The 41,328-nt window shown below is 68.1% G+C and carries 38 protein-coding genes; 25 read left to right on the forward strand and 13 right to left on the reverse strand.

Features of this window, described 5'->3' with window-relative positions:
• Positions 1-34 precede the first annotated feature (34 nt).
• Entirely contained in the window at positions 35-502 is a 468-nt protein-coding gene (locus H0488_RS06230) for a thioredoxin family protein (RefSeq protein WP_183098423.1), read from the forward strand.
• The gene (locus tag H0488_RS06235; RefSeq protein WP_183098424.1) at positions 499-933 is read left to right on the forward strand and encodes a DUF4395 domain-containing protein; all 435 of its coding nucleotides are present in this window, start codon (positions 499-501) and stop codon (positions 931-933) included. The genes H0488_RS06230 and H0488_RS06235 overlap by 4 nt, the downstream gene beginning before the upstream one ends.
• On the opposite strand, the gene dtd is transcribed toward H0488_RS06235, so the two are convergent.
• Complete coding sequence (gene dtd, locus H0488_RS06240; protein ID WP_183098425.1) at positions 908-1,336, reverse strand: D-aminoacyl-tRNA deacylase; 429 nt, start codon at positions 1,334-1,336, stop codon at positions 908-910. The two genes, H0488_RS06235 and dtd, sit on opposite strands and share 26 nt — an antisense overlap.
• A 77-nt stretch (positions 1,337-1,413) precedes the next feature.
• Between dtd and H0488_RS06245 the strand changes: the two genes are divergently transcribed.
• Positions 1,414-2,274 (forward strand): beta-keto acid cleavage family enzyme, encoded by an 861-nt coding sequence (locus tag H0488_RS06245; protein WP_183098426.1) that lies wholly within the window; start codon positions 1,414-1,416, stop codon positions 2,272-2,274.
• Positions 2,275-2,347: 73 nt separating this feature from the next.
• Complete coding sequence (locus H0488_RS06250) at positions 2,348-3,532, forward strand: glycosyltransferase family 4 protein (protein WP_183098427.1); 1,185 nt, start codon at positions 2,348-2,350, stop codon at positions 3,530-3,532.
• Positions 3,533-3,546: 14 nt separating this feature from the next.
• Here the strand turns inward: H0488_RS06250 and H0488_RS06255 are convergent, their stop codons facing one another.
• Both H0488_RS06255 and H0488_RS06260 read right to left on the reverse strand, forming a co-directional pair.
• A complete protein-coding gene (locus H0488_RS06255) occupies positions 3,547-4,443 on the reverse strand; it encodes an SGNH/GDSL hydrolase family protein (RefSeq protein WP_183098428.1) in 897 nt (298 codons plus the stop codon).
• Entirely contained in the window at positions 4,443-4,805 is a 363-nt protein-coding gene (locus tag H0488_RS06260) for a DsrE family protein (protein ID WP_183098429.1), read from the reverse strand. Before H0488_RS06260 ends, H0488_RS06255 begins: the two co-directional genes overlap by 1 nt.
• A gap of 55 nt (positions 4,806-4,860) precedes the next feature.
• Between H0488_RS06260 and H0488_RS06265 the strand changes: the two genes are divergently transcribed.
• The 3 genes from H0488_RS06265 to ygfZ are packed head-to-tail and all read left to right on the forward strand — an operon-like array spanning position 4,861 to position 6,690.
• Positions 4,861-5,355 carry a heme-binding beta-barrel domain-containing protein gene (locus H0488_RS06265; protein WP_183098430.1) on the forward strand — a complete coding sequence of 165 codons (495 nt, stop codon included), beginning with the start codon at positions 4,861-4,863 and terminating at the stop codon, positions 5,353-5,355.
• Positions 5,348-5,770, forward strand: coding sequence for a Fur family transcriptional regulator (locus tag H0488_RS06270; RefSeq protein ID WP_183098431.1), 423 nt, complete (start codon positions 5,348-5,350; stop codon positions 5,768-5,770). Before H0488_RS06265 ends, H0488_RS06270 begins: the two co-directional genes overlap by 8 nt.
• Complete coding sequence (ygfZ, locus tag H0488_RS06275; RefSeq protein WP_183098432.1) at positions 5,767-6,690, forward strand: CAF17-like 4Fe-4S cluster assembly/insertion protein YgfZ; 924 nt, start codon at positions 5,767-5,769, stop codon at positions 6,688-6,690. The genes H0488_RS06270 and ygfZ overlap by 4 nt, the downstream gene beginning before the upstream one ends.
• A 558-nt stretch (positions 6,691-7,248) precedes the next feature.
• Here the strand turns inward: ygfZ and H0488_RS06280 are convergent.
• Positions 7,249-7,593: a GIY-YIG nuclease family protein gene (locus tag H0488_RS06280; RefSeq protein ID WP_183098433.1), complete on the reverse strand. Its 345-nt coding sequence runs from the start codon at positions 7,591-7,593 to the stop codon at positions 7,249-7,251.
• 377 nt (positions 7,594-7,970) lie between these two features.
• The gene (locus H0488_RS06285; RefSeq protein WP_183098434.1) at positions 7,971-9,023 is read right to left on the reverse strand and encodes an LCP family protein; all 1,053 of its coding nucleotides are present in this window, start codon (positions 9,021-9,023) and stop codon (positions 7,971-7,973) included.
• A gap of 110 nt (positions 9,024-9,133) precedes the next feature.
• Between H0488_RS06285 and H0488_RS06290 the strand changes: the two genes are divergently transcribed.
• The 3 genes from H0488_RS06290 to H0488_RS06300 are packed head-to-tail and all read left to right on the forward strand — an operon-like array spanning position 9,134 to position 14,279.
• The gene (locus tag H0488_RS06290; RefSeq protein ID WP_183098435.1) at positions 9,134-12,271 is read left to right on the forward strand and encodes a glycosyltransferase family 4 protein; all 3,138 of its coding nucleotides are present in this window, start codon (positions 9,134-9,136) and stop codon (positions 12,269-12,271) included.
• Positions 12,268-13,623 (forward strand): methyltransferase, encoded by a 1,356-nt coding sequence (locus tag H0488_RS06295; RefSeq protein WP_183098436.1) that lies wholly within the window; start codon positions 12,268-12,270, stop codon positions 13,621-13,623. The genes H0488_RS06290 and H0488_RS06295 overlap by 4 nt, the downstream gene beginning before the upstream one ends.
• The gene (locus tag H0488_RS06300; RefSeq protein WP_183098437.1) at positions 13,620-14,279 is read left to right on the forward strand and encodes a hypothetical protein; all 660 of its coding nucleotides are present in this window, start codon (positions 13,620-13,622) and stop codon (positions 14,277-14,279) included. The genes H0488_RS06295 and H0488_RS06300 overlap by 4 nt, the downstream gene beginning before the upstream one ends.
• Before the next feature lie 141 nt (positions 14,280-14,420).
• On the opposite strand, the gene H0488_RS06305 is transcribed toward H0488_RS06300, so the two are convergent.
• A complete protein-coding gene (locus tag H0488_RS06305; protein ID WP_246371524.1) occupies positions 14,421-14,999 on the reverse strand; it encodes an elongation factor 1-alpha C-terminal domain-related protein in 579 nt (192 codons plus the stop codon).
• 286 nt (positions 15,000-15,285) lie between these two features.
• Between H0488_RS06305 and rfbB the strand changes: the two genes are divergently transcribed.
• From rfbB to H0488_RS06335, 6 genes are all read left to right on the forward strand, one after another.
• Positions 15,286-16,329 carry a dTDP-glucose 4,6-dehydratase gene (rfbB, locus tag H0488_RS06310; protein ID WP_183098438.1) on the forward strand — a complete coding sequence of 348 codons (1,044 nt, stop codon included), beginning with the start codon at positions 15,286-15,288 and terminating at the stop codon, positions 16,327-16,329.
• Positions 16,272-17,657, forward strand: a complete 1,386-nt coding sequence (locus H0488_RS06315) for a sugar nucleotide-binding protein (RefSeq protein ID WP_246371525.1) — start codon at positions 16,272-16,274, stop codon at positions 17,655-17,657. The genes rfbB and H0488_RS06315 overlap by 58 nt, the downstream gene beginning before the upstream one ends.
• Positions 17,658-17,710: 53 nt before the next feature.
• Positions 17,711-18,538 carry a hypothetical protein gene (locus H0488_RS06320; RefSeq protein WP_183098439.1) on the forward strand — a complete coding sequence of 276 codons (828 nt, stop codon included), beginning with the start codon at positions 17,711-17,713 and terminating at the stop codon, positions 18,536-18,538.
• Complete coding sequence (locus H0488_RS06325; RefSeq protein WP_183098440.1) at positions 18,531-19,658, forward strand: class I SAM-dependent methyltransferase; 1,128 nt, start codon at positions 18,531-18,533, stop codon at positions 19,656-19,658. Before H0488_RS06320 ends, H0488_RS06325 begins: the two co-directional genes overlap by 8 nt.
• 347 nt (positions 19,659-20,005) lie before the next feature.
• Positions 20,006-21,034, forward strand: a complete 1,029-nt coding sequence (locus tag H0488_RS06330; protein WP_183098441.1) for a TRAP transporter substrate-binding protein — start codon at positions 20,006-20,008, stop codon at positions 21,032-21,034.
• Positions 21,031-22,707, forward strand: a complete 1,677-nt coding sequence (locus H0488_RS06335; protein WP_281369529.1) for a class I SAM-dependent methyltransferase — start codon at positions 21,031-21,033, stop codon at positions 22,705-22,707. The genes H0488_RS06330 and H0488_RS06335 overlap by 4 nt, the downstream gene beginning before the upstream one ends.
• A gap of 68 nt (positions 22,708-22,775) precedes the next feature.
• On the opposite strand, the gene H0488_RS06340 is transcribed toward H0488_RS06335, so the two are convergent.
• Complete coding sequence (locus H0488_RS06340) at positions 22,776-23,660, reverse strand: WcbI family polysaccharide biosynthesis putative acetyltransferase (protein WP_183098443.1); 885 nt, start codon at positions 23,658-23,660, stop codon at positions 22,776-22,778.
• A 300-nt stretch (positions 23,661-23,960) separates the two neighbouring features.
• On the opposite strand from H0488_RS06340, the gene H0488_RS06345 reads away from it, so the two are divergent.
• From H0488_RS06345 to H0488_RS06375, 7 genes are all read left to right on the forward strand, one after another.
• The gene (locus tag H0488_RS06345) at positions 23,961-24,779 is read left to right on the forward strand and encodes a class I SAM-dependent methyltransferase (RefSeq protein WP_183098444.1); all 819 of its coding nucleotides are present in this window, start codon (positions 23,961-23,963) and stop codon (positions 24,777-24,779) included.
• A 156-nt stretch (positions 24,780-24,935) separates the two neighbouring features.
• Entirely contained in the window at positions 24,936-25,763 is an 828-nt protein-coding gene (locus H0488_RS06350) for a sulfotransferase family 2 domain-containing protein (RefSeq protein ID WP_183098445.1), read from the forward strand.
• A 236-nt stretch (positions 25,764-25,999) separates the two neighbouring features.
• Complete coding sequence (locus H0488_RS24950) at positions 26,000-29,299, forward strand: glycosyltransferase (protein ID WP_183098446.1); 3,300 nt, start codon at positions 26,000-26,002, stop codon at positions 29,297-29,299.
• 58 nt (positions 29,300-29,357) lie between these two features.
• The gene (locus H0488_RS06360) at positions 29,358-29,702 is read left to right on the forward strand and encodes a hypothetical protein (protein WP_183098447.1); all 345 of its coding nucleotides are present in this window, start codon (positions 29,358-29,360) and stop codon (positions 29,700-29,702) included.
• Between the two features lie 129 nt (positions 29,703-29,831).
• A complete protein-coding gene (locus tag H0488_RS06365; protein ID WP_220794258.1) occupies positions 29,832-31,103 on the forward strand; it encodes a methyltransferase domain-containing protein in 1,272 nt (423 codons plus the stop codon).
• Entirely contained in the window at positions 31,100-31,981 is an 882-nt protein-coding gene (locus H0488_RS06370) for a glycosyltransferase family 2 protein (RefSeq protein ID WP_183098449.1), read from the forward strand. Before H0488_RS06365 ends, H0488_RS06370 begins: the two co-directional genes overlap by 4 nt.
• Entirely contained in the window at positions 31,978-32,655 is a 678-nt protein-coding gene (locus H0488_RS06375) for a CmcI family methyltransferase (protein WP_220794259.1), read from the forward strand. Before H0488_RS06370 ends, H0488_RS06375 begins: the two co-directional genes overlap by 4 nt.
• 44 nt (positions 32,656-32,699) lie before the next feature.
• Here the strand turns inward: H0488_RS06375 and rfbA are convergent, their stop codons facing one another.
• The 3 genes from rfbA to cysD all read right to left on the reverse strand — a co-directional run bounded on the left by rfbA (position 32,700) and on the right by cysD (position 35,889).
• On the reverse strand, positions 32,700-33,590 hold the full coding sequence (gene rfbA / locus H0488_RS06380; protein ID WP_183098450.1) for a glucose-1-phosphate thymidylyltransferase RfbA: 891 nt from the start codon (positions 33,588-33,590) through the stop codon (positions 32,700-32,702).
• A 125-nt stretch (positions 33,591-33,715) separates the two neighbouring features.
• A complete protein-coding gene (locus H0488_RS06385) occupies positions 33,716-34,975 on the reverse strand; it encodes a sulfate adenylyltransferase subunit 1 (RefSeq protein ID WP_220794260.1) in 1,260 nt (419 codons plus the stop codon).
• Positions 34,975-35,889, reverse strand: a complete 915-nt coding sequence (gene cysD, locus H0488_RS06390; protein WP_183098451.1) for a sulfate adenylyltransferase subunit CysD — start codon at positions 35,887-35,889, stop codon at positions 34,975-34,977. Before cysD ends, H0488_RS06385 begins: the two co-directional genes overlap by 1 nt.
• Positions 35,890-35,988: 99 nt before the next feature.
• Between cysD and H0488_RS06395 the strand changes: the two genes are divergently transcribed.
• Positions 35,989-36,822, forward strand: a complete 834-nt coding sequence (locus tag H0488_RS06395; protein WP_183098452.1) for a DUF4143 domain-containing protein — start codon at positions 35,989-35,991, stop codon at positions 36,820-36,822.
• On the opposite strand, the gene H0488_RS06400 is transcribed toward H0488_RS06395, so the two are convergent.
• Positions 36,806-38,518, reverse strand: a complete 1,713-nt coding sequence (locus tag H0488_RS06400) for an RCC1 domain-containing protein (protein ID WP_183098453.1) — start codon at positions 38,516-38,518, stop codon at positions 36,806-36,808. The genes H0488_RS06395 and H0488_RS06400 overlap by 17 nt on opposite strands.
• A 169-nt stretch (positions 38,519-38,687) precedes the next feature.
• Here H0488_RS06400 and H0488_RS06405 point away from each other — a divergent pair, with 169 nt between their 5' ends.
• Entirely contained in the window at positions 38,688-39,872 is a 1,185-nt protein-coding gene (locus H0488_RS06405) for a nucleotide sugar dehydrogenase (protein WP_183098454.1), read from the forward strand.
• A gap of 34 nt (positions 39,873-39,906) precedes the next feature.
• Here the strand turns inward: H0488_RS06405 and H0488_RS06410 are convergent, their stop codons facing one another.
• Positions 39,907-40,938 carry a sulfite exporter TauE/SafE family protein gene (locus tag H0488_RS06410; RefSeq protein ID WP_183098455.1) on the reverse strand — a complete coding sequence of 344 codons (1,032 nt, stop codon included), beginning with the start codon at positions 40,936-40,938 and terminating at the stop codon, positions 39,907-39,909.
• Positions 40,935-41,328 (reverse strand): low molecular weight phosphatase family protein (locus tag H0488_RS06415; RefSeq protein ID WP_512698536.1); only part of this gene is annotated, 394 nt, incomplete at its 5' end. The genes H0488_RS06415 and H0488_RS06410, both read right to left, overlap by 4 nt.

Raw genomic sequence — 41,328 nt, forward strand, 5'->3', positions numbered from 1 at the left:
CCCCCCGCCCCCCCCCCCGCCGTTAGGAACTGATGTGACCGGACTCCTGATCCTCGCCCTGGCTGCGCTCGCCGCGGTCGGGTTCGGCCTCCACCGACGCCGGGTCGACGGCCGCTTCGTCGCGCACCGCGACGCCAGCCCCAGCACGTGGGACCACGTCGCCGCGGCCGCGCCGTCCGCCCTGCCGGGGGAGCGAGCCACGCTCGTGCAGTTCTCCTCGGCGTTCTGCGCGCCGTGCCGCACCGCCCGTGTCGTGCTGTCCGACGTCGCCACCCAGGAGGACGGCGTCCGCCACGTGGAGATCGACGCCGAGCAGCACCTCGACCTCGTGCGGGCGCTCGACGTACGACGCACGCCGACCACCCTGATCCTCGACGCGGGCGGGCACGAGCTGCTCCGCGCCGCGGGGGCGCCGCAGAAGCAGCAGGTCCTCGCGGCCCTGCGCGCACCGCAGGTCGAGGAGGTCGCGCAGCGACCGTCACGAGACCGGAGGTCCGCGTGACCGGCCTCGACCCCCGCGGGCCGCGCTTCACCGCGTCGGTGACCGCAGTGCTCCTCGCGGTCGCGCTGGTCGTCCCCGAGTCGCTCGCCACCGTGCTCATCGCGGTGCAGGCGGCGCTCTTCGCGATCGGCGTCGGCCTCGGCGTGCAGCGCACTCCCACCGGGATCATCTTCCGGCAGCTGGTCCGGCCCCGGTTGACGCCGCCGACCGAGCTAGAGGAACCGGGTCCGCCGCGGTTCGCCCAGGGCGTCGGCCTCGGCTTCGCGGTCGTCGCGCTGGTCGGCTACCTCACCGGCGCGCTGCTGGTCGCCCAGGTCGCGGTCGGGTTCGCGCTCGTCGCGGCCCTGCTCAACGCGGTCTTCGGGTTCTGCCTCGGCTGCGAGATGTACCTGCTGGGCGCCCGGTTCAGGACCGCTCGAGCAACACCGTGAACGGACCGTCGTTGACCGACGTCACCTGCATCATCGCGCCGAACACCCCGCGTTCGACGTGCGTGCCCAGCCGCTCGAGCTCGGCGCAGACCAGGTCGTAGATCGGCTCGCTCACCGGGCCCGGCGCGGCTGCCGTCCAGGTCGGCCGGCGACCCTTGCGCGCGTCGCCGTACAGCGTGAACTGGCTGACGACCAGCACCGGCGCACCGACGTCGGAGGCCGACTGCTCCTCACGGAGGATCCGCAGGTCGCGGATCTTGCGCGCCATCCACGCCGCGTCGTCGGCGCCGTCGTCGTGGGTGACGCCCAGGTAGACCAGGAGCCCGGGGCCGCCGGTCGAGCCCACGACCTCGCCGTCGATGGTGACCGAAGCCGATAGGACCCGCTGGACGACCGCTCGCATGGGGCCCATTGTCGCGGTCGTGTTGTCGCGGTCGTGCCGGAGCGCCGGATCGCCGAGGCATCTGCGACGATGTCCCGATGGAACAGAGGTCAGGAGTCGTCGACCCGCAGGCACTGCTGATCACGGTCGCGCCGACCGGCGCGGAGACCTCCAAGGCCGACTTTCCGCAGCTCCCGACCACGCTGGAGGAGCTGGTGCGGACCGCGCAGGAGTGCGAGGCCGCGGGCGCCGCCATGATCCACGTCCACATCCGCGACGACGAGCACCTCCCCACCCTCGATCTCGCCCGGCTCACCGACACCGTCCAGGCGTTGCGCGAGGCCACCGACCTGGTCGTCCAGCTCTCGACCGGCGGGTCGGTCCACGACCCCCTCGAGACGCGGCTCAAGGTGCTCGACGCCGAGCCCGACTCCTGCAGCCTGACCATGGGTACGACGAACTTCGGCGACGACGTCTTCAGCAACCCATGGCCGTTCGTGTGCGAGCTCTACCAGCTCAGTCAGGAGCGCCGGGTGGTGCCGGAGTTCGAGCTGTTCGACCTCGGGCAGGTCGCCGCGCTGCACCGACTGCTCGACCGCTACGGCCTGCCGTACGGCGGCCGCGTCCACTGTGACTTGGTCATGGGTGTGCCCGGCGGCATGCCCGGCACGGCGGACGCCCTGGTTGCCGCGGTCGCAGCGCTGCCGCCCCAGGTCACCAGCTGGTCGGCCACCGGGATCGGTCGGAGCACCTTGCCGGTGGCGCTCGCCTCCCTGAGCAAGGGCGGCCACCTGCGCGTCGGCATGGAGGACGTCCTCACCATCCGCAGGGGCGAGCCGGTGGAGAGCAACCGGCAGCTCGTCGAACGCGCGGTGGCGCTCGGCGAACTGGCCCAGCGACGCCCCATGACGACCACCGAGGCGAAGGAGCTCCTCGGCCTGAGGCTCGCAACGGTGTGACATTCCGCCAGATTCGTCGTTGGATGGAGCGGGGGAAGGTCATTTGTCCTACTTGACGGAGGGATCAGGTCCCGTGCGGGTCCTCGTGCACGACTACAGCGGTCACCCGTTCCAGGTCGAGTTGAGCGCAGAGCTGGCGCGGCGCGGCCACGACGTGACGCACTCGTGGTGCGAGGCTCACGTCTCCGGCAAGGGCAACCTCGGCGGCCACGACGAGGTCCGGTTCGAGTCGATCGGTCAGGGCGAGGTCGTCGAGAAGCTCAGCTTCGTGCGCCGCCTCGGGCAGGAGCTCCGCTACGGCGTGCAGCTCTCCCGCCAGATCCGCCGGCTCCGGCCCGACGTCGTGATGTTCGGCAACGTGCCGGTCCCGATGATGGCCGTCGTCACCTTCTTCCTCCTCGTCACCCGTCAACCCTGGGTGTCGTGGCAGCAGGACGTGCAGGGCGTCGCGATGCGCTCCTTCGCCGGCACCAAGCTGAGCCGCGGCTTCCTGGTCTTCGCCCACGTCGCCGGCTGGGTCGAGAAGTGGTGCAACCGCAGGGCCGACGCGATCGTCGTGATCTCGGATGCGTTCCTCGATGTCCACCGCGCCTGGGGTACGGCGGACAAGACGACCGTGATCCCGAACTGGGCGCCGCTCGGCGAGCTGGTGCCGACCCCGCGGGACAACGCGTGGGCACGGGAGCACGACCTCGTCGACACCCCCAACCTGGTCTACTCCGGCACGCTCGGCCTCAAGCACAACCCGCGGCTGCTGGTGCAGCTCGCGAAGGCGGTCCGCGACCGCGGCACCCCCACCCACCTCACGGTGATCACCGAGGGCACCGCCGTCGACGAGCTCGCCGACGAGGCCAGCAAGCTCGACGTACCGATCACGCTGCTGCCGTTCCAGCCCTACGAGCGCCTGTCCGAGGTGCTGGGCTCCGGTGACGTCCTGCTCGTCGTGCTCGACAAGTCGGCCGGCGCCTTCTCGGTGCCCTCCAAGACGCTGTCCTACCTCTGCGCCGCGCGTCCGATCCTCGGCCTGATGCCGTCGGAGAACCTCGCCGCGCACCTCATCGACGCCTCGGGTGGCCGCGTCCTGGAGCCGAACCTCGGCTCGATCCCCGAGGCTGCCGACTGGGTGGCCGAGGTGCTCGGCGACGAGGAGAAGCGGGAGAAGCTCGGCCGCCGTGCCCGCGAGCTCGCGGAGCGCGAGTTCGAGCTCACCCTGTGTGCGACCAGGTTCGAGGAGATCCTTCTCGACGTCGCTCGCTGAGTCGGCCTGGCCGGCTACTCGAGCTGGTCGAGGATCTCCTCGGCCACCGCCTGTGACTCCTCGGGGTAGGGGTGCCACGGCGTCGCGGAGTCCTTGAGGAGCTCGGCGCCGGCGATCCAGGGTTCGTCGGCACAGATGTCGTGGCCCTCGGTCGCGTCGAAGATGTCGACGAACTCCACGCCGACGTGATCGGCCGCGGCCGCGAGCGCGGCGTTGAACCCCTCGGCGATCCGCCGGGCGTACTCGTAGTCGCCCTCCGGCAGCGGCAGCAGCTCGCAGGTCGTGCCGGTCGGGATGATGTGGGGGTAGCCGATCACCAGCACCCGGGCGTTCGGCGCCCGCTCCTGGATCACGCGGAGCCCGCTGATCACGTCCTGCTCGATGTCCTCGAGCCGTGCGTCGACCCCGGTCGGCCCCGAGGCCGCGTCGATGTCGGTGCACGGCGCGCCCTTGGCTGCCGAGCCGAAGAACCTCGCACACCGCAGGATCCGACCGAACATGCTGTAGTTGTTGGCGCCGAGGCGGATCGTGACCAGGTCGGTTCGTTCGTCCAGTCCCTCGGCCTGCGGCGGGTGGTCGCCGACGAGAGTGGGCTGCGGTCGCGTGATCGAGTTCGTGTTCGCGCCGCTGCAGCTGTTGTCGACGAGCACCATCCCGGTCGCCTCGGCCACCCGGTGGGGATAGTTGTTCTGCGTGCGCTGGCAGCCGTCGCGACCGTCGCGCGGTCCGGTGCGCGGTGCCGCGGTGTACGAGTCGCCCAGCGCGACGTACTGGTCGCCCTTGCCGAACGCGTACTTCTCGTCCTGCTGCGGCTCCTCGTCGGACGTGCACGCGGCCAGGGCGGCGAGCAGCAGGCCGGCGGCGACGACGTACGAGAACCTCACGCCCAGGCCCTGAGGCGTGGGCATCATCAGTAGATGAGCGCCTGCGCGCCGTCGCGCAAGGCCTCCTCGACGAACACCGGCGCCCCCGCGATCCGGACGCCCGGCAGCACGTCGGCCTCGGTGATCTCGCGTCGCGCCGCGCACTGCCCGCACACGGTCACGGTTCCGAGCTCGAGGACGGTCGCGATCAGGTCGACCACCGGGGTGGCGAGGGGGAGGGCCAGCTCGGCGGCACGTCCGGGAACCGCCAGCCACGCGCCCTCGCCCGTGAGCCAGAGCGACACAGGTACGCCGGACGCCGCCGCGGTGGCCGCCACCGTGACTCCCTGGTTCGCCCGTTCCGGCGCATCGACGCCGCACGTCACCTTGATCACCAGCTCGCGTGCCATGCCCGCCACCCTAGAGGCAGGCCCGTAGCCGTCCTGCCTCCTAAGATGGTCGACCGTGGCCTTCGAGATTCCCGAGAACCTGCACCCCGACTGCGGACCCATCGCCTGGATGCTCGGCACCTGGCGCGGCAACGGCCACGGTGACTACCCGACGATCGAGCGGTTCCAGTTCGGCCAGGAGCTGATCTTCCAGCAGGACGGGCGCCCGTTCTTCCACTACATGGCGCGCGCCTGGATCATCGACGACGAGGGCAACAAGGTGCGCGACGCCGCCCAGGAGACCGGGTTCATCCGGGCTCGACCCGAGGGCAAGGTCGAGGTGCTCCTCGCGCACATGACCGGCTTCGTGGAGATCTGGCACGGCGAGGCCGCGGCCGGCAAGCTCGAGATCGTCACCGACGCGGTCGCGCGCACCGACTCGGCGAAGGAGTACACCGGCGGCAAGCGCCTCTACGGCAACGTCGAGGGCGACCTCCTCTACGCCTACGACATGGCCGCGGTGGGCCAGCCCCTGCAGCCCCACCTGTGGGCGAGACTGCAACGTGCCTGAAGCGGACTGGCGCCAAGCGCTGCGGGAGAAGGGCTACCGGCTCACTCCCCAGCGCGAGCTGATCCTGGCCGCGGTCGACGAGCTCGGCCACGCCACCCCGGACGAGGTGCTCGCCCAGGTGCAGCAGCACGCGTCGACGGTCAACGCCTCCACCGTCTACCGCACGTTGGAGGTGCTGGAGGAGCTCGGACTCGTCCGCCATGCCCACCTGAGCGACCGCGCGCCGACGTACCACTCGACCCGCGGGCACGAGCACTTCCACCTCGTCTGCCGCAATTGCCACAAGGTCGTCTCGGTGGACGCCGAAGACGCCGCGCCGTTCGTGGAATCACTGGCCACCCGCCATGCGTTCTCCCCAGACCTGGGGCACCTGACCGTGTTCGGTCGGTGCCATGACTGTGAAGGAACCCCATGAGCCCCCTGCTCGACCTGCCCGGCGCCGTCGCCGGTGACGGCATCGACGCGCCGGTCGCCGCTCACTACGGCTCGCTGTACGGCGAGCAGCGCGCCCTCGCCGCGGGGGAGGGGTTCGTCGACCTCTCCCACCGGGACGTGGTGCGCATCAGCGGCCCGGACCGGCTGACCTGGCTCCACTCGCTCACGACCCAGTTCTTCGAGGGGCTCGAGCCCGGCGTCTGGACCCAGGCGCTCGTGCTCAGCCCGCAGGGCCACGTCGAGCACGCCTTCGCCGGCGTCGACGACGGCGAGTCCTTCACCGCGCACACCGAGCCCGGCACGGCTGCCGCTCTGGTCACCTTCCTCGACCGGATGCGGTTCCTGATGCAGGTCGAGGTCGCCGACGTCACCGCCGACATCGCGGTGGCCTGGCGACCGTCCGGCAAGTACGACCTGGTGCCGCGCGACCAGCTGCGCGCGTACGCCGAGGCCGCCGGCCCGGCTGCGGGGCTCTGGGCCTTCGAGGCACTCCGGATCGAACGCGGGGAGCCGCGCTTCGGTATCGACACCGACCACCGCACGATCCCCAACGAGGTCGGCTGGATCGGTCCGGCCGTCCACCTCGACAAGGGGTGCTACCGCGGCCAGGAGACGGTCGCCCGGGTCCACAACCTCGGCCGCCCCCCGCGCCGCCTCACCCTCCTCCACCTCGACGGCTCGGAGAACCGCCTCCCGGCGGGCGGCGCCGATGTCACCGACGCCGGCGGCAAGGTCGTCGGCCGGGTCGGCTCGTCGGCCCGCCACCACGGGCTCGGCCCGATCGCGCTCGCCCTGCTCAAGCGCAACCTCGCGACCGACACACCCCTCCTCGCCGACGGCCTCTCCTCGGCCCAGGAGATCCTCGTCGACCCCGAGGTCGGCCTCCACTTCCGCCGCTGACCCCGGCACCCCGGTGGTCGAGGAGGTCGCGAAGCGACCGTCACGAGACCCCGCCACCCCGCTGGTCGAGGAGGTCGCGCAGCGACCGTCACGAGACCCCGCCACCCCGGTGGTCGAGGAGGTCGCGCAGCGACCGTCACGAGACCCCGCCACCCCGCTGGTCGAGGAGGTCGCGCAGCGCCCGCCACGAGACCCCGCCACCCCGCTGGTCGAGGAGGTCGCGCAGCCCCCGGTGGTCGAGGAGGTCGCGCAGCGACCGTCACGAGACCCAAGGTGGTCGAGGAGGTCGCGCAGCGACCGTCACGAGACCTCCGACCCCGGTGGTCGAGGAGGTCGCGCAGCGACCGTCACGAGACCCCGCCACCCCGGTGGTCGAGGAGGTCGCGCAGCGACCGTCAAGAGACCCCGCCACCCCGGTGGTCGAGGAGGTCGCGCAGCCCCCGGTGGTCGAGGAGGTCGCGCAGCGACCGTCACGAGACCCAAGGTGGTCGAGGAGGTCGCGCAGCGACCGTCACGAGACCCCCGACCCCGGTGGTCGAGGAGGTCGCGCAGCGACCGTCACGAGACCTCCGTTGGTTCGGCGCCCGGCTCGCCAGGCTTGAGGGCGCCGCGGTCCCTGCGTGCGCTCCAACTGCGGCTGGCAAGGTCGGACAGGTCCTCGAACCTGCCCTCGATCAACGCGATCCGTTTGGCGCGGCTCCAGCCCTGCACGCGCTTCTCGAACAGGAAGGCGTCGAGCACCCGCTGGAACTCAGCGGCCCAGACCAGGCGGACCGGCCGTCGGCGTCGGGTGTAGGCGGCCCCGAGGCCCTCGTTGTGCTCGGCGACTCTTCGCGCGAGATCGATGGTGCTCCCGACGTAGAAGGAGCCGTCCGCGCATTCGACGATGTAGGTCCATGGCATTGAGCGAGGATGCGGTGCCGCTCCGACGGAGCGGGTCGGCGCCGACGTTGCCGATGTGAGGCGTTCCGCGTCAGCGGGGGTTGTGGACGGTTAGTGGTCTCGTGACGGTCGCTGCGCGACCTCCTCGACCAACGGGGGTTGGCGCGACTTCGTCGGCGTCTGGGGGTGGCGGGGTCTCGTGACGGTCGCTGCGCGACCTCCTCGACCAACGAGGTTGGGGCGACTTCCTCGACCAACGGGGTGCCAACTGACGGGGGTCTCGTGACGGTCGCTGCGCGACCTCCTCGACCTTCGGGGGTTGGCGCGACCTCCTCGACCAACGGGGTTGGCGCGAGCCTCGACCGCCGGGGATGGCCGGGGGCCGTTCGACCGAAGGGTCAGGGGACGTCTTCCGGCTTGGGGAGCCGGTCGATCTTGTTGTCCTTGAGGTAGTCCTTGAACTCGTCCTGCGAGATCGCGGCCATCAGCTCGCGGGACTTCTCGATGTTGAGCAGGACGATGCTCTGGCCGTCGGCGGAGGTGCCGGTGCCGTCGGTGTAGGCGGTCATCCACTCGACCTCGCCGGCGCCGCGGCGGATCACGTCGAACCCGAGGTCGCGGATCTCGTCGTTGGTGAAGTCGTCGTCGAGGACCAGCAGCTTGCCGAGGTCGCCGATCAGGTTGGTGACGGTGAGCGGGTTGATGCGGGTGCCGGTGCGGGTGACCTCGAAGAGCACGGTGCGCAGGAAGTTCTGCTGCCGGTCGATCCGGTCGAAGTCGCCACCGGGGAGCGTCTTGCGCTCGCGGACGTACTCGAGCGCCTCCTCGCCGTTGAAGTGCTGGGTGCCGCCGTCGGCCGTCTCGAGGTCGACGCCGCCGATGGTGTCGGTGATGTCCTTGAAGCCCTCGAAGTCGACCACGGCGACGTGGTCGATGTAGATGTCGAGGGTGTTCTCGAGGGTCTCGACGAGGAGCTCGGGCCCGCCCCAGGAGAACGCCGCGTTGAGCTTGGCCTCGCCGTGACCGGGGACGTCGACCCAGGAGTCGCGGGGGAAGGAGACGACCTGGCTGTTCTGGTGGTCCTCGTCGAGGTGCCAGATCATCATCGTGTCGCTGAGCAGGCCGGTGTCGCCCTCCTGGAGCCGCTCCCGGACGTCCGTGCCGCGTCCGTCGACCCCGACGAGCAGCACGTTGAGCGCTTCCTTCGGCTGGGTGCGGTCGGGGCGGTCGTCGCGCTCGAAGTCGGCGTCGAACCGTGGGATGTCGTCGATCTTGCTGTTGAGCGACCACACCCAGGCGCCGATGCCGACCGTCAGGACGAGGGCCAGGGCGACGAGGATCGTCAGCGCCTTGTGGCGCCGGATGAAGCCGGGTGCCGCGGCTCGATGGCTGGTCGACGCGGTCGGCTCCGACGTGGGGTCTTCGGTCGGAGCGTCTTCGCGCGGATCCACGTGGCGTTCTCCCGGTCTGATATCGATGGATGCGTCAGGCCGCCGGCCCTCCCACCTATAGTGTCATGGCGGCGAAAGGCGCCAAGAGGCCACCGGTTCCGGGGAGATGCATGCAACGCGATGACTTCGAGGTAAGGCGCTTTCCCGGGATCGAGTCCGTCGGACTGAGCGAGTCGAGCACCCGGCTTCGGGTCGCGATCGTCACCGAGGAGATCATCGGGCCGGTGCGCAACGGCGGCATCGCGTCGACGTACTACCACCTGGCCAAGGGCCTCGCCGCGCAGGGCCACGAGGTCCACGTCCTCTTCCTCAAGGGCCCGGTCGTCCAGGACGAGACCCCGGAGCACTGGGTCGAGCGGTACGCCGAGTTCGGCGTGACCCTCCACTACCTCCAGGTCTCGGAGATGGGGCTGTGGTGCGCGTCCCCGAACTGGCAGCGCCGCTACGCCAGTGCCTACGAGTGGCTGCGCGACCAGGACCCGTTCGACGTCGTCCACACCTCCGAGTGGCGCGGCGGCCTCGTCTACGCCCTGATGGCCAAGCGCCTCGGACTCGCGTTCCGCGAGACCCTCTTCCTGGTCAAGACGTCGTCGCCGCACATCTGGAACCGGCACTACCAGATGCTGCCGATCACCGACACCAACCTGGTCGCGGCCTCCTACGCCGAGCAGAAGTGCGTCGAGCTCGCCGATGCGGTGATCGGGGGCTCCGCCCACCTGCTGTCCTTCATGGACTGGATCGGCTACCGGCTGCCGGAGACCAACGTCTTCGTCCAGCCCAACATCGTCGACTTCTCCAACGTGCCGGTGACCGATCGGCGGACCGGACCGCCCCGTCAGCACGGTGACGTGATCAAGAGCCGCGACCTGGTCTTCTTCGGCCGGCTCGAGGCACGCAAGGGCATCGAGATCTTCTGCAACGCGATCGACCTGCTCCACGAGCGGGGCGAGATCCCCAGCTCGGTGACGTTCCTCGGCAAGTGGGGCGGCAAGCTGCCGGCGCAGGGCGGCATGACGCCCGAGGACTACCTCGCCGAGAAGGCGGAGAGCTGGGAGTGCCCGGTGACCACGGTCACCGACCGGAACCAGCCCGAGGCGCTGACGCTGCTGACCGAGCGCGACCTGATCGCGGTCATGCCCTCGCTGATCGAGAACTCCACCATGGCGGTCTACGAGACCCTGGAGCAGCGGGTGGCGTTCATCGCCACGTCGGTCGGCGGCACCCCTGAGCTGATCGCCGAGGAGGACCACGCCACCTGCCTGGTCGAGCCCACGGCGCAGGCCCTCGCCGACCGGCTCGAGATCGCGCTCCGTGACGGCCAGGTCATCGCGCGCCCGCAATTCTCCAACAGCGCCAACCTCGACATCTGGTACGGCTTCCACTCCTACCTCGGCGAGCTGATCGCCGAGCACGGCAGCATCGACGCGGTCGCGCGGGTGATCGAGGGCGTCGACCGGCCGGGGGCCCCGGTGGAGTCGATCAGCTACGTCGCACTGGCGCGCCGCGGCGACTCGCTCGAGAAGCTGATCAAGGCCTGCCACGCGGAGGCGCCCGACGAGCTGGTGCTGGGCTACACCGACGTGAGTGTCCGAACGGCGATCGAGCAGGCCCAGGGTCTGCTCGAGGACGCATGCCCGAGCGTCCGGGTCGTCAACTGCCTCGGCCAGACCGCGGGCACCGCCCTCAACACGTTGGTGGCGAGCCAGACCTCCGACGCGATGCTGGTGGCGGTGGGCCTCGGCGCGCTACCGGAGTCCGGCTTCTTCGCCGCCGCCAAGCAGGCGCTCAGCCATCGCCCGGACTCGCTGTTCACGACGTTCTTCTCCACCGACGACACCCTGGTCGGCATGCCGCTGGGCGGCGACGTCGCCTCGCAGGTCCTCACCTCGCAGGCGTACGGCGCCGAGGTGGTCGCGCTGCGCAAGGAGACCTTCGACGCGGTCGGCGAGTTCGAGCCGTACGACGCCCGCCACGGCATCGTGCACGAGTTCGTCACCCGCGCGGCCGAGTCCGGTCACGACCTCCTGGTCCTGCCGGAGCAGCTGCTGATGTGGCCGGGGGCCGAGGTCACCGGCCGGGCGTTCAAGACCGATCAGCTCTACGCCTACCTCAACGCCAAGCCGCTCATCGACGCCTCGCCGCTGTCGCAGCGCAAGGTCCTGCTCGCGGCACTCCACGGAGCTTCCACCCGCGGGCCCGGTGCGGTCGACGAGCGACTGCTGCGGGGCGAAGGCGCCGAGGAGGTCGACAGCCACTGGCTGATGCCGGCCACCTGGGACACCGAGAACGTCGTCGGAGCCCGGCAGCGACGGGTGATCATCGGCCTGAACGCCCAGCAGAACGAGATCTGGTTCTACGCCCGCGGTCCGGGTGAGCGCCGCCTGCTGGTGAGGGGCGAGGTCGAAGCCGTCCAGCTGGTCACGAGCTACGGCCAGGAGGGCACGGAGGACCACGTGACCCTGTCGGTTCTCAAGCTGCCGGAGACCTGGAAGGACGGGACGTCGTATCCGCTCGTGTGGGGGACCTTTGAGGACGACGAGAAGCTGCGCACCGTGTTGGCGCGCATCAACAAGATCGGCGCGCGGACCTTCGCCATGTCCGGCCGCACTCCGGTGCTGTCGGCGCGGGTGATCACCGAGCTGATGGACCGGCACCTCGCCCGACTCGGCCAGCCGGCCGAGGCTGCCGAGCCCGAGTCCGAGACCGACGTCCTGGTCAAGGAGGCCCTCGCGGCCGCGATGGAGTTGGCTGAGGACCGTCTCGACCCCGAGCGCATCCTCGAGCACAGCCGGATGCTCCTCGAGAGCCCGCCGCCAGGGCCGCCGCCGATCACGGCCCGGTCGGGCCTGAAGCCGCCGGAGCGCCGCGAGGCGTGGGCCGAGGGTGACTGGCTGACGGGCTGGGCCTGGGACCGCGAGGACCAGAGCCGGATCCTCCATGTGGCCGTCATGCGCGGCAAGCAGCCGCTGCTGGTGGTGCCGGCCGACCTGACGGACCGGTCGCTCGAGGACGTGCCGGGCCGCGGCAAGCACGCGTTCCGGATCCCGGTGCGGCCGGAGTTCTTCGACGGCGAGGAGATCCACCTCCAGGTGTGGGAGGCCGGGACGCCCGTCTACCGCGGCCGGCTCTACGTCGAGCACGATGACGAGCCGCTGCTCCGCCGCGTGCGTTCCGCGCAGGACTGGTCGGCACCCCCGCAGAAGGTGGAGACGGCGGCGACGCGGAAGCGCTGGTGGGCCCGGCGATGACGGCGACCGCCGATCCGCTCGAGGCCGCCAGGTCGGCCATCGCGGCGAAGGACTGGGAGGGTGCCCGCACGCTGTTGGCCCCGCTCGCTGCGGAGTCGCCCTTCGGGCTTCAACTCTTCCTCCTCGCGCGGGCCGAGCTCGAGCTGGGCCGACCCGACGTCGCCGTCCAGCTGGTCAGGGTGTTCCGCCGGGAGCGGCCCAAGCACGTCGGCGCTTGCGTGCTTGCGGCGAAGGCGCACCTTGCGAACCGTCAGCTGGACGAGGCGGACGAGGCCGTGCGCGCCGGCCTGGCGCTCGAGCCGGACCACAACGGCCTCCGGGAGCTGACCGAGCGCGTCGCCGCCGCGCGGAGCGCCGAGGAGGCGGCTGGGTCCATCGCGGTCGTCGACAGCGCCTATCTCGCCGCGCGAGAGACCGGTCCGAGCGACGAACTGATCGCCGCCGCGCAGGTGCTGCACGAGCTCGCCCCGGGTTCCGACTGGATGCAGGACCTCGCCCAGGCCAAGATCGCCTACTTCCGCAACGCCACCGACCTCCGCGAGGCGCTCCGCAACTACGACCCGCACCTGATCGACATCTCGACGCGCTTCGACTACGTCGCGTGGCCGAAGCGGATCCAGGAGTACGTGCGGGGCAGGTCGGTGCTCGACGTCGGCTGCGGGTTCGGCGGGTTCGGCATGGGCTTCCTGATCGCCGGCGCCACGTCGTACGCCGGCCTCGACCCTGCCATGCCGCTCGACAGCACCCGCGCGAAGAACAAGAGGGTCCGTCAGTGGGACGACATGGGCATCACGCCGAGGGAGATCGCCGAGCAGCTGCCTGCCATCCGGCTGTTCCAGAGCACCTCGGAGGACCTGTCCTTCGACGAGACCTTCGACACGATCGCGCTGCACAACGTCACCGAGCACCTGATGCAGCTCGACGAGGTCTTCCGCGGCCTGGTGCGGCTCTGCAAGCCCGACACCAACCTCGTCTTCCACCACCACAACTACTACTGCTGGAACGGCCACCACCTGGCGCCCAACCAGCCGGCGCAGCTCAAGGTGGACGACCCCAAGCAGCAGCTGGTCTACGACTGGCGCCACATCAACGCCGTCCCCGACCTGCCGGAGAACCACTACATCCTCAACAACCTCAACCGGGTCCGCCTCGACGAGCTGCGCGAGCTCACTGAGAGGTACTTCGAGATCGACCGGTGGGACGAGATCCCCTCGTCGATGGCGACGCTCGACCGGCTCACCCCGGAGATCGTCGACCGGGTCCGGGAGGCTGTCCCCGACATCCAGGAGCGCGAGCTCACCGTCAACGCCGTACTGGCCGTGGCGCGCCCGAAGGCTCAGGAGAACAGATGATCGCTCACCCCGCGTGGAGACGCGGCCTGGCGGTGATGGCAGCGACGCTGCTCATCGGCGGCCTCGCGGCGTGTGCGGAGTCCAGCGACGGATCCGACGAGTCCGACGAACCGTCCTTCGCCGACGACACGTCGAGCGAGACCCCGGCCGGCGAGTCGTTCGACCCTTCCCCTCCGTCGTCGACCAAGGACCCGACCGAGAACGGCGGATTCAAGGCGCTGCCCGACTGCGACGACCTGGCGCGGTCGATCGTCGACGGCGTCGACGTCGTCGACACCGAGGAGGTCGAGGGCCGGTCGTGCCGCTTCACCATCGGCGAGGATCCGCTGCTGGGACGACAGACGGTCTGGATCACCGGCGGTGGTGGCGACTGGCCGACCGAGTTCAAGGCCGACGCGCTCAACGACATGCTGGCCGAAGCCTTCGACACCGGCGACGAGAGCTACACCTCGTCGGTGACGAAGGTCCGCGCTCCGGGGTGGTCCTACGGCGTCGAGTTCGCCGAGCGGCTCAGCGAGGGCAGGCGTACGTCGTACCGGTTGTTCTCGTTCTCCGAGAACGGCGACCTGCTCACCTGCCACACCAGCGTCACCGACGCCGGCCTCGGCGCCTTCGTCGAGTGGTGCGACGACGCGCTGGCTGCCGTGCAGCCCTGACCCCTAGGTTTCGAGGCTCGCTGCGCTCGCACCTCAACCAGCGGGGGCCGCTGGTTGAGGTGCGACGAGCGCAGCGGGAGCCGCTGGTTGAGGTGCGACGAGCGCAGCGAGGAGCCTCGAAACCAAGGCTCGTGGCGGAGATCAGCCGAGGATCATGCCGGCGCCGACGGTCACGCCGGTCGCCTCGTCGATCAGGATGAACGAGCCGGTGGCGCGGTTCTTGGCGTACGGGTCGCTCAGCAGCGGCACCGTGGTGCGCAGCTGGACCCGGCCGATCTCGTTGACGCCGAGCTCCTTGGTCTCCTGGTCGCGGTGCCGGGTGTTGACGTCCAGGCGGTACTGGATGTCCTTCACCAGGGCGCGGCCGGTGCGGGTGGTGTGCTTGATGGCGAGCTTTTGCCGCGGCTTGAGCGGCGTCGTCGTCATCCAGCAGACCATCGCGTCGATGTCCTGACGCGGCTCGGGCGCGTTCTTGACCCGGGCGATCATGTCGCCCCGCGACACGTCGACGTCGTCCTCGAGGTGGACGGTCACCGACATCGGCGGGAACGCCTCGGTGATCTCCTTGTCGAACAGGTCGATCTTGGAGATCCGCGACGTCATGCCGGACGGCAGCACCACGACCTCGTCACCGGGCTTCAGCACGCCGCCCGCGACCTGGCCCGCGTAACCGCGGTAGTCGTGGAACTCGTCGGACTTGGGCCGGACGACGTACTGCACCGGGAACCGGGCGGACGCCCACCCGCAAGTTCATCATCGCCGACACCCCGCAGCAGCAGCCGGATCAGGGTGGACTTGCCGTCTTCGACGGAGCCCGCGGTGGCGAAGCGCAGCAGATCCATGCTCGTCAGAAATAGCCCTCTCCTTCTTGCGGTCCTCCATAGCGGCCCCGGAGACCGGTCGTCACCGCGGGTCGTGCCACGCTCGGTGACCCGGCGACGGCGACCTCCTCGAGCGTGCCGATCTGGCACCGGTAGCGGCTGGTCTTGCCGTTGTCGACACTGGCATGTCGTTCGGGTCATCGATCGTCGGCGCGGCCGACTATGCTTTCCGAGTGCGGTCAGTGGTGGTCACGGGCGGGGCCGGGTTCATTGGGTCAAACCTGGTGCGCAAGGTGGTGACCGATACGGACTGGTCGGTGACCGTCCTGGACGCGTTCACCTATGCCAGCAACATGCGCTCCCTCGCCGACCTGCCGCAGTCGCGGGTGCGGATCGTGCGGGGCGACGTAGCCGATGTTGAAGTGGTCGACGATCTGGTGGCGTCGCACGACGCCGTAATCCACCTTGCTGCGGAGTCCCACAACGACAACTCTCTGCGTGACCCTCAGCCCTTCCTCAACGCGAATCTGGTCGGCACCTATGTCCTCATCGAGGCAGTCCGCCGGCACGGCAAGCGCTACCACCATGTGTCAACCGACGAGGTGTACGGCGACCTCGAGCTGGACGACCCGCAGCGGTTCACCGAGTCCACCCCGTACAACCCGTCGAGCCCGTACTCGGCGACCAAGGCCGGCTCCGACCTGCTTGTGCGGGCCTGGGTACGTTCCTTCGGCCTGCAGGCGACGATCAGCAACTGCTCGAACAACTTCGGCCCGCGCCAGCACGTCGAGAAGTTCATCCCGCGTCAGATCACCAACCTCATCGACGGCGTCCGCCCCCGTATCTACGGTCAAGGGCTCAACGTTCGCGACTGGATCCACGTCGATGATCACAACGACGCCGTCCTGGCCATCCTGGACCGTGGTCGGTTGGGCGAGACGTATCTCATCGGCGCCGATGGCGAGAAGACCAACACGGAAGTCGTGGAGCTGATCCTCGAGCTCATGGGCAGCGAGGTGGGCTACGAGCTCGTCGCCGACCGCGCCGGGCATGACCTCCGCTACGCGATCGACGCGACCAAGCTCCGGACCGAGCTCGGCTGGACCCCGCTGTTCTCCGACTTCAGGTCCGCCCTCGCCTCCACGATCGACTGGTACCGGGCCAACGAGGCATGGTGGCGGCCGCCGAAGGCCGCTGTCGAGGCCGCCTACGCCACAGTGGGGCAGTGACGATGAGCGGCCCGACTATAGTCGAAACACCGATCGCTGGGCTGTTGATGGTCAGTCTGCCGGTGCCGGCGGATGCGCGAGGCTGGTTCAAGGAGAACTGGCAGCGCGAGAAGATGGTCGCTGCCGGGTTGCCGGATTTCGGGCCGGTACAGCAGAACGTCGCCTTCAACCCTGCCGCGGGCACGACCCGGGGCATCCATGCCGAGCCGTGGGACAAGCTCGTGTCGGTCGCCACCGGGCGGGTCTTCGGGGCGTGGGTCGACCTGCGGGCCGGCGACGGCTTCGGCACGGTGTTCACCATGGAGCTGGGGCCTGAGTCGGCGGTGTTCGTGCCCCGCGGAGTCGGCAACGCCTATCAGACGCTCGAAGATGCCACGTCCTACATCTACCTGGTCAACGACCACTGGAGCCCCGGCGCCGCCTATGTCGGCCTGAGCCCAGCCGACCCGGCGCTGGCGGTCGAATGGCCGATCCCACTGGATCGGGCGGTGCTCAGCGCCAAGGACCTGAAGAGCCCACCGTTGAGCCAGGTTCGTCCAGTCGCACCCCGGCGGACGCTCATCGTCGGGGCGAACGGCCAGGTCGGCCGGGCGCTGCGGGCCGTCTTGCCCGCCGCCGTGGCGTGGGGGAGGGACGAGTTCGACGTCACCGACCCCGCGGCGTACGACGACGTCGACTGGCGCCAGTACGACGCCGTCATCAACGCTGCTGCCTATACCGCGGTCGACGAGGCCGAGACCGACCAAGGGCGTCGCGATGCGTGGCGGGTCAACGTGCACGCCACCGTGAACCTCGCGCGGGCGGCATTGACCCACAACCTGAGGCTGGTCCACGTGTCCAGCGATTACGTCTTCGACGGATCACGTGAGGAGCACCAGGTCGATGAGCCGTTCAGCCCGCTCGGTGTGTACGGGCAGACGAAGGCGGCAGCCGACGCAGTGGTCATGGTGGTCCCGCGACACTACATCGTGCGGACGAGCTGGGTGATCGGCGACGGCCACAACTTCATCGCGACGATGCAGCGGCTGGCGCGCGAGGGAGTCAATCCCAGCGTGGTCGACGACCAGGTTGGACGACTCAGCCACACCGAAGACATCGCGACCCGGATCGTCGAGCTCCTCGACTCCGGTGCGCCGTACGGCACCTACAACGTCACCAGCGGCGGCGCGCCGAAGTCCTGGTACGAGATCGCCCGGGACGTCTTCGCTGCGGAGGGCCACGATCCCGACCGCGTCACACCGGTCTCGACCGCCGCGTACTCGGCGGGGAAGTCGCTGGCGCCGCGACCGCGTTTCAGCACGCTGGCCGAGTCAGGTTCGGCTAGGTAGTGCGACCGCTCGTGTGGGTGTATCGGAGCACCCTGCAGAAGTCTGGTCTGTTCATGAGGGGTTACCAGCTCTCGGAGATGGCCCGCCGACACATAGGCGGCCAAGTCGAGATCGCGTACGTCGACGAGACGGGCGCCGCAACCGTGAGGGACTCGGTGATCTATGCGACCCGCAGCTTCCTCGCCGATGCGACAATCGAGGAGCTCCAGTCGCTGCGCGACGCTGGCAACGTGATCTGTGCGGATTACCTTGACCACCCCATCAGACAGCATCTGAACGTAGTGATCGATGCATATATCGCGTCCTCCATCAACCAGGCGCAGTGGTACAAAACGCAACTTCCGCACAAGGCGGTTCATTACATTCCTCACCACGCCGACCGAGATATCGGAAACGCGCCCGCGTCGCTCCCCGAATGCCGGATCGCGTACTTCGGGGAACTCGAGAATGCGTTGCACCGCGAACTCCTGGTCAAGGATGTTGTTTTCGTGCGGACCCGATTGGTCGACCGCTCGTGGCTGGCCGACCTGCAGTTCTACAACGTCCACTACAGCGTTCGCGACTGGCGTTACCCCTCACCTGTTCGAGAGGCGAGCGCCTTCAAGCCGTTCACCAAGGGCTTCACCGCCGCAGCGTGCAATGCGAACATCATCGTCCCCGCCGACGAGTCGGACGCGTCCTACATCCTTGGCCTCGACTATCCCTATCTCCTCCCCGACACCTCCATCGAAACCGTGCGCCGAATGATTGACTACGTCAAGGAGTCGTTCGGCGGGCCGGACTGGCGGCGGGGCCTGGACATCATGGCCGAGGCGCGACACGTATCCTCGCCTGAGTTCATCACGTCCAAGCTTCTTGAGATGGTGAATGCTTATGCCTGACCTGAGGGCAGCGACCGGAAGTGACGGCTTGTCCTACGCCGGTGACCTCAGCGACCGCACGTTCGAACCCCTCGACGGTCCGACTGCCGAAGTGATCGATCTTGGCCGCATCTCCGACGCGCTTCATGCGGTGACCTGGGAGATCGAGCATGCACCGACGTACTCGGCCTGCGGCGTTCACATCCCGTTCCTCTTCGGACTGGTCACGCTGATCGAGCCCAGAGTCTTCGTCGAACTTGGAGTGCAGGCGGGAGCTAGCTTCTTCGGTGCGTGCCAGGCGGTGCAACGGCAGGGCTATGGCACGCGCTGTGTGGCGGTCGATGAGTGGCCCGATGATGCTTCTCCTGCCGGCAAGCTTGCCTGCGGTGAGTTCGACGATGTTCGACGAATCATCACGGACAACTATGCGGGCATCGCCGGCTACCTCCGGCGAGACTTCGCGAAGGCACGGGCGCACTTTGCGCCCGGCTCGATCGATCTCCTACATATTGCTGGATCCCATACCGATGCCGCAGCGCGCAATGACTTCACGACCTGGCTCGACAGGATGAGCGACCGCGGTGTGGTGATCGTGCACGACATCAACGAGTTCAAACAGGACTTCGGGGTGTGGCGCTTTTGGCGCGAGGTCTGCCAGCAGTACCCGTCGATGGAGCTCGGCCACGGCCACGGTCTCGGCGTATTGGTGGTTGGCGAAAACTCGCCTCTGCGGTTGCCGGTTGAAGGGACCGACATCGTCCCGATGTCACCCGTGGTGAACAGTCAGTTGCAGGTGTTCTTCGGCGGGCTCGGTCACTTGTCCTGGAGCCAGGCCATCGGGTCCGCTGCGCGGCGGGAGCGCGAGCAGATCCTGGCCGAGGAGATGAGGGCACTTCAAGCCCTTCAGCGGGAGCACCGCGTCGCGAGGGAGGCCTCCGACCGTCTCCGGGTGGAGCTGGCCGGCCAGGAGGCCCGGATCGTCCAGCTTCGCGAGCAGCGCGACAGGCTTCGGCTGAAGGTTGGTCGGATGTCGGAGGAGCTCGACGCAGCACAGGCGCGCGTCATTGACCTGGAGTCATCAACCTCGTGGCGGATCACGAAGCCCTTGCGCGCCATCCGGCGGCCGGGACGCCGCGGGTAGGGCTGACTCTTTGAGGCTCATCCTCCCGCAGGTGACGCCGCGTGCGGGACTTCCGCGGTCAGCAGGCAGCTCGATCTCGCCAGAGTCGATCTTGGCGAACAGTCTGCCCAGGGGGCCCTCGCGCCTAATCGTCCGCGACGTCAGCCCGAGGCGCGGCGACGTCCTCGCTGTAGTTCTTCCCAACAGTCCCATTTGGTCACGGCGGTCATCCTGGTCCTTCGATACGATCGACCCCTGCACAGACCATTTGGTCCCGCTCCTAGGCTCCAGTTCCAGCCAATGCCGCCAGGTCGCCCGGGAACGCGTGCCCCAGGGACCAGTAGACGATCGCCCCGGAGGTACCACCGATGCCGCACCGCGTCCGTCTGATCTCCCTCGCCATCGCTTCGATCCTGCCGCTCGCCGCGTGCTCGAACGACCAGGGCGATCCGGCCCAGGAGCCGACGTCTGAGCCCGACGCCGCGACCACCATCTCCCTCGCACACCCATTCCCGGCCGATTCCATCCCCGGCCGAGCGGCCGAGACCTTCGCCGATCTCGTCGAGGAGTCGGGCGGGGAGCTCGCGGTCGAGGTGAGCGCCGAGGCGGAGGCCTGGGTCGGCGACGAGCTCACCTCCCAGCTGGCAGACGGCGACGTTGACGCAATCCTCGTGACCACCGCGGGCACGGGGCTCGATCCCAGGCTGCAGCTGCAATCGCTCCCCTTCCTGGCGACCTCCCCGCAGGAAGCCCACGAGTTGTTCTACGGCACGGGGCTGGTGGCGGCCTACGAGGCGGATGTCTTCCATGAGCACGGAGTTCAACCCGTCTACCAGTTCGAGGCGGGCTTCCGGGGCCTGAGCGCGAGCGGCAAGGCGGTGCGCTTGCCGGAAGACCTGGACGGCTTGAGCGTCCGGGTCTTTCCTGCGCCCTGGATGATCGAGGCGTTCGAGAGCTGGGGCGCCACTCCTGAGGACGTGCCTGCTGACAAGCTCAAGAAGGCGCTGGAGAAGGGGGACGTCGACGCCCAGGAGTCCGGGGTCCGCTCTTTCATCAGCAGCGGGCTGGCTGAGGTCCAGGACACGTTCACCGACCTTCGGCACAGCTACGCCACGTACACGCTCGTGATGGGCGACGCCGCGTGGAAGCAGCTCAGCGGCGAGGAGCGGGAGATCTTGGAGCAGGCCGCCCGCGAGGCCAGCGAGGCGAGCCAGGAGGAGGTCCAGGCCGCTGACGACCAGGCTCACGAATCGCTGGGCGACGAGGTGGAGCTGGTCGTGCCGACCAAGGAGGAGTACGCCGCTTGGCGAGCCAGCGTCCGCGACATCTACGTGCGGTACCAGCGGGCGTTCGGTAAGAAGATCATCAGGTCCCTGTCGAAGCGCCCTGGCTCTTGAGCTCGCCAGTCGGAAGGATCGCCCCCGGAGCCAGCGGACGAGAAGCAGGCGAGGGTCGGCTGTTCTTCGTCACCGGGATGCATCGAAGCGGCACATCTGCGCTGGCTCGCACTCTCAATCTCCTCGGCGTCTCGCTCGGCCCCGAAGACGGGCTGATGACTCCGCAGCCAGACAATCCGACCGGCTTCTGGGAATCGCGTGCGGTGGCCCGGTTCAACGAACGGCTGCTCGAGGCGGTCGGCGGCTCGTGGGACCGGCCTCCGACGACCTCGCCGGACTGGGCAGCATCGCCGGACCTCGACGAGCGGCGGCGAGAGCTGGTCGCGCTCCTGGCCTCGGTGCGGAGCGACGCCGCCGGTTGCCATGCCGTCAAGGATCCTCGGCTGGCGATCACCCTGCCGCTGTGGCGACAAGTGGCCCCGCCCGAGATGGTGATCGTCGCGATCCGGGAGCCACTCGCGGTCTGTCAGTCCCTCCACCGTCGCAACGGGATCCCGTTCGAGCGCGGAGCCGAACTGTGGCTGCGCTACGTGCGAGGGGCCATCGACGATCATGAGCTCCCGACCGTCATCGTCGACTACGCCGATCTGATGAGCCGCCCTCGCGATGTGGTTCGTGACCTGGCTTCCGTCTTGGCTCTCCGCCAGCCCGACCGCGCGGTCTACTCGACTATCGGAGAATTCCTCGACCCCAGTCTGAATCACGCCGATCCGGACGGCGGTGTCGGCAGCCCCATGCTCGACCGTGCCCGCGCATGCTTCGCCGCGCTGAGGATGATGCCGGTCAGCACGGACGGACCGGCCGGGGTGCGCATGGTGAGCCGAGATGCTGGCGGTCACGAGGTCGCACCCTCAGCGGAGTCCGACACCGACTCTTCGCGCAAGGAGGACGAGATGTCCGTGACCCCGACCCACCCGCTCGAGGCGGTGCAGGAGTACCTGCAAGGTGGTTTCGCACAGGTGGACGGATGGTGCGTTCCCCAGCTGTGGCAATCGATCCAGCCGATCGACGAGGTCCAGCGCCGCAACGGGATCGGCGGACCGATCGCCGAGATCGGTGTCTACCATGGGAAGTTCTTCATCGGCTTGCTCAAGACCAAGCAGCAGGTGGACAACTACGCCATCGACGTGTTCTCGATGCAGCGGTTCAACCTCGATGGGGCCGGCGCCGGCAACCAGGAGACGCTCAAGGCCAACATTGCCCTCTCCGACATCAGCGTCGGGGACGTCCACTTCCTCGAGGCCGACTCGATGGCCCTGACCAGCTCGGATCTCCAGGAGATCAGGGCGACATCGGGTGGGTTCTCCATGTTCAGCGTCGACGGTTGTCACACGGTCGAGCACACCATCAACGACGTCCGGATCGCGATGGACCTGACCCGGCCCGGCGGTGTGATCTTCGTCGACGACTACTACAACGCCAGCTGGCCAGGCGTGCAGGAGGGCATCTGCAAGCTGTACCTCACTGACAGCCCACGATTCGTGCCCCTGATCGCTACCTGCAACAAGTTGATCCTGTGCCACCTCTCCTATCACGCGGAGTTCTTGTCGCACGTCAAGAACTTCTTCAAGTCGAACTTCGACGACACGCGAGTGAAGCCCGTCAGGCGGTTCGGATACGACACGCTGACGATCGTGCCCAATCTGCAGACCGGCGCTTTTCTCGCGCTTTGAATTCTTTTAGATGGTGAGCGGTGCGCTGACGATCAGGACGCAGCCCTCGTCGCAGAACCGGCCGAGACCTAGGACCCGAAGTGCGCGTCGTAGACCCGGTAGGAGGTCTCGACGAAGCTGGAGAGGGGGAGATGGGCAACGGCCTTCTCGGCCTGCGGGACACCGTCGATGAACGCGACTTCGTTGCCCTGGAACGTCGGTACGGACTCCAGGCCCGTGGCCAAGTCATGATGGATCCAGGGGTTCAGGGGCAGCCGATACCTTCCGAGAGGCTCCGGGGGACCCGAAACTGAGACTTCGTGGGTCAGGCCATCGTGCAACAGACCAGACGAATCGATGACCCGACGAACCAGTTCGGCCAAGGCGGCTCTCGTCGGGTGGTTGAAGGTGAAGAAGATCTGTCGATCCCAGCGGTGCTCCGCCACCCAGTCCGATATGACAACGTCACAATCGGCTTCGCGTTCTCTGAGTTCCTTCAGGCTCTCATCCGGAACTCTGGCATACCGCTCGCGGTTGAAATCGATCGAACTATGGCGCTCGGCTGCCTCGGTAGCCGGTACGCCCTCGACCCAGGCATCGTGAACCGTGCGCGAGTGGAAGTTGCCCAACGGGCTCGGAAGCGGCCCGCCGGTGACGGCATCCTTCACGTAGACCAGCTCTGGGTTGTAGCCACGGTAGTAGAGGTTGGGCCAGACGATGACCTTGCTTCCGAATGCGCCCTTGAGTTCGTTGTTGCGAACGAACGTGCAGGGATAGTTGTCGGCGACTCGTTGAGCAAGGATCAGGTCGCAGTCGCGAAACGTCTCGTGGGCCTCCGCTCGATCCTCGTCCTTGGCCAAGTGGACGGTCACGACTCGCTCGACGACCACATCAGGCAGCGTCGCCTGCAATATCTGGCTCAGCGGCCCCGCTTGGCAGTTTCCTAGCATGCCGATTCTCACTTTGTGGGCCACGATGGCGTCCTTTCCCTCGCACTCTTCAGGACGGCAGCCTAGTATCCGTCGACGGCGGCCGAAGACCGCTCAGGCGTCGTCGACAGTATCGGAAGCCATGCTCAGAACGTGGGTTTCGAGGCTCGACGAGCGGACCCCTCCACGTATTCTCCTTGAGTTCGTTCCGATGCCCGGGTACTCAAGATCAGTGAAGCCTCCCGGTCTGATCGACGTCAGCGTAGATGGCCGATCTGCCGATACTCTGACAGCCAGCCGGGCCCCCGAGCGGGGACAACGATGACGTTTCAAGGAGTACTACCGATGGCTCTCGACCTCGTCAGAACCCGTGCACGCGCTCTCTCCCGGGAGGCTTGGGCGGACAGACTCGTCGAGACAGCCGAGGCGCCGGCTGACGATACACCTGCGATGCCGCCTGTGGAGGTGCAGAAGTTGACCAACCTCCAATCGGGGCGTCAGACGATGGGCGGGGCAGCGGACTGGTACCGCGCCTTCTCAGCCCTTCTCGAGGCGAACGGGATCGCGATCGATGAGGATCGTCGGTTGCTGGACATCGGTGTCGGCTGGGGGCGCATGTTGCGCTTTCTCCTGCACGATCTCCCGATCGAGAACATGGCCGGAGTCGAAGTCAACCCGGCGCTCGTCGCGGCATGCCAGGAGACTCTTCCTGGCGGCGAGTTCGTCCTGATCGAGCCGAAGGACCCCTTGCCGTTCGAGGATGATTCGTTCGACTTCGTCATCAACAACTCCCTATTCAGCCACCTCTCCCCTGAACAACATATGCACACGCTGGATCAGATCACTCGGGTGACGCGGCCAGGCGGGTATGTCATCTCAACGGTTCTGAGTCGACGTCATGTGATCAAGAGCCTCGTGGAGAACCCGACGCCCGGGCCACCGTGGTCTCAGGTGGAGGACCCGGCGGCTCTTCTTGCTTCTTTCGACGCCGGCGAGTTCGTCTTCATGCAGACGCGCCAGGGCCGCATGGCGGACTACGGTATGGCTGTCGTTCCGGATGCCTGGATCCTGAACAATTGGGCATCGCGGCTCGAGGTCCTCGACTTCGACCACGAGGCGCCGGGTCAGTCGCTCGTGCTCGCTCGCAAGCCCTTGATCGCCTGACCTGCCATCCGCCGAGGTCAGTCGCACCTCGGCGGAGCAACGCGTGACTCCGTCGCATTCAATGACGCGCCTGCCTCCGCGGCAGCGCCCACCCAGCCACGTGGAAGACTGGTCACCGCGCCCGGGCATCTTGCGGTCCAGCGCACAAGGATCTTGATGTTGATCGACCAGAGGAGCATTGTGTCCGCTGACCATGCGGGGTCGGCTGTTGCCGCCGCCGAGCCGAGCGAACGCGCGGTCATCTTCCATTACCACCTGTTCAAGAATGCGGGCACCTCCTTGGACGCCTTGTTCCAGGAGCAGTTCGCCGGGCGTTGGGTGACCCGCGAGTTCCCTCCCCAACCGGGGGAGAACCGACGTGCTGTCAGGGACTGGATTGGCGAGACACCGGACGCCGTGTGCTTCTCCTCGCACACCGCACTCCTCCCGCCTCCAGTCGTGCCGCGCACCCGGGTGCTCCCGGTCATCTTCGTCCGCCATCCCCTCGACCGGATCGCGTCCGCCTACTCCTTCGAACGCAAACAGGGTGACCTCGGATTCGGTTCGACTCTCGCCAGGCACACGAGCCTCGCCGGATACGTTGAGACGCGGCTCTCACTTCCCCGAGACCGCCAATGCCGGAACTTTCACACCGCCCGCTTCGCCGACATGACGCCCGCCAAGCCCGACGACGAGCTGCCCCGTGCCCTGCGGGCTCTTGAGGAACTGCCGTTCGTCGGCCTCGTCGAGACCTTCGAGGTGTCCTTGCAGAAGCTGCAGTCGTTCCTCGAGCGGGAGGGCTTCGAAGGAATCGACCTGCGGCCGGTCAAGCACAACGTGTCGCGCGATCGTGCGTTATCGCTCGACGAGCGCCTGGACGGGATGGCTAGCGAGCTCGGAGCCGAGCTCTACGCCGAGCTCGAGCGGGCGAACGCCGACGACCTCCGTTTCTATGCGGCGGCCGTCAAGGCCGCCGGCCAGGACACTCCCTCGGATCCTGAATGACCACCATGGGAAGTACGCGCGTGGGCGCGATCCCGGACCGTGTCGAGGCGTCATGATCGTGTGACGACCTGGCTGGACGGGGTCGAGCACTGCGACCCGGACGTGAAGGCGGCAGCGGATGCGCGCTGCGCTAGCATTGCCGCGTCATGGCCCGTGGTAAGTCGTGCCGGGTCTCGACCTGGTCGGCCCCCCCGGGGATTCGGCCGCAGGTCTCACCGCTACCGAGGGGAAAGCCAGTGACGGACGAGCTCCAGGTTGTCGGAGTACAGGACGGCGCGTTGTTGGTTGTCAGCGCGGCTCTTTCCTTCCAGGAGCGATTCGCGCTCGAGCACGATGGGCACACGGCTTCGTTCCGGCCGTCGGCCAAGGATCCCGGGTCCTTCCTCGCCGGAATGAACCTCCTGACTGCCGAGACGCCGGGCGCGGCCGAGTCACCGTGGCAAGCTCCGGAAGTGACGGGCGCCACTCTGACGCGCAACTCGAACCCCGAGTGGATGGTGGACGGCCAGCGCCCCTGGATGCTAGCCGTCGAGCCGGACCTCTCCAGCGTCACGGTGACGTACGCCGACCCGATGCTCGGCACCGACCTTCCCGTGCTCGAGGGAACGGACTACGAACTGTCGGTGTACTGCGCCGCCCACCGGGCGTCGGGTCGACTTCGCCTCGCGGTATACGACCCGCAAGGTCGCCTTCTGTCCGAGGAGTCGACTCCGCTGTCCACGCGCTTCCGAGGTGGCCGCTCGTGGAACAACTACCAGAGAGCTGTCGTTCGCCTCACCGCGCCGCCTCACGCCGCGTTCGCGCGGGTACATATCGACTACATCGGTCAGGTCGACGATCGGACGTCTGTCACGGGCACGGCATTCGTGTTCTTCTTCGGCGGCTCCTTGGTGGCTGGGCCGGGTCAGCGCGCCAGTTGGCAACCGCCCGAAGCTGCAGTTCCGCTCCTCGCCAGAGCCGCTGCAGATCACGACCGCGCCGCCGCCCTGTACGAGGCGCCGCTGGAATTGAGGGTGGCAACTGGCCCGCAAGAGGCATGGGTCGTCTGTCTCGACGACGCGCCTGACATGCCTGTCGCGAAGTATGTCGCGCCCGACGTCGGCGAGGCCAAGGTGTCGATCGACGACTTCAACGGCAACGCTGTGAGGCTCACGGTCGACGGGTACCCCGAGGCGCTGACCCTGTACATCGACGGCGTGCTGGCGGGAACCGCGCCAGCGGCCACCGGGAAGAAGGGAGCCGCGAGCCGTCGTACGGCCATCGTGGTGCCCGAGCAGTACTGCGACGGCAATCCCCATGTGCTCGACGTGCGCGACAGCACGGGCACTCAGGTGCTGGGGCGGAGCGTGGACGTGCTTCCTGGCGTGTTGACGCCGTGGTCGTCGATCCAGGCATACACCACCCAACCGCTGCCCTTTCACCTGGCACCGGCGGCAAGCCACCGTTACCGCGCACTACGCGACCAGATCGACCGTTTCGCGATCGCCAGCGATGGAGGCCCAACTGGACAGGAAATCGAACGCCTGGCGCAACTGACCAGGGTGCACGCCATCCTGGAGACCGGTTTCGAAGGGCTCCGCGACTTCCCGTCCCTCAGCTTCCCCGAGGTTTCGGAGCCGATGGTCTCCGTCGTCATTCCGGTGCACAACAAGTTCAACGTCACTTACCACTGCCTGGCGGCTCTGCTCCTTGCAGGCAACGACGCCTCGTTCGAGGTGATCGTCGTCGACGACGGATCGAGCGACGAGACGCTCCGCATCGGCGAGATCATCTCGAACGTGGTCGTGTGCCGCAACGAGACCGCCAAGGGATTCGTCGGCGCCTGCAACCGCGGCGTCGAACAGGCGCGCGGCGAGTACGTCGTCCTGCTCAACAACGACACCGAGCCCACCGTGGGTTGGCTCGACGAGCTGGTAGCGGCCTTCGACAGGTTCGAGAACGTGGGCATGGCCGGCTCCAAGTTGCTCTATCCCGACGGTCGCCTGCAGGAGGCCGGCGGGATCGTCTGGGGGTCCGGCAACCCCTGGAACGTCGGCCGCGGTGGCAACCCTGCCGACCCGCGGTATTCCTACGCTCGGCAGTGTGACTACCTCTCCGGGGCGGCACTGATGCTGCCTCGTAAGGTGTGGGACGAGGTCGGTGGCCTGAGTGAGGAGTTTGCGCCGGCGTACTTCGAAGACACGGACCTGGCGTTCAAGGTGCGCGACGCCGGCTACTCGACGTGGTTCGTCCCGCACTCGCAGGTCTACCACTTCGAAGGCGTCTCGAACGGCACGGACGTGACCGCCAGTTCTGGGCTGAAGCGCTTCCAGGAGATCAACCGCCCCAAGTTCAAGGCCAAGTGGGTCTCGGCGTACCGCGCCAACGGCGTCCAGGGAGAGCAACCGGACCTGGCCAAAGACCGCGGCGTTGTTGGCCGTGTCCTCTTCATCGCCCACTCCATGCCTCGCCCGGACCGCGACGCCGGTGGATACGCCTCCGTCCAGGAGTGCCGCCTGATGCAGTCTCTCGGGTTCAAGGTGACCTTCGCCCCTATGAACACGGCATACCTGGGCCACTACGCCGACGACCTCGCCAGGCTGGGGGTCGAGTCCGTGTACTCCCCGTTCGTGCTGTCCGTGCGTGAGGTGCTGGAGAAGCGCGGACATGAGTTCGATGCCGTCTACGTCACGAACTACGGGGTGGCACAGCAGGTGCTTTCGGATGTCCGTGCCCTGGCGCCGCGCGCCAAGATCCTGTTCAACAACGTCGACCTGCATTTCCTCCGTGCGATGCGGCTGGCTCAGCTGACCGGCACTCCCGATGCCTGGCAGTCTGCGGAGGCCGTGCGCGAACAGGAACTGGAAGTTATGCGGCAGGTCGACCTAGTGCTCAGCTACAACGAGGTCGAGCAGTCGGTGATCCTCAGCCACAACGGTCCTGCCTCGACGGTCGCGCTCTGTCCTTGGGTGGTGGAGACGCAGCCGCGAGAGGGGATCCCGGGATTCGAGGAGCGAGAGGGCATTGCCTTCCTCGGCGGGTACCAGCACCCGCCGAATGCTGAGGCGGTGGACTTCTTCCTCGAGAAGGTTCTTCCAGAACTTCGGATCCAGCTACCCGATCTGAAGTTCAACATCTATGGCTCCGCTATGCCGGACCGGTTTCGCGAGTTGGCCGACGATGTCGTGAACCCCGTCGGGTATGTCGAGACCGTCGACACCGTCTACCACAGCAATCGCATCTTCATCGCACCTCTGCTGACTGGAGCAGGGATCAAGGGCAAGGTCCTAGGAGCGCTGGCGCACGGCATCCCATCCATCCTTTCCCCCGTGGCTGCCGAAAGCACCGGAGTGCGAGACGGCGTCGATTGCCTCATTGCGCGTGATCCTGACGAGTGGGTAGATGCCATCGTCCGGCTGTACTCCGATAAGGAGAGCTGGCAGCGGATGAGCGAGAGCGCCACTGGGTTCACGCGGGACAACTATTCGTTCGCAGAAGGTCGGGAGAAGATGCGCCGTGCCTTCGAACTCGTGGGGCTGTACGGCGTCCGATCGTGACCGGTCGTGCACGACCTACGATGTCCCACCGCGACAGCGACTATAGGAGAGCAGATCAGTGAGCAAGCCGCCTGCTGGCCAAGCCGATCTTCGGCTGGAGAACGCACTACTGACCAATGAGCTCCGTCACCTCAGGGCCGAGCTTGCCAACGTCCGGCGGCAGCTGCGCGCGGCGCGCTCTCGCGTCAAGGAGCTTCAGGCAGCAGGTGGGACCGCCGCGGCGCCGGACGATGAGGCTACGACCCCCAAGATGCGCCGGACTCGGAAGTTGGAGGCCCAGGCGCTGGACGATATGCACTGGCTGGTGAACCGGGTCGACCGCTCACCCATCGGCCCTCTGCTGCGCCGTCGCGAAGGATTCCGGACCCTCAAGCAGCGGTACGGGACGGATCCACGGGCCTGAATCCTGCCGAGCCGAGGGTGACGAGTTGCATCACCTGGTCCCGGCTACCCCGTCCGCAACGAGCGACAGGATGACCCCGTGCACGCTTCGTCCCGGGAGAACATGCAGAGATGTCACGACCGTTACGTGGTGCCTGCGTTCGCGGATGCAGATCCCGTCCAGGTCCTCGACGTCGGGGGGGCCGACGTCAACGGAGGATACCGGCCGATCTTCGCCGACTCGCGCTATGAGTACCGCACGGTCGACATCGAACCCGGCGAAGGCGTCGACATCGTGCTGGACGATCCGTATGTGCTGCCGTTGCAGGATGATTCGGTCGACGTCGTCTTGTCCGGTCAGATGCTCGAGCACTGCGAGTTCTTCTGGCTGACCTTCGCCGAGATGGTCCGGGTGCTCAAGCCGACGGGACTGCTGATTCTCATCGCACCCTCGGCCGGCCCGATCCACCGCTACCCGGTTGACTGCTACCGCTTCTACCCGGACGCCTACCACGCCCTCGCGAAGTGGACCGGCTGTCAGGCCATCGAAGTGTTCCACGACGAGCGGGGACCGTGGAACGACCTTGTGGGCGTCTTCTCGAAAGAGCCGCTCGACCTGCCTGTGCCGGTTCCGGTCAAGCCGTCGACCGCGCCCGTCGATGTCCTCCGGGCAACCGAGGCCGAGGAGGCAACGCGGGGCGCCGAGTCCTATTTGGAGGTACTTCAGCACCTGCATGACGCGATGAGTCCCCGGCTCTATCTGGAGATCGGCGTCCGCCACGGACGGAGCTTGGCTCTAGCGACCGGGACGGCGATCGGAGTCGACCCCGATCCCGATGTCCGCGTCGAACTGCCGCCGACGACGACGGTATGGTCGATGACGAGTGATGAGTTCTTCGCGTCGGCCGCCGAAGATGCCCTGCCCGAGCCAGTGGAACTCGCGTTCATCGACGGCATGCATCACTTCGAGTACGCGCTTCGCGACTTCATGAACGTCGAGCGGCGAACTCGACCTGGTGGGCTGATCGTGATTGACGACATCTTCCCCGGTCATCCCGCCCAGGCAGAACGGCAGCGGCGCACTCAGGCTTGGACCGGCGACGTCTGGAAGTTGCACGCGATCCTCGAGGAGTACCGGCCCGACCTCGTGCTGCTCCCCGTGGATACGCACCCGACCGGCCTGCTCCTGGTCGCAGGGGCGAACCAGACAAACCGCAGGCTGTGGGAGTTGTACAACCCGATCGTCCGCCGGTTCGGCGAGGACATGGAGCCCCCTGCCGAGCGGCTGGCGCGGACTGGTGTCTTGCCGCCGTCCTCATCCGTCGTGACCGAGGCGCTCAGATTGTGCGCCGATCGCTCCCTGCCGCGTCCTCAATTGATCGCCCGGCTACGCACACTGCAGAAGTCGGCTGGGTCGTCGTGACTGCGCCTGCGCTCTCGGTAGTGGTGGTCGGCTACAACATGGCCCGAGAACTTCCGCGAACGATCCGCACCCTCGCCCCGGACTACCAGCGGGACATCTCGAGCGCAGACTACGAAGTGATCGTCGTCGACAACGGTTCCACCCAATCGTGGGATTCCGATGCGCTCACGGCGCTCGGAACGAACATCATCGTTCTCCGGATGACGGACGCCACGCCGTCACCAGTGGCTGCCATCAATCTGGGGCTCGACAGGGCGCAAGGCGACCTCGTGGGCGTGTGCATCGACGGCGCCCGAATGGCGAGTCCGCGCCTCCTCGCCACCGCGATCGAAGCCGGTCGGGTGCACCACCGTCCGGTCATCGGCACGATCGCCTACCATCTCGGCCCCGAGGTGCAGTCGGTCAGCATCGCGCAGGGATACGACCGGCAGGCGGAGGACCGATTGCTTGACTCGGTGGATTGGGAGCGGGACGGATACCGTCTCTTCGACATCGCCACCCTGGCTCACTCCTCTGCCGACGGCTGGTTCACCATTCCGGCCGAGACGAATGCGATTTTCCTGACCCGCGAGCAATGGCGCGACCTCGGTGGCTACGACCCGGCGTTCCTCTCGCCGGGCGGCGGGTTGGTCAACCTGGACACGTGGGCACGCGCCTGCGCGGACCCCGGCGGACAGGTCATCCTGCTGCTCGGAGAGGCCACCTTCCACCAGGTGCACGGTGGGGTCGCCACGAACTCCACGACGCCGCAGTGGCCAGCGTTCCACCAGGAGTACGTCGCCATCCGTGGACGGGGCTATGAGCGCCCCACCGGACGCCCGCTCATGATCGGCAGGGTCACCACTCACCGCATCCTCACGGATGGGATGACCTCGTGAGCAACGACATGCGGGCCGCACCGGTGGGTGACCGGGCGTTCGAGTCCGCGATCCCCGCGCAGGTCCTCGATCGCATCCAGCACGGAACCATGCGGACGACCTACCGCAGTGTGCCGTTCTACAAGAGCCCGTTCGACATCTCCCTCTATCTGGAGCTGCTGGGAGCCCTCGCCCCGCGCACCGTGATCGAGATCGGAACGAAGTTCGGGGGCAGCGCCCTGTGGTTCGCCGACATGATGACGGCTCAAGGGATCCACTCTCCCCGCGTGCTGTCGATCGACATCGAGCCCCTCAGCGAGGTGGTGGACCCCCGCATCACCTTCATCACGGGCGACGCCAAGCGACTCGACGCAGTGCTGCCGCTCGACCTTCTCGAAGCCCTACGTCATCCCTTGCTGGTTGTCGAGGACAGCAGCCACATGTACGCCGAGAGCACAGCCGTGCTCGAGTTCTTCCATCCCGTGCTGGAAACCGGCGACTACATCGTGGTCGAGGATGGCGTGGTGAATCAGTTGTCCGGTGAGCAATACCGCCGTTACGAGAACGGCCCGAACCGTGCCGTCGCCGACTTTCTCGCTGTGCACGGGCCTGATTACGAGATCGACGCCGACCTGTGCGACCGGTTCGGGCGCAACGCGACGTACAACCCTAACGGGTGGCTCCGGAGGCGATGATCCGACGGGTCGTCGGCGAGAAGTCACTCCAAGGGCGCGCCCCGTCAGAAGTGTGAACCGCTCTCGACTGCTCCGAGGGAGATCAGACGAAGGAGGTACTCGCCGTACCCGCTCTTGCGGAGAGGCTCAGCACGTTGGGCGAGGTCAGCGTCGGAGAGCCAGCCTTGACGCCAGGCGATCTCCTCCGGGCAGCCGATCTTGAGGCCCTGTCGGTGCTCCACGGTGCGGATGAACTCACCGGCCGCGCTGAGCGAGTCGAACGTGCCGGTGTCGAGCCAGGCCGTCCCCCGGCGCAGCACCTCGACGTGGAGCCGGCCCTGCTCGAGGTAGAGCCGATTGAGATCGGTGATCTCGAGCTCCCCCCGGGCCGACGGCTTCAAGCTCCTGGCAAGGTCGACGACGTCGTCGCTGTAGAAGTACAGGCCGGGCACCGCGAAGCTGCTCTTCGGCTGCGCGGGCTTCTCCTCCAGAGAGATCGCCCTTCCTGCTGCATCGAACTCAACCACGCCGTAGTCGACGGGATTGGCCACTTGGTAGGCGAAGATGAGGCCGCCGTCGACCGTCTCGAAGCGTTCGAGCTGACTGCCCAGGCCAGCGCCGTAGAACAGGTTGTCGCCCAGGACCAGCGCGGCGGCCCCGCCGTCGAGGTGATCCGCGCCGAGGATGAAGGCCTGTGCAAGGCCGTCAGGCGACGGTTGCTGGGTGTAGCTGATGTTGACGCCCAACCCGGAACCGTCGCCCAGCACCCGCTGGAACGCTGCCGCGTCGTGCGGGGTGGTGATCACCAGGATGTCGCGGATGCCCGCCAGCATCAGAGTGGAGAGAGGGTAATAGATCATCGGCTTGTCGTAGACCGGCAGCAATTGTTTGCTCACCCCGGTGGTGACCGGGTGCAAGCGGGAGCCTGTCCCGCCGGCCAGGATGATGCCGCGCATGGGCCTGACACTATTAGGTGCGAACTATTCAGCCGGTCAAGCGGGGCAGTCCGGCTTTCGGCTGGGCAGGAGACGCCGAGAGCCCCGCGCCGGGGGCGCGGGGCTCTCGTCTGGTTCGGCGGTCGTCAGCCGAGGATCATCCCGGCGCCGACGGTCACGCCGGACGCCTCGTCGATCAGGATGAACGAGCCGGTGGCGCGGTTCTTGGCGTAGGCGTCGCTCAGCAGCGGCACGGTGGTGCGCAGCTGGACTCGGCCGATCTCGTTGACGCCGAGCTCCTTGGTCTCCTGGTCGCGGTGCAGGGTGTTGACGTCCAGTCGGTACTGGATGTCCTTCACCAGGGCGCGGCCGGTGCGGGTGGTGTGCTTGATGGCGAGCTTCTGCCGCGGCTTGAGCGGCGTCGTCGTCATCCAGCAGACCATCGCGTCGATGTCCTGACGCGGCTCGGGCGCGTTCTTGACCCGGGCGATCATGTCGCCCCGCGACACGTCGACGTCGTCCTCGAGGTGGACGGTCACCGACATCGGCGGGAACGCCTCGGTGATCTCCTTGTCGAACAGGTCGATCTTCGAGATCCGCGAGGTCATGCCGGAGGGCAGGACGACGACCTCGTCGCCGGGCTTCAGCACGCCGCCCGCGACCTGGCCCGCGTAGCCGCGGTAGTCGTGGAACTCGTCGGACTTCGGCCGGATGACGTACTGCACCGGGAACCGGGCGTCGATCAGGTCGCGGTCGGAGGCCACGTGGACGTGCTCGAGGTGGTGCATCAGGGTGGGACCGGAGTACCAGTCCATGTTCTCGGAGCGGTTCACGACGTTGTCGCCGTTGAGCGCCGAGATCGGGATGACCTCGAGGTCGGGGATGTTCAGCTTGGTGGCGAACTGGGTGAACTCGGCGTGGATCTTCTCGTAGATCTCCTCGGAGAAGTCGACCAGGTCCATCTTGTTGACCGCGAGCACGAGGTGGGGGACGCGCAGCAGCGAGAGGATCACCGCGTGCCGGCGGGACTGCTCGGTGAGGCCCTGGCGAGCGTCGACGAGCACCAGGCCGAGGTCGGCGGTCGAGGCGCCGGTGACCATGTTGCGGGTGTACTGCACGTGGCCCGGGGTGTCGGCGATGATGAACTTGCGGGTGGGCGTGGCGAAGTAGCGGTAGGCGACATCGATGGTGATGCCCTGCTCCCGCTCCGAGCGCAGGCCGTCGGTCAGCAGCGCCAGGTCGGTGTAGTCGTAGCCCTTGGCGTCGCTGGTGGCCTCCACGGCCTCGAGCTGGTCCTCGAAGATCGACTTCGAGTCCAGCAGCAGCCGGCCGATGAGGGTGGACTTGCCGTCGTCGACGGAGCCCGCGGTCGCGAACCGGAGGAGGTCCATGTTGGTCGTGCTCATCAGAAGTAGCCTTCCTTCTTGCGGTCTTCCATGGCTGCTTCGGAGAAGCGGTCGTCACCGCGGGTCGCGCCACGCTCGGTGACCCGGGCCACGGCGACCTCGGCAATGATCTCGTCGATGGTGCTGGCGGTGCTCTCGACGCAACCGGTGAGGGTCAGGTCGCCCACGGTGCGGAAGCGGACGGTGCGCTCCTCGGCGACCTCGCCCTCGCGGCACGGGTTGTGCTCGCTCTCGCTCAGCAGCATCCCGTCGCGCTCGAAGACGCGGCGCTGGTGGGAGAAGTAGATCGAGGGGATCTCGATGCCCTCGCGACCGATGTAGTCCCAGATGTCCAGCTCGGTCCAGTTGGAGATCGGGAAGATCCGCATGTGCTCGCCCTCGTGGATCCGGCCGTTGTAGAGGCTCCAGAGCTCGGGGCGCTGCATCTTCGGGTCCCACTGGCCGAACTCGTCGCGGTGGGAGTAGACCCGCTCCTTGGCGCGCGCCTTCTCCTCGTCGCGCCGGCCACCGCCGAACGCGGCGGTGAAGCCGTTCTCCTCGATGGCGTTGAGGAGGGTGCCGATCTGGTGCCGGTTGCGGCTGGTCTTGCCGTCGTCGACGACGATGCCGTCGGCGAGCGCCTGCTCGACGCTGGCGACGATCAGGCGGACGCCGAGCCGGTTCACCCAGTTGTCGCGGGTGGCGAGCACCTCGGGGAAGTCGTAGCCGGTGTCGACCTGCAGGACCGGGAACGGGATCTTCGCCGGGTAGAAGGCCTTCTCGGCGAGGCGCATCATGACGATGGAGTCCTTGCCGCCCGAGAACATCAGGACGGGCTTCTCGAACTCGGCCGCGACCTCGCGGAAGATGTGGATCGACTCGGCTTCCAGTTGGTCGAGCTGGCTCAACCGGTAGTCAACGTGGGTCTGGGACATGCCGAGCATCGTGCCATGCGCAGCCTGCCAAGGTGACATCGGCGAGATGCGTGTAGACAAATCTACGAGTTTGGCCGTTCCGGACCTACGCTGCTCCCTGTGACCGCCGACTTCGTCGCCCGCCTCGGGTCGCGCGCCTCGGTGCCGGAGGAGGTCCACTCCCGGTGGGGAGTGGCGGAGTACGTCGCGCTCATGGCTCGCGAGGACGGGATCGACGAGGAGCTGCACCAGCTGGCGTACGGCGCCGCGCGGTCCCTCCGCCGGCTCGACCCCGCCCGGTTGCTCGCGCTGATCACGGCGATGGCGCGGCCGCCGTCGGCCGAGCTCAACAAGGCGGCGCTGGCGAAGGCCTCCGGGATCCCGGCCACCACGATCGCGCCGTACGTCGACGTCGTCGAACGCCTGGGCGTGGTCCGGCTGCTGCCCGGGACGCGGGCCTCGGTGGCGAAGCGGGCGGTCGGACGTCCGCTGGTCCTCTTCGAGGACCCGGCCGTCGCCCGGCACCTGAACGGGGTGAGCGCTCGACAGCTCGCCGAGCTCGACGGCCGCCGACGGCTCGCGCCGCTGCTGAAGAGCGTTGCCCTCCTCGAGCTGCTGCGGCAGCGGGAGACCAGTGCGGTGGACTACCGGCTCGGCCACCTGCGGGAGCGCAACGGCCTGGAGGTCGATCTCCTCATCGAGCTCCCGGACGACACCGTCTACGGGGTCGAGGTCCGGACGGCGGCCGGCTACCGCCCCCACCAGTTCCGCGCGCTCGAGGCGCTGGCCACCCGCGCGGGATCGCAGTTCCGTGGCGGGATCGTGCTCAACACGGCGCCCGTCGGGTTCAAGTACCGGCCCGGCATGTGGGGCCTGCCGATCTCGTCGCTGTGGGACTGGGACGCGGTCCAGCAGCCTCGCCCGTTGCAGGACGTCCTCAGCCGAGCTGGTTGAACCAGGCCGGCACGCTCGCCTGACCGGCCTGGTTGCGGCCCCAACACACCACCCTGCCGGACGGGCGGACGCCACAGGTGTGGTCGGTACCCGCTTCGACGGCGACGAACTTGCCCGGCGGCGGGGAGGCCTTGCCCCAGCTCCCGGCGCCCCAGCACTCGACCGTGCCGTCGGAGGCGAGGGCGCAGGCGTGGTTGTTGCCGGCGGTGAGGCTGGTGAAGGTGATGCCGATCGGGACGTCGGTCTGGCCGGCGGCGTTGTTGCCCCAGCAGACCAGGAGGCCGTTGGTGCGGAGCGCGCAGCTGAACGCGGACCCGGTGGCGACGGCGTCGAAGACGCCGACCGGCGGGGCGCTCTGGCCGGAGCTGTTGTCGCCCCAGCAGGCCACCGACCTGCTGATCCGCAGCGCGCAGGTGTGCGCACCACCAGCGGCGACGGTGGCGAAGGTGCCGGCCGGCGGGGTGGCCTGGCCGTTGCTGTTGCGGCCCCAGCAGATGACGGCGCTCGTGATCCGGACGCCACAGGTGTGGTTGGCGCCGGCGCTCAGGCTGGTGAGCACCACCGCAGGGGCGGTGGTCTGCCCGTCGGCGTTGCCGCCCCAGCAGCGGGCGGTGCCGCTGGTCCGCAGCGCGCACGCGTGCGACCCGCCGACGCTGACCATCGTCGACCGGGCACCCGCCACGCCGCTCACGATGGCCTCGGTGCCCCAGCACACCACCGTCCCGTTGGCCTGGAGGCCGCAGGTGCTGGCCGCCCCAGCGCTGATCCCCGCCCGGCCCAGGACGTCGTCGAACGCGCTTCCGACCTGACCGTCGCTGTTGTTGCCCCAGCAGGCCGGGATCCCGCTGGACCGCACGGCGCAGGTGAAGTACTCCCCGGCGCTGATGGCGGTGAAGGTGCCGAGCGGCGCGCTCGACTGACCGAAGTCGTCGAGACCCCAGCAGGTCACGACGCCGGTGCTCACGATGCCGCAGCTGTGGCTGTCGCCGGCGGTCAGGCTCGTGAACGTCCCGGCCGGCGCGGCTGTCTGGCCGTCGCCGTTCGCGCCCCAGCAGGCCACGGTTCCGCCGACCCGAAGGCCGCACGTGTGGCTCCCGCCGGACGCGACGCTGGTGAACGGGCCGGCCGGCGGGGAGGATTGGCCGGACGAGTTGGAGCCCCAGCAGCTGATGGCGCCGGTGAAGCGCACCCCGCAGGTGTGGTGGGCGCCTGCGCTGACCGAGGCGAAGACACCGGAGGCCGGGGTCGCCTGGCCGTTGTTGTTGTACCCCCAGCACGCGACCGCGTGGTTGGTGCGGACGCCACAGGTGTGGTCGGTGCCGACGGACACCTCGGTGAAGGTCCCTGCCGGGGCGTTGAGCTGGCCGAACGTGTTGTCGCCCCAGCACCTGACCGTGCCGCTGGTGCGGAGCCCGCAGGTGTGGATGCCGCCGGCGCTGACCGCGGTGAACGTGCCGGCAGGTGGGGCGGCCTGGCCGAAACCGTTGTGACCCCAGCAGGCCACGGTGCTGTCGGCCCGCAGCCCGCACGCGTGCGCGAAGCCGGCGCCGATGCTGGCGGCGACCACCTCGGGTGCCGTCGCGGAGAGGGCACGCTCGTCCGCGCCCGCCGGAGGAGTCACCAGGGCAGGAGCGACGAGCAGCAGGACGCTGCACGGCACCGTGAGCAGAAGCGCGAGACCACGACGTACGGACATGCTGTGCCCCTTCGGCCACCGCGCCCCGACGGCGCCGTCGCCACTCGTCACGCTAGATCAATCCCGCGCCGGGCGCGTCCGTCGAGCGGATGATCTGCGTCGGCAAGTGTGCAGCCCTCGTTCGCCTGCGGGCCCTCGGCCGGACAGATCGGTCGGACACCGTCGAGGCATGAAGATCGCCATCGTCGGCACGGGGTACGTCGGTCTCTCGAACGCCGTGATCCTGGCGCAGCACCACGAGGTGGTCGCCGTCGACATCGACCCGGCGCGGGTCGACCTCGTCAACGAGCGCGTGTCACCCATCGAGGACCCGGAGCTCGAGGACTACCTCCAGACCCGTCCGCTCGACCTGAAGGCGACGCTCGACCACGAGCTGGCCTACGCCGGCGCCGACTTCGTGGTCGTGGCGACGCCGACCGACTACGACTCCCGCACCCACTTCTTCGACACCTCGACCGTCGAGAAGGTGATCAGCCAGGTGCTCGACGTCGACCGGGACACCCCGGTCGTGATCAAGTCGACGGTGCCGGTGGGCTTCACCGAGCGGATGCGCCGCGAGCATCCCGGCGCGACGATCATCTTCTCGCCGGAGTTCCTGCGCGAGGGCCGGGCGCTCTTCGACAACCTGCACCCCTCACGGATCGTGATCGGCGCCTCGGCCCGTTCCGGCGCCGCGCTCGCTCTGGGCAAGCGGTTCGCAGAGCTGCTCGCGGCCGGCGCACTCGACGACGACGTACCGGTGCTGGTCACCGAACCGTCGGAGGCGGAGGCGATCAAGCTGTTCGCCAACACCTACCTCGCATTGCGGGTCGCCTACTTCAACGAGCTCGACACGTACGCCGCCACGCACGGCCTCGACACCAAGCAGATCATCGAGGGGGTCGGCCTCGATCCCCGGATCGGCGACCACTACAACAACCCGTCGTTCGGGTACGGCGGCTACTGCCTGCCGAAGGACACCCGGCAGCTGCAGGCCAACTACCGCGAGGTCCCGCAGAACCTGATCAGCGCCATCGTCGAGGCCAACACCACGCGCAAGGACTTCGTCGCGGCCGACATCCTGCGCCGCAAGCCCGCAGTGGTCGGCGTCTACCGGCTGATCATGAAGTCCGGATCCGACAACTTCCGGATGTCCTCGGTCCAAGGAGTGATGAAACGGATCAAGGCCAAGGGCATCGAGGTGATCATCTACGAGCCGGAGCTCGACGAGGACTCCTTCTACAACTCAGCGGTGGTGCGCGACCTCGACGAGTTCAAGTCGCGGGCGGACGTCATCATCGCCAACCGGCGTACCGATGTCCTCGCCGATGTCGCGGAGAAGGTCTACACGCGCGACATCTACGGCCGCGACTAGCCACATCTGCGCGAGCGCGTCGCAGTCGACGCAATCAGGGGTTGCGGCCGCTCGGCGCCTTGCGAGCCGCGTTCTTCCGGGGTCGGCGGTCGCCGGGCAGCTTCTCCAGCTCGGCGACGGTGGGGGCGCCGAACATGGGCAGGCCGTGCTGCTTGCGGAGCATGCCCCACACGACCGGGACCAGGACGAGCATGGCGACACCGACGCCGGCGACCACGATCGCCTCGAGTGTGTCGTGACCCTCGCCGAAGGGGTGCAGTCCGGCCTTGAAGAGCAGTGCGACGCCCGACATGGTCAGCACCACCACGATGCCGCGGCGGATGTAGGACTGCGGCACCCGTGGGGCGATCCGGCTGCCGATGATCGTCCCGGGGACCGAGCCGACCACCAGCGGGATGAGGAGCGCCCAGTCGAGGCCGTGGATCAAGATGTTGGCGACGGCGGCGCTCAGCACGAGCGGCACCGCCTGGACGAGGTCGGTGCCGACCAGCTTCACCGCCGAGAGCCCGGGGTAGAGCATCAGCAGCGCGATCATGATCACCGAGCCCGAGCCGACGCTGGTGATGCCGACCAGCAGGCCGCCGAGCATGCCGACCAGCAGGGTCGGCACCGGGCGGATCCGGGGGTTCTCCTCCGGGGTCGCGGCGCCGCTGCGCACCCGGCGCAGGTTGATGTAGAGCCGCAGGGCGTAGGTCGACGCGGCGAACAGCAGGGCGATGCCGATGCAGAGCTTGAGCGTCTTCTCGAGCTGGGCGGGGTCGTCGGTGAGCCCGTCGACGAGGTAGGGCCCCACGAACGCCATCGGCACCGACCCGGCGATCAGCCAGGCGGCGAGCCGGAGGTTCGGTGATCCCTCCTTGGCGTGGGTGAGCGCGCCGCCGGTCTTGTAGACGGCCGCGGCCGTCAGGTCGGCGGTGACGATCGAGGCGGTGTGGCCGACGCCGAGGAAGATCAACGCGGGCGTCATCAGGGCCCCGCCACCCATCCCGGTCAGGCCGACGACGACGCCGACGAAGAAGCCGGCGGCGACGATCGAGAGCGCCGTGAGGGTGAGCAGCTCACTCATGGGGTGATCCTTCCGGAGCCCGTCAGTCGGGGCATGACGACGCGCAGGAGGCCATCGATCTGGTCGGCGCACTGCTCGGAAGCAGCGCGACCGCGGTTGAACGGGTCGCTGACCTCGTGCGCGGCGCTCGAGCCGGCCCGCCGGTGACCGGCGAACGCGATCAGCTCGCGGCCGACCAGGGACTGGTCGATCCGGGAGACCGACTCGGCGAACTGGCCCAGGGTGAAGACCTTCCGGAACGCGCCCGGAGCCTCCTCGAGCACGAACTCCCGGTGGCTGGTCTCAGCGGTCAGCACCAGGTCGGCCGCCTCCACGAGCTCCCGGGTCAGCCGCCGGCTGCGGAAGGCCGCGATCGGCTCGTTGCTGGACCCGCGGCGGGCCAGGGCCGCC

Origin of the sequence: Nocardioides pelophilus, assembly GCF_014180685.1 — a bacterium.
Classification (GTDB): Bacteria; Actinomycetota; Actinomycetes; order Propionibacteriales; family Nocardioidaceae; genus Nocardioides; species Nocardioides pelophilus.

Coding starts and splice junctions, on each gene's coding strand:
- H0488_RS06290 (WP_183098435.1), top strand. CDS start 9,134: ATGCAACGCGATGACTTCGAGGTAAGGCGCTTTCCCGGGATCGAGTCC.
- H0488_RS06260 (WP_183098429.1), bottom strand. CDS start 4,805: ATGGCACGCGAGCTGGTGATCAAGGTGACGTGCGGCGTCGATGCGCCG.
- dtd (WP_183098425.1), bottom strand. CDS start 1,336: ATGCGAGCGGTCGTCCAGCGGGTCCTATCGGCTTCGGTCACCATCGAC.
- H0488_RS06350 (WP_183098445.1), top strand. CDS start 24,936: ATGTTGATCGACCAGAGGAGCATTGTGTCCGCTGACCATGCGGGGTCG.
- H0488_RS06410 (WP_183098455.1), bottom strand. CDS start 40,938: ATGAGTGAGCTGCTCACCCTCACGGCGCTCTCGATCGTCGCCGCCGGC.
- H0488_RS06405 (WP_183098454.1), top strand. CDS start 38,688: ATGAAGATCGCCATCGTCGGCACGGGGTACGTCGGTCTCTCGAACGCC.
- H0488_RS06255 (WP_183098428.1), bottom strand. CDS start 4,443: ATGATGCCCACGCCTCAGGGCCTGGGCGTGAGGTTCTCGTACGTCGTC.
- H0488_RS06295 (WP_183098436.1), top strand. CDS start 12,268: ATGACGGCGACCGCCGATCCGCTCGAGGCCGCCAGGTCGGCCATCGCG.
- H0488_RS06245 (WP_183098426.1), top strand. CDS start 1,414: ATGGAACAGAGGTCAGGAGTCGTCGACCCGCAGGCACTGCTGATCACG.
- rfbA (WP_183098450.1), bottom strand. CDS start 33,590: ATGCGCGGCATCATCCTGGCCGGCGGGACAGGCTCCCGCTTGCACCCG.
- H0488_RS06325 (WP_183098440.1), top strand. CDS start 18,531: ATGCCTGACCTGAGGGCAGCGACCGGAAGTGACGGCTTGTCCTACGCC.
- H0488_RS06300 (WP_183098437.1), top strand. CDS start 13,620: ATGATCGCTCACCCCGCGTGGAGACGCGGCCTGGCGGTGATGGCAGCG.
- H0488_RS06315 (WP_246371525.1), top strand. CDS start 16,272: ATGGTGGCGGCCGCCGAAGGCCGCTGTCGAGGCCGCCTACGCCACAGT.
- H0488_RS06330 (WP_183098441.1), top strand. CDS start 20,006: ATGCCGCACCGCGTCCGTCTGATCTCCCTCGCCATCGCTTCGATCCTG.
- H0488_RS06320 (WP_183098439.1), top strand. CDS start 17,711: ATGAGGGGTTACCAGCTCTCGGAGATGGCCCGCCGACACATAGGCGGC.
- H0488_RS06400 (WP_183098453.1), bottom strand. CDS start 38,518: ATGTCCGTACGTCGTGGTCTCGCGCTTCTGCTCACGGTGCCGTGCAGC.
- rfbB (WP_183098438.1), top strand. CDS start 15,286: ATGTCGTTCGGGTCATCGATCGTCGGCGCGGCCGACTATGCTTTCCGA.
- H0488_RS06345 (WP_183098444.1), top strand. CDS start 23,961: ATGGCTCTCGACCTCGTCAGAACCCGTGCACGCGCTCTCTCCCGGGAG.
- ygfZ (WP_183098432.1), top strand. CDS start 5,767: ATGAGCCCCCTGCTCGACCTGCCCGGCGCCGTCGCCGGTGACGGCATC.
- cysD (WP_183098451.1), bottom strand. CDS start 35,889: ATGTCCCAGACCCACGTTGACTACCGGTTGAGCCAGCTCGACCAACTG.
- H0488_RS06280 (WP_183098433.1), bottom strand. CDS start 7,593: ATGCCATGGACCTACATCGTCGAATGCGCGGACGGCTCCTTCTACGTC.
- H0488_RS06385 (WP_220794260.1), bottom strand. CDS start 34,975: ATGAGCACGACCAACATGGACCTCCTCCGGTTCGCGACCGCGGGCTCC.